General features: G+C 63.7%; 38 protein-coding genes and 3 pseudogenes. 22 read left to right on the forward strand and 19 right to left on the reverse strand.

Annotation, left to right across the window (positions count from 1 at the left end; genetic code table 11):
- The first annotated feature begins 180 nt into the window (after nucleotides 1-180).
- The 4 genes from FVF58_RS44665 to FVF58_RS44680 all read left to right on the forward strand — a co-directional run bounded on the left by FVF58_RS44665 (nucleotide 181) and on the right by FVF58_RS44680 (nucleotide 2,483).
- Nucleotides 181-627: a type IV pilus modification PilV family protein gene (locus tag FVF58_RS44665; RefSeq protein ID WP_149675984.1), complete on the forward strand. Its 447-nt coding sequence runs from the start codon at nucleotides 181-183 to the stop codon at nucleotides 625-627.
- Entirely contained in the window at nucleotides 627-1,433 is an 807-nt protein-coding gene (locus FVF58_RS44670; protein WP_149676018.1) for a PilW family protein, read from the forward strand. The genes FVF58_RS44665 and FVF58_RS44670 overlap by 1 nt, the downstream gene beginning before the upstream one ends.
- A gap of 158 nt (nucleotides 1,434-1,591) precedes the next feature.
- A complete protein-coding gene (locus tag FVF58_RS44675) occupies nucleotides 1,592-2,041 on the forward strand; it encodes a pilus assembly PilX family protein (RefSeq protein WP_149675985.1) in 450 nt (149 codons plus the stop codon).
- 10 nt (nucleotides 2,042-2,051) lie between these two features.
- Nucleotides 2,052-2,483, forward strand: coding sequence for a type IV pilin protein (locus tag FVF58_RS44680; protein ID WP_149675986.1), 432 nt, complete (start codon nucleotides 2,052-2,054; stop codon nucleotides 2,481-2,483).
- A gap of 114 nt (nucleotides 2,484-2,597) precedes the next feature.
- On the opposite strand, the gene FVF58_RS44685 is transcribed toward FVF58_RS44680, so the two are convergent.
- The 3 genes from FVF58_RS44685 to FVF58_RS44695 form a co-directional block, all read right to left on the reverse strand.
- Nucleotides 2,598-3,083, reverse strand: a complete 486-nt coding sequence (locus tag FVF58_RS44685; RefSeq protein ID WP_149675987.1) for a DUF3318 domain-containing protein — start codon at nucleotides 3,081-3,083, stop codon at nucleotides 2,598-2,600.
- Nucleotides 3,084-3,269: 186 nt separating this feature from the next.
- Nucleotides 3,270-3,656 carry a phage holin family protein gene (locus tag FVF58_RS44690; protein ID WP_149675988.1) on the reverse strand — a complete coding sequence of 129 codons (387 nt, stop codon included), beginning with the start codon at nucleotides 3,654-3,656 and terminating at the stop codon, nucleotides 3,270-3,272.
- 129 nt (nucleotides 3,657-3,785) lie between these two features.
- Entirely contained in the window at nucleotides 3,786-4,088 is a 303-nt protein-coding gene (locus FVF58_RS44695; RefSeq protein WP_028198798.1) for an ElaB/YgaM/YqjD family protein, read from the reverse strand.
- Between the two features lie 326 nt (nucleotides 4,089-4,414).
- On the opposite strand from FVF58_RS44695, the gene FVF58_RS44700 reads away from it, so the two are divergent.
- A complete protein-coding gene (locus tag FVF58_RS44700) occupies nucleotides 4,415-5,053 on the forward strand; it encodes a peroxiredoxin (RefSeq protein WP_149675989.1) in 639 nt (212 codons plus the stop codon).
- 172 nt (nucleotides 5,054-5,225) lie between these two features.
- Here FVF58_RS44700 and FVF58_RS44705 read toward each other — a convergent pair whose 3' ends face one another.
- Nucleotides 5,226-6,416, reverse strand: a complete 1,191-nt coding sequence (locus FVF58_RS44705; protein ID WP_149675990.1) for an acyl-CoA dehydrogenase — start codon at nucleotides 6,414-6,416, stop codon at nucleotides 5,226-5,228.
- A 93-nt stretch (nucleotides 6,417-6,509) separates the two neighbouring features.
- On the opposite strand from FVF58_RS44705, the gene FVF58_RS44710 reads away from it, so the two are divergent.
- A complete protein-coding gene (locus FVF58_RS44710; protein WP_149675991.1) occupies nucleotides 6,510-7,295 on the forward strand; it encodes an IclR family transcriptional regulator in 786 nt (261 codons plus the stop codon).
- An 18-nt stretch (nucleotides 7,296-7,313) separates the two neighbouring features.
- On the opposite strand, the gene FVF58_RS44715 is transcribed toward FVF58_RS44710, so the two are convergent.
- A complete protein-coding gene (locus FVF58_RS44715) occupies nucleotides 7,314-8,147 on the reverse strand; it encodes an EAL domain-containing protein (RefSeq protein ID WP_149675992.1) in 834 nt (277 codons plus the stop codon).
- Nucleotides 8,148-8,496: 349 nt separating this feature from the next.
- Between FVF58_RS44715 and hmgA the strand changes: the two genes are divergently transcribed.
- A complete protein-coding gene (gene hmgA / locus FVF58_RS44720; protein WP_149675993.1) occupies nucleotides 8,497-9,843 on the forward strand; it encodes a homogentisate 1,2-dioxygenase in 1,347 nt (448 codons plus the stop codon).
- On the forward strand, nucleotides 9,840-11,141 hold the full coding sequence (gene fahA / locus FVF58_RS44725; protein ID WP_149675994.1) for a fumarylacetoacetase: 1,302 nt from the start codon (nucleotides 9,840-9,842) through the stop codon (nucleotides 11,139-11,141). Before hmgA ends, fahA begins: the two co-directional genes overlap by 4 nt.
- 192 nt (nucleotides 11,142-11,333) lie before the next feature.
- Here the strand turns inward: fahA and FVF58_RS44730 are convergent, their stop codons facing one another.
- The 4 genes from FVF58_RS44730 to FVF58_RS44745 all read right to left on the reverse strand — a co-directional run bounded on the left by FVF58_RS44730 (nucleotide 11,334) and on the right by FVF58_RS44745 (nucleotide 16,705).
- The gene (locus tag FVF58_RS44730; protein WP_149675995.1) at nucleotides 11,334-13,073 is read right to left on the reverse strand and encodes an outer membrane protein assembly factor BamB family protein; all 1,740 of its coding nucleotides are present in this window, start codon (nucleotides 13,071-13,073) and stop codon (nucleotides 11,334-11,336) included.
- 125 nt (nucleotides 13,074-13,198) lie between these two features.
- The gene (locus tag FVF58_RS44735) at nucleotides 13,199-14,359 is read right to left on the reverse strand and encodes an MFS transporter (RefSeq protein WP_149675996.1); all 1,161 of its coding nucleotides are present in this window, start codon (nucleotides 14,357-14,359) and stop codon (nucleotides 13,199-13,201) included.
- A gap of 110 nt (nucleotides 14,360-14,469) precedes the next feature.
- Nucleotides 14,470-15,636, reverse strand: coding sequence for an MFS transporter (locus FVF58_RS44740; protein WP_149675997.1), 1,167 nt, complete (start codon nucleotides 15,634-15,636; stop codon nucleotides 14,470-14,472).
- A 247-nt stretch (nucleotides 15,637-15,883) separates the two neighbouring features.
- On the reverse strand, nucleotides 15,884-16,705 hold the full coding sequence (locus tag FVF58_RS44745) for a crotonase/enoyl-CoA hydratase family protein (protein WP_149675998.1): 822 nt from the start codon (nucleotides 16,703-16,705) through the stop codon (nucleotides 15,884-15,886).
- 115 nt (nucleotides 16,706-16,820) lie between these two features.
- Between FVF58_RS44745 and FVF58_RS44750 the strand changes: the two genes are divergently transcribed.
- On the forward strand, nucleotides 16,821-17,465 hold the full coding sequence (locus FVF58_RS44750; protein ID WP_149675999.1) for a plasmid fertility inhibition factor family protein: 645 nt from the start codon (nucleotides 16,821-16,823) through the stop codon (nucleotides 17,463-17,465).
- A 32-nt stretch (nucleotides 17,466-17,497) separates the two neighbouring features.
- Here FVF58_RS44750 and FVF58_RS44755 read toward each other — a convergent pair whose 3' ends face one another.
- Nucleotides 17,498-18,502 carry a 2-hydroxyacid dehydrogenase gene (locus FVF58_RS44755; protein ID WP_149676000.1) on the reverse strand — a complete coding sequence of 335 codons (1,005 nt, stop codon included), beginning with the start codon at nucleotides 18,500-18,502 and terminating at the stop codon, nucleotides 17,498-17,500.
- A 542-nt stretch (nucleotides 18,503-19,044) separates the two neighbouring features.
- Between FVF58_RS44755 and aspT (FVF58_RS44760) the strand changes: the two genes are divergently transcribed.
- The 4 genes from aspT (FVF58_RS44760) (at nucleotide 19,045) to FVF58_RS44775 (ending at nucleotide 25,722) form a co-directional block, all read left to right on the forward strand.
- Complete coding sequence (gene aspT / locus FVF58_RS44760; protein ID WP_149676001.1) at nucleotides 19,045-20,727, forward strand: aspartate-alanine antiporter; 1,683 nt, start codon at nucleotides 19,045-19,047, stop codon at nucleotides 20,725-20,727.
- 158 nt (nucleotides 20,728-20,885) lie between these two features.
- Nucleotides 20,886-22,571 carry an aspartate-alanine antiporter gene (gene aspT / locus FVF58_RS44765; RefSeq protein WP_149676002.1) on the forward strand — a complete coding sequence of 562 codons (1,686 nt, stop codon included), beginning with the start codon at nucleotides 20,886-20,888 and terminating at the stop codon, nucleotides 22,569-22,571.
- 90 nt (nucleotides 22,572-22,661) lie between these two features.
- The gene (locus tag FVF58_RS44770; protein WP_149676003.1) at nucleotides 22,662-24,326 is read left to right on the forward strand and encodes a bifunctional aspartate transaminase/aspartate 4-decarboxylase; all 1,665 of its coding nucleotides are present in this window, start codon (nucleotides 22,662-22,664) and stop codon (nucleotides 24,324-24,326) included.
- A gap of 187 nt (nucleotides 24,327-24,513) precedes the next feature.
- Nucleotides 24,514-25,722, forward strand: coding sequence for a pyridoxal-phosphate-dependent aminotransferase family protein (locus tag FVF58_RS44775; protein ID WP_246217504.1), 1,209 nt, complete (start codon nucleotides 24,514-24,516; stop codon nucleotides 25,720-25,722).
- 43 nt (nucleotides 25,723-25,765) lie between these two features.
- On the opposite strand, the gene FVF58_RS44780 is transcribed toward FVF58_RS44775, so the two are convergent.
- Nucleotides 25,766-26,977: an MFS transporter gene (locus tag FVF58_RS44780; protein WP_149676005.1), complete on the reverse strand. Its 1,212-nt coding sequence runs from the start codon at nucleotides 26,975-26,977 to the stop codon at nucleotides 25,766-25,768.
- A 388-nt stretch (nucleotides 26,978-27,365) separates the two neighbouring features.
- On the opposite strand from FVF58_RS44780, the gene xdhA reads away from it, so the two are divergent.
- The 3 genes from xdhA (at nucleotide 27,366) to xdhC (ending at nucleotide 31,949) form a co-directional block, all read left to right on the forward strand.
- Entirely contained in the window at nucleotides 27,366-28,895 is a 1,530-nt protein-coding gene (gene xdhA / locus FVF58_RS44785) for a xanthine dehydrogenase small subunit (RefSeq protein WP_149676006.1), read from the forward strand.
- A 38-nt stretch (nucleotides 28,896-28,933) separates the two neighbouring features.
- Complete coding sequence (gene xdhB / locus FVF58_RS44790; protein WP_149676007.1) at nucleotides 28,934-31,300, forward strand: xanthine dehydrogenase molybdopterin binding subunit; 2,367 nt, start codon at nucleotides 28,934-28,936, stop codon at nucleotides 31,298-31,300.
- 82 nt (nucleotides 31,301-31,382) lie between these two features.
- Nucleotides 31,383-31,949 (forward strand): xanthine dehydrogenase accessory protein XdhC, encoded by a 567-nt coding sequence (xdhC, locus tag FVF58_RS44795; protein ID WP_149676008.1) that lies wholly within the window; start codon nucleotides 31,383-31,385, stop codon nucleotides 31,947-31,949.
- An 85-nt stretch (nucleotides 31,950-32,034) separates the two neighbouring features.
- On the opposite strand, the gene FVF58_RS44800 is transcribed toward xdhC, so the two are convergent.
- The 3 genes from FVF58_RS44800 to FVF58_RS44810 form a co-directional block, all read right to left on the reverse strand.
- The gene (locus FVF58_RS44800) at nucleotides 32,035-33,021 is read right to left on the reverse strand and encodes a LysR substrate-binding domain-containing protein (protein WP_149676009.1); all 987 of its coding nucleotides are present in this window, start codon (nucleotides 33,019-33,021) and stop codon (nucleotides 32,035-32,037) included.
- A gap of 253 nt (nucleotides 33,022-33,274) precedes the next feature.
- Nucleotides 33,275-33,931, reverse strand: a complete 657-nt coding sequence (locus FVF58_RS44805; RefSeq protein ID WP_149676010.1) for a 2-hydroxychromene-2-carboxylate isomerase — start codon at nucleotides 33,929-33,931, stop codon at nucleotides 33,275-33,277.
- A gap of 97 nt (nucleotides 33,932-34,028) precedes the next feature.
- Nucleotides 34,029-35,585, reverse strand: a complete 1,557-nt coding sequence (locus FVF58_RS44810; RefSeq protein ID WP_149676011.1) for a TAXI family TRAP transporter solute-binding subunit — start codon at nucleotides 35,583-35,585, stop codon at nucleotides 34,029-34,031.
- Between the two features lie 113 nt (nucleotides 35,586-35,698).
- Here FVF58_RS44810 and FVF58_RS44815 point away from each other — a divergent pair, with 113 nt between their 5' ends.
- From FVF58_RS44815 to FVF58_RS44825, 3 genes are all read left to right on the forward strand, one after another.
- Complete coding sequence (locus tag FVF58_RS44815) at nucleotides 35,699-36,832, forward strand: RNA-guided endonuclease InsQ/TnpB family protein (RefSeq protein WP_149676012.1); 1,134 nt, start codon at nucleotides 35,699-35,701, stop codon at nucleotides 36,830-36,832.
- Nucleotides 36,833-37,533: 701 nt separating this feature from the next.
- Complete coding sequence (locus FVF58_RS44820; RefSeq protein ID WP_149676013.1) at nucleotides 37,534-37,884, forward strand: BON domain-containing protein; 351 nt, start codon at nucleotides 37,534-37,536, stop codon at nucleotides 37,882-37,884.
- Between the two features lie 332 nt (nucleotides 37,885-38,216).
- On the forward strand, nucleotides 38,217-38,465 hold the full coding sequence (locus FVF58_RS44825; protein ID WP_149676014.1) for a hypothetical protein: 249 nt from the start codon (nucleotides 38,217-38,219) through the stop codon (nucleotides 38,463-38,465).
- A 103-nt stretch (nucleotides 38,466-38,568) separates the two neighbouring features.
- Here the strand turns inward: FVF58_RS44825 and FVF58_RS44830 are convergent, their stop codons facing one another.
- Nucleotides 38,569-39,357: a sulfite exporter TauE/SafE family protein gene (locus FVF58_RS44830; RefSeq protein WP_149676015.1), complete on the reverse strand. Its 789-nt coding sequence runs from the start codon at nucleotides 39,355-39,357 to the stop codon at nucleotides 38,569-38,571.
- 194 nt (nucleotides 39,358-39,551) lie between these two features.
- Nucleotides 39,552-40,199 carry a LysE family translocator gene (locus tag FVF58_RS44835; RefSeq protein WP_149676016.1) on the reverse strand — a complete coding sequence of 216 codons (648 nt, stop codon included), beginning with the start codon at nucleotides 40,197-40,199 and terminating at the stop codon, nucleotides 39,552-39,554.
- A 360-nt stretch (nucleotides 40,200-40,559) separates the two neighbouring features.
- On the opposite strand from FVF58_RS44835, the pseudogene FVF58_RS53720 reads away from it, so the two are divergent.
- Nucleotides 40,560-40,728, forward strand: a pseudogene (locus FVF58_RS53720) (helix-turn-helix domain-containing protein); the annotation flags it as partial.
- Between the two features lie 147 nt (nucleotides 40,729-40,875).
- Here the strand turns inward: FVF58_RS53720 and FVF58_RS52030 are convergent.
- The 3 genes and pseudogenes from FVF58_RS52030 to FVF58_RS44855 form a co-directional block, all read right to left on the reverse strand.
- Nucleotides 40,876-41,016, reverse strand: a complete 141-nt coding sequence (locus FVF58_RS52030) for a hypothetical protein (protein ID WP_188131153.1) — start codon at nucleotides 41,014-41,016, stop codon at nucleotides 40,876-40,878.
- Nucleotides 41,017-42,826: 1,810 nt separating this feature from the next.
- Nucleotides 42,827-43,525, reverse strand: a complete 699-nt coding sequence (locus FVF58_RS44850) for a phosphatase PAP2 family protein (protein WP_149676017.1) — start codon at nucleotides 43,523-43,525, stop codon at nucleotides 42,827-42,829.
- A 54-nt stretch (nucleotides 43,526-43,579) separates the two neighbouring features.
- Nucleotides 43,580-44,107: pseudogene (locus FVF58_RS44855) on the reverse strand (type I restriction endonuclease subunit R); the annotation flags it as partial.
- On the opposite strand from FVF58_RS44855, the pseudogene FVF58_RS44860 reads away from it, so the two are divergent.
- Both FVF58_RS44860 and FVF58_RS55065 read left to right on the forward strand, forming a co-directional pair.
- Nucleotides 44,106-44,423, forward strand: a pseudogene (locus FVF58_RS44860) (DDE-type integrase/transposase/recombinase); the annotation flags it as partial. The pseudogenes FVF58_RS44855 and FVF58_RS44860 overlap by 2 nt on opposite strands.
- Nucleotides 44,424-44,890: 467 nt before the next feature.
- Nucleotides 44,891-45,043, forward strand: a complete 153-nt coding sequence (locus tag FVF58_RS55065) for a hypothetical protein (RefSeq protein WP_223191225.1) — start codon at nucleotides 44,891-44,893, stop codon at nucleotides 45,041-45,043.
- The last annotated feature ends 1,474 nt before the right edge of the window (nucleotides 45,044-46,517 follow it).

Raw genomic sequence — 46,517 nt, forward strand, 5'->3', positions numbered from 1 at the left:
TGAAGAAACGGGCGCGCTCGGCTGCTGGGATTGGGAATCGTGGAGTTGAGGTTGGTCGCTGTCGCGGCCATGGTAACAACTGTTCGCTTGACACCGGCCCGCTAATGGGTGTGGGTAATCCTGGGGTATTGCGGCGGGTGGACGTGCGCGGATTTCCGAGGGTGCGTGCGGAGCGGCGTCATGATGCGGGGTTCGTCGAAGCTGCCCAGGGCTCGCAGCGCACTGAACTGTCGCGGCAGTTCGCTGATCGAGCTAATGCTTGCGGTCGCGTTGATGGCGGTGACAGCGCTCGGCTTGATTGCCGGTCAGTTGTGGATCGCGCGCGAAGCCCGTGCGATGTCGATGCGCGAACACGCGACGTGGATCGCCGACTCGGTGGTGGAAGCCACGTATGCGCCGGCCACCGCCGATGCCGCAACGAGGCAGTGGAGCGCCCGTGCAAGCGTCCTCTTGCCCCGGGGCGAAGCCTCGGTGACCGGGAGCGCTGCCGTGGCCGCCGCGCTCGTGACATGGACTTCCGTGCGCGACATGCCGTCTGCCGATGGTGTGATCGACCAACCGGAGTCTTGCGGCACAGCGGATGTTCCCGCCGGCTCCTCGTGCGTCGCGCTGGCGTTCGCACAATGATGCGGCGCCGGCATTTGGCTCGGGCTCATACGCTGCTCGAGCTGGTGATCGCGATGGCGCTGGGACTGGTGGTGACGGTGGGCGCCGTGTCGCTCTATACGACCCAGCGACGCGCGTTCGAGTACGCGAGCAATGCGATGCGAATCCGCGACGCGGGCTTGACCGCGCTCACGCTGATCGGTCAGCAACTGCAAATGGCCGGCTTTACGCCCGCGGACATCGTGCGCTACGACGGACCGCCGCCATTGTTCGGCTGTTCGGGCGGCCGGCCGACGGGCGCCGACGACAGCCTTGCGTGCACAAAGTTGTCTAGCGGCTCCGACGGCGTCGTGGTGCGCTACGTGGGAGATAGCGTGTCCACGTGGCGATCGACGAGCGGACAGGCAACGGATTGCCTTGGACAATCCGTGACAGGCACCGCCGCCGTGCCCGCCGACCAGGGCGTGTTGATCGTCAACCGGTTCTTCGCCAGCGTCAGCGGATCGACCGGCGAGCCGGAGCTTTACTGTGAAGGCAATGGCAACGCGGGGTCGGCGCAGCCGCTTGCCGAAGGTGTCGAGAGCGTGCGGATCAAATACTGGCTGGCCGGCGCTCCGGATGCGATACCCGCGTCGGCGGTGTCTGAAGGTCAATGGGCGCAGATCGTCGCCGTCGATCTCTGCGTGCTCGTGCGCGGCGCCCCACAGGCACAGCGTTCACGCTATGTCGATTGCGACGGCGTGAGCGTGCTCGGGGCCGACTTGCGGCCGCGGCAGGCGTTCTCGCGGCGAGTGGCGTTGCGCAATCAGGCGGGGGTTTCTTTGTGACGGTGCGGACAGAAACTGCCAGGCGGCGTCGCACGTATGAGTGGCATCGTCGGCTTCACGATGAGCCGGCACACTCACGGTGCCTCAGTCGCGCGGGTCATGCTTCACGTGTTCGTCATCGCGGCGTTGTTCTGCCGATTGTGCTGCTGATGTCGGCCATGATGCTGGCGACCTCCGCGGTCTGGTTCGAAACGTCGCTTGCGGCGACGCGTGCGGCGGCCAACGTACGCGACTATTTGCAGGCTTTCCACGCCGCGGATTCGGCGTTGACCTTGTGCGCGCGCAGTGTCGTCGCGGCCGGGGCTGACGCTGACGCGTCGGCAGCGACGCAGGCCGCGTCCGGCGAACCGGTTGAGTGGAAACTCGAAACCGCATTTGAGGCGGGCGCGATTACGCCGGTCGCGCAATGGCCCGGATCGCTCCGCGCCCCGCAATGCCTGACCGAACCTTGGAGCTTAGCGACCCGTGCCGATGCTCGGGCGTATTTGCTGACGTCGCGCGGCTTCGGCCGGACGAGCGACTCGCAGGTATGGCTGCAGATGGAACTGGTGATCGACGGCGAGACGATCGAACGTCATTGGCGGCGCGTCGTCGCCAGGCCATTTTGACGGGAGGCGCATGACGAGGCTGTACACATCCGCGTTCACGCTGCTCGAACTGATGATCGCGTTAGCAATAGCGGCCACGCTGGCTGCATTTGCCGTGCCGTCCTATCGCAACCACGTAGCGCGAACGCATCGTATCGACGCGGCGTCCGCGCTGTATCGCGCGGCGCAATTCGTCGAGGGAGCGGCAAGCGACGGCGCGCCGGCGTTGCCGCCGGGGCTGGACCAGGCGCCGCAATTCGGCAGCGCGATATATCGCTTGCGTGTACTGCCGGCTGACGACGCGAACGGCGGCTATTCGATTGAGGCGACGCCAGGTGAATCCGGCCCAATGCGTGATGATCCGTGCGGCACATTTACACTCGATGCGACGGGGCAGCGGGGCAACAGAAGCGATGTGAACGGCGTGACGCCGGCTAGCAATGAATGCTGGAATACGACTTAGCGACTTAGCGACTTAGCGACTTAGCGACTTAGCGACTTAGCGACTCAGCGCGACCCGTCGACCAGCCGACTCCACCGCGCCGCAGCCGCCTGCGCAAGTCGCCTATGCAACCGCTCAATACCCGCTATTCGTCGATTCAGCCTGCGCGCGAGAAGCGGCATCGACAGCGGAATCGCGCTTCATCTGCTGCCAGATCCGATACGCTTCCCAGGCGGCAAGTCCAAGGCTGCCCCATTTGAGGGCTGGCTTTGCACCCGCTACGACGGTCGCGCGCAACGGCTTGGCGAGCAGCACGGACGCGATCGAACTGATGAACGGATACTGTTTGAGCAGAGCGCCGATGGTCCCCGCATTGATGATGCTCGCCTTGGACCCTTTGCCCACGCGCATACCGCCGAAGCCCGGCAGGATGAATTTCAGCCAGCTGAAGTGCGTGACCGCCTGCCGAAATTCGAAAGTCGCCTGAACGAGTTCCATGCGTTCGACATCTGCTCGCACCAGCAGCAATTCCTTGCGTAGCGCTCGCAAGTGCGGTGCGCTCAGCTCTTTGCTCTGGTGGCGCTTGTTACGGAATGCGGTATCGGAATGGCTCTGGCTCATGGCATGTCGGCGGCGGTTGAGGTGGGACGGCTAATGACGCGGCAAACAGACGCTGTAAATTCGGACGCTGCGATAAGTCTCCGCAAATCGCCTGAGACTTTCCCTCGACGAAGTCAACGAAATCCCTCGACGAAGTCAACGAAACAGGCGCCGGGCGCCGAACGCACGCCCCTTGCGTGCGTTGTCTCAAGGCTTGCGAAACGCGTCGCGGTCTTTTTCGAACTCGGCGATGGTGGCTTCGAACACCATCGGCGCATTGCGCAACCCGCTGCGGGCCTTGAACGCACATGCGAGCCCCGCAATCGCATAGACCGTCGTAATGCCGGCGAGCGCCTGCCATCGGTAGGTGTCCCAGAACGCGATCGCAATCAAGGCGGTGAGGGTGATCAGCGCCATGGTGGCAAGCATCATCGCGGCAAGGCCAAGGAACAGCACACCGAGCAGACGGTCTTTCTCTTCGGCGAGTTCAATGCCGACCAGTTCAAGCCGCGTCTGCAAAATGGCAAACACGGAACCGATAATGCGGCGCAACGGACTATGTGCTCCGCGCTGCGAGTGTGTTTCGATCGTCATGGCTGTGGGCGTTGCGCGTAGAGGCGCGTGCAAACATGCGCGCCAAGAGAAGCGGACCGGCCAGGCATGCGCCGGTCAACTCGATTCACTGATGCGCCGGACCTACTTCGTCCGGCCGCCGCACCAGCGTTACTTGCGATTGATCAGCAGGCCCAGCAGCACGCCGGCGCCCGCGGCAATGCCGATGGACGCCCATGGATGCTCATGGACGTAGTCGTCGGTGGCGCGGGCCGCCTTCTTGCCTTTTTCGACCACCACGACCTGCACGTCGGCCGCCTTTTCCTTAGCCTGCTTCAGACGCGTAAGCGCCGTTTCGCGCAGTTCCGAAGCGCGCTCGCCGGTGGCGCTCGCGGCCTGTTTCAGCAGGTCTTCAGCGTCCGCGAGGACGGTTTTGATATCCGACATCAATCTCTCCTTGTTGACTTCCGACATTGACAGCTCCCCTTCGTCTCACGCCACGCGTGAATCGTAACCAAAGAAACGGCTGCTGGCGAGCGCAGTGCCCGGTTGAACCCAACAAACGCACGAACCGTTCCCGATTGGACCAGGCATGGAATCCTCCCTTCAGAGGCAATCCAGCCAAATTTTGCTTAGGATGGAGTTGATCTGTCCCGAAAAGTTTCCACCAAACAGGTGAAAATTACAAAAACGCATAAGGTAGTGATGCGATGTTCGTTCGGGAATGCGGCTGTTGCCGTATGCTTCGAATTTTTAAAGCTGTGGGCAAACGCTCGCGAAGACCATAAGGAGATGCACTGATGAGTTTACGTCTTGGCGATATCGCGCCGGATTTCGAGCAGGAGTCGAGTGTCGGCCGGATCAGGTTCCATGAATGGCTGGGCGATAGTTGGGGCGTGCTGTTCTCGCATCCTGCCGACTTCACGCCGGTCTGCACGACCGAACTCGGGTTGACCGCCAAGCTTGCCGGCGAGTTCGACAAGCGCAACGTGAAGACGATCGCGTTGTCGGTCGACAGCGCGGAGTCGCACAAGGAGTGGATCAAGGACATTAACGAGACGCAGGCCGCCAATGTCGGCTTCCCGATTCTCGCGGACGGCGATCGCAAGGTGGCCGAGCTGTACGACATGATCCATCCGAACGCGAACGAGACGCTCACAGTCCGCTCGCTGTTCGTCATCGATCCGAAGAAGAAGGTGCGCTTGATCATTACCTACCCGGCCAGCACCGGCCGCAACTTCGACGAAGTGCTGCGCGTGATCGACTCGCTGCAACTCACCGACAACCACTCGGTCGCGACGCCGGGCAACTGGAAGCAGGGTGATGACGTGGTGATCGTCCCGTCGCTGAGGGACGAGGAAGTCATCAAGCAGAAATTCCCGAAAGGCTACAAGGCGCTGCGTCCGTACCTGCGCATGACGCCGCAGCCGAACAGGTAAGCGGCTGTCGAGCCGCGACGCGCGTGGTTGATTGCAACGCGCAACGCGGCGGCTCAATGTGAGAAAGGCCGGTTCAAAATGAACCGGCCTTTCTTTTTCATGCTGCCGTCGAGCAGCGAGCATGCGCGTCGCGCGACGCAACCCGCGGTATCAGCGATGCATCAACCCGGCATCAGAAGAACGCCTGAATGCCCGTTTGCGCGCGCCCGAGAATCAGCGCGTGAATATCGTGCGTGCCTTCATAGGTGTTCACCACTTCCAGGTTCACCAGATGACGGGCGATACCGAACTCGTCCGAGATGCCGTTGCCGCCGAGCATGTCGCGCGCGAGCCGTGCAATGTCCAGCGCCTTGCCGCATGAATTGCGCTTCATGATCGACGTGATTTCGACGGCCGCCGTGCCTTCGTCCTTCATGCGGCCGAGGCGCAGCACGCCTTGCAGGCCCAGGGTGATTTCCGTCTGCATGTCGGCGAGCTTCTTCTGAATCAACTGGTTCGCGGCGAGCGGCCGGCCGAACTGCTTGCGATCCAGCACGTACTGACGCGCGGTGTGCCAGCACGCTTCGGCGGCGCCGAGCGCACCCCAGGCGATCCCGTAGCGCGCCGAGTTCAGGCACGTGAACGGACCGCGCAGGCCGCCGACGTTCGGCAAGCGGTTCTCTTCCGGTACGAACACTTCGTCGAGCACGATCTCACCGGTGATCGAAGCACGCAGACCGACCTTGCTATGGATGGTCGGCGCCGACAGCCCCTTCCAGCCCTTCTCGAGAATGAAGCCGCGAATCGAATCCTTGCCGTCTTCCTCCAGCTTCGCCCACACGACGAACACGTCGGCGATCGGCGAATTGGTGATCCACATCTTCGAGCCCGACAGCGAATAGCCGCCGTCGACTTTCTTCGCCCGCGTGACCATGCTGCCCGGATCGGAACCGTGGTTCGGTTCGGTCAGGCCGAAGCAGCCGATCCATTCGCCGGTGGCGAGCTTCGGCAGGTATTTCTGCTTCTGCGCGTCGGAGCCGAATTCATGGATAGGCACCATCACCAGCGACGACTGCACCGACATCATCGAGCGGTAGCCGGAATCGACGCGCTCCACTTCACGCGCGATCAGCCCGTACGCAACATAGTTCAGACCGGGACCGCCGTATTGCTCGGGAATCGTCGGGCCGAGCAGGCCGAGTTCGCCCATTTCGCGAAAAATCTCGATGTCGGTTTTCTCGTGACGGAACGCTTCGAGCACGCGCGGCTGCAGCTTGTCCTGCGCGTAGGCCGCAGCGGCGTCGCGCACCATGCGTTCGTCTTCAGTGAGTTGCTGATCCAGCAGCAACGGGTCTTCCCAGTGAAACTGCGCGGCCTCGGCCATGACTATCTCCTGATTTCTTGCTCGATCCAAGCTTGACTTAAGTTCCGCTGTGCGAAACAATGTTTTGCAAACGACACCCGAGTGTACCACCCGATGACGCACACATCCACTTTCTCTGAACCGGTCGACGAGCGCAAATTCGTCGCCGCTCTCGCGCGCGGACTGGATTTGCTGCGCGCGTTCAAGCCTGGCGAAACCATGCTCGGCAATCGCGACTTCGTTGAGCGCACCGGCTTGCCGAAGGCGACCGTGAACCGTCTCGCCTACACGCTGACCGTGCTCGGCTATCTGCGCCTGGACGAATCGCTCGGCAAATATGCGCTCGACGCCGGCGTGCTGTCACTCGGTTTCGCGCTGCTGTCGGGTACCGACACGCTCGAACTCGCGCGTCCGCATATGCGCGTGTTTGCGCGCGAGGTGGGCGCGGCGGTTTCGCTGGGTTGCCGCGACGGGCTCGACATGATCTATCTGGAGACGATTCGCAGCGAGACCGCGCTGACGCTCGGCCTCGCATCCGGTTCGAAACTGTCGATGCTGACGAGCTCGATGGGGCGCGCCTACCTGGCCGTGCAGCCGGCCGATGCGCGCGCCGCATTGCTGGCCGAACTCAGGAAGGCAGCAGGGAAAGTGGGCGCGGCGTTGGTGGCCGACGCCGAAGCGGAGATCGCCGCCTTCGCCACCGAGCGCTGCTGCTATTCGTTTCGCGCGTGGCACGACGACGTGAACGCGGTCGCGGTGCCGTTTCGCGAGCCGCGCGAAGGGCGCTGGCTGGTGCTCAGTTGCAGCGGGCCGGCGTCGTCGATGGGAGAGGACGTGTTTCGCGAGAACGTCGCGCCGCGTCTGAAGACGCTCGCGCGGCGGCTGGGTGAACCGGGTTGAAGCGGGGCGCGTGCGCTGTCAAACCGCCCGGTCGTGATAATGCGCGTTGAATAGCGGCCCTTGCACGAAGCGCACGTCGTACTGTTGCAGCGCGACGAACTGCGCCTCATCCATCACGCGATTGAAAATCAGCGGAATCCGCAGCCGGCTTGCATAGCCGACTAGCGCCTTCACCATCGATTCGCGCAACGCCACGGCGGCATCCATCTTGATGAAGTCGAGCCGCGCCGTTTCCGACACCGACAGAATCTGCCCTGCGTTGGACAGGTTGCCCGCCACCTTGAACCCATAGTGCTGATAGCTCTTGGTCAGATAGCCGAGAAAAGTCTTGTGGGCGACCGCCGCCGCCGGCAACTCGATTACCACCCGCGACGGGTTCAAGCCGAACGACATCAGCACGCTCGAGAAATGCCGGCCGTGGTCGTACTTCACGCTCTTGAGCAGACGCTCGTGCACGCGCAGAAACAGCAGCCCATGCCGCTGCGCGCCGAAGAAATTGATCGCGTGCAGCGCGCGCGCCATGCGGTCCAGCGCCACCAGTTCCTGATCTGCGCCGCAGCGGTCGAACGGATCGAATACTTCGAACGGCGCCGCGCCCAGGGGATGCGTGACGGCCTGAAAGCCGAGTTCATCGCCGAAGCGGTCCACGCCCTCGGCCCCCGATGACAGCGACTGCGCCAGCGCGTGCACGCTGATGTCGAAGATCGGCTCGTAGGCGCTCGCGAGTTCCATCCCGTCGAATTGCGCGAGCGCGATGTCGCTGTGCACGCCTTGTCCCATCACCAGATGTTCGCCCAGAAACGGATGGGCGGCGGCGCGGGCAATGAGGTCGGGGATGGTCGGCGGAATCATGAAGGCGAATGGATGGCGACAGGGAAGGCGCACCCGGCGCCCGGCAACGCGACTGGATGGCCGCATCCTTCGATGGTAGCAGTCCGCAATCCGCGCATATGAACAAAATGCTCATAACGTTATCGGCCGAACGCTGATGGGACGGGGCGGCGGCCGGTTTTACGGGCGAAGTCCAGGGTATACGTTAATTTCACTATACGTAATTCGTTTTACTATACGTAAATTGTAGTGCGGGTACGGAAGCACCATTACGCCTGTGACTCTGCCCGCCGGCGCCACGCGGCAACGCATCCGTGCGGATCGCGTCCCGCGCGAATCGAGAGATCGAGTACCAACGGAGAACTTTTGCATGGATACCCCAACCCGTACGCCGGCCCCCGCCAGCTCGCGGCTCGAAATCGAGCCGGGCTATCAATCGGGCTTCGCGAACGAATTCGCGACTGAGGCGCTGCCCGGCGCGCTGCCGGAAGGCCGCAACTCGCCGCAACGCGCGGCCTATGGTCTGTATGCCGAGCAGTTGTCGGGCACCGCGTTCACCGCGCCGCGCGGCCACAATCGCCGCTCGTGGCTGTACCGGATTCGTCCGGCGGCCATGCACAAGCCGTTCACGCCGCTGCCTTCCGACCGGCTCGTCGCCAATTTCGCCGAAGTGCCGCCGACCCCGCCGAACCAGCTACGCTGGGACGCGCTGCCGATGCCCGCCGAGCCGACCGATTTCATCGACGGCTGGGTGACGATGGCCGGCAATGGCGCGGCCGAAGCGATGAACGGCTGCGCGATTCATCTGTATACGGCGAACCGCTCGATGCAGGACCGCTTCTTCTATAGCGCTGACGGCGAATTGCTGATCGTGCCGCAGGAAGGCCGGCTCGACATCGCGACCGAAATGGGCCGCCTTGAAATCGGGCCGTTCGAAATCGCGGTGATCCCGCGCGGCGTGCGCTTTGCGGTGAGCTTGCCGGACGGCGCGGCGCGCGGCTACATCTGCGAGAACTTCGGCGCGCTGCTGCGTTTGCCGGATCTCGGGCCGATCGGCTCGAACGGCCTCGCGAATCCGCGCGACTTCCTCACGCCGCATGCGGCCTATGAAGACCGTGAAGGCGACTTCGAACTCGTCGCGAAGATGAACGGCAACCTGTGGCGCGCGGACATCCGCCATTCGCCGCTCGACGTCGTCGCATGGCATGGCAACTACGCGCCGTACAAGTACGATTTGCGGCGCTTCAACACGATCGGCTCGATCAGCTTCGACCATCCGGACCCGTCGATCTTTCTGGTGCTGCAATCGCAAAGCGACACCCCAGGCGTCGATTCGATCGACTTCGTGATCTTCCCGCCGCGCTGGCTCGCCGCCGAAGATACGTTCCGTCCACCCTGGTTCCATCGCAACGTCGCGAGCGAGTTCATGGGCCTCGTGCACGGTGTATATGACGCGAAGGCCGAGGGCTTCGTGCCGGGCGGCGCGAGTCTGCATAACTGCATGTCGGGTCACGGTCCGGACGCCGACACGTTCGAGAAAGCCTCGCACGGCGATACGTCGACGCCGAAGAAAGTCGACGACACGATGGCCTTCATGTTCGAGACGCGCACGCTGATCAAGCCCACCCGTTTCGCGCTCGAAACCGCGCAATTGCAGGCGCACTACTACGAGTGCTGGCAAGGTCTCAAGAAACACTTCAACCCGGAGCAACGATGAGCGCATTGAGCGATCTCCAGGCGACGCTCGATCCGTCGCGCAAGAGCTGGATCGAGTCGGCCAACGATTCGACCAACGATTTTTCGATCCAGAATCTGCCGTTCGGCATTTTCAGCGACCGGCATAACGACGCGCGCCGCGTCGGCGTCGCGATCGGCGACCAGATCGTCGACCTCGTTGCGTTGCAGGCGGCGGGTTTGTTGAACGTGGCCGCGAAGACCGACGTTTTCGCGCGCGACACGCTGAACGATTTCATCGCGCTCGGCCGCGACGCCTGGCGCAGCGTGCGCATCCAGGTGAGCGAGCTGCTGGCGCGCGACACCGCGACGTTGCGCGACGATGCCGCGTTGCGCGCCAGAACCCTGGTGCGCCAGGCTGAAGCCCAATTGCATCTGCCGGTGCAGATTCCCGGCTATACGGACTTCTATTCGTCGAAGGAACACGCGACCAATGTCGGCGCGATGTTTCGTGATCCGAAGAATGCGCTGCTGCCGAACTGGCTGGAGATTCCGATCGGTTACAACGGACGCGCGTCGTCAGTGGTGGTGAGCGGCACGCCGGTGCGCCGTCCCAACGGTCAGTTGAAGCTGCCGGATCAGGAGCGTCCGGTGTTCGGCGCGTGCCGCAAGCTGGATATCGAGCTGGAAACGGGCTTCGTGATCGGTGCGGGCAATGCGCTGGGCGAGCCGATTGCGTGTGAGCACGCCGAAGCGCACATCTTCGGCATGGTGCTGCTGAACGACTGGAGCGCGCGCGACATCCAGCAATGGGAATACGTGCCGCTCGGCCCGTTCAACTCGAAGGGCTTCGCGACCACGATCTCGCCGTGGATCGTCACGCTCGACGCACTCGAACCGTTTCGCGTCGCGCAGCCGGTGCAGGAGCCGCAGCCGCTTGCGTACCTGCGCCACGACGGCGCGCATGCGTTCGACATCCGCCTCGAAGTGACGCTGCGCCCGCACCAGGCGAAGCAGGCGAGCACGATCTCGCGGACCAACTTCAAGCACATGTACTGGACGATGGCGCAGCAACTCGCGCATCACACGGTATCGGGCTGCAATACGAGAGTGGGCGACCTGATGGGTTCCGGCACGATCAGCGGTCCCACCGACGATTCATGCGGCAGCCTGCTGGAACTGACATGGAACGGCAAGAAGCCGTTGGAATTGAGCGAAGGGGGCACGCGCACGTTCATCGAGGACGGCGACGAGCTGACGCTTGCCGGGTGGTGCCAGGGCGATGGGTATCGCGTGGGCTTCGGCGCTTGCGTGGGTGAGATTCTGCCGGCGCAGCGCTAGGCGGCGAATGACGAGGACGGCCGGCACATGTGCCGGCCTTTTTTATTCAAGGTGGCGGGCGGCTGGGCGGCGAGTGCGTCGGGCGTTCGTGTTGTCGAATGAACCGAAGGCCGCCGCTGTGCCCGATCGGCAGAGCCTTGGGTGCGTCGTCCATTGCTGCGCGTGCGGTACGCGCCAGCAGCGCCGGACCACTCACCCCTTCAGCAAGCCGAACACCGCCACCCCGTTCGTCGTGCCGACATACACCTTGCCGTTGGCGACCATCGGCGTGATGAACTTGTTGCCCGCGCCGAACTGATCGCGGGTTCCCATCTGATTGCTGTTGTAGAGCTCGGCGAGACTGACCGGATCGAATGCGTGCAGCGCCGCCGTGTCGCCGTTCTCCGCGGCCCACACGATGCCGTTTGTCGAGCCGTTGGCGGAGATGCTGGGTGTTGTGCCGGGATAGGCGAACGTCATCGTGGTCTGCGCGATCGGCGCGGTCGACAGCATTGCGTTGGTCACCGTCAACGCCTTCAGGTTGTCGCCCACCGACCCGAAATAGACCCGCCCGTTGAAGTACGCGGGCATGCCGAACTCTCCACCGCGCATCGTCCCCTGAATCTCCTGATAGATGTTGTTGCCCGCGGCATTGAATTTGCCCATCGAGTCGCGGTTCAGCACGTAGATGATGTCGTCCTTGCCGGTGCCGAGCGTGAGGTGCCGGACGACGCCGTTCGCATCGGTGAGATCGGGCAGCACGAGCGCGCCCCCGGAACCGAGGTCTTCGTCGGCATTGGACTCCTGAACGGTGTTCGACATCGCAAAGTAATCCGCGACGGCAAGTCCGCCTGTCGTGCCCAGTTTCACGAATGCATTGCCGAAGTCGCCTTGCGCGGGAAAGCTATTGGAGTTCAACGTAGTGTCGAACGTGCCGTTGCCGCCCAGCAGATAAATCGACGTGCCGTCCGACGCGGGCCCGGCTCCGCTCATCCAGATTGCGCCGCCGGAACCGTTCGGCGTGAGGTTGAGCACGCTGGTCTGCTGCAAGGTGTCGGCGCTATAGGCCATGACCCAGCCCGTGTAGGCGCCGGCGTCGCAATGCGAGGTCCAGGTCGTGTAGATCGTGCCGCCGAGTTGCAGCAAGCCGGCGCGTTCCGCATACGCCGCCGGTGCGAACACGACGTGGCCGTTCGAACTGTTCGCGCCGCTGCCCGGATAGGAGGCGCTCACTTCGGTCGGTCCGTTCAGCAACTCCGCGCCGGTCGCGAGGTCGAGCGCGTGCACGCGCTGATGGTAGCTGCCGCTCGCGGCTTTCGACATCGCGACAACGTAGATCGTGCCGTGCGCGCCGCGCGTGCGGTCGATGACCGGCGTCGACGTGATGCCGATCTCCTTCGTGATCTGCCCGCAACCGAGGTCGTCGCTCGGCGTTTCGTTCGTGCCGAGCGTGCTGACCTGCCAGAGCTGCGTGCCGCTGTCGGCGTCGAGCGCGTACACGCTGTCGTGTTCCGTCGCGACGTACAGCACGTTGTGGGTGCCGCCCGCGATCGTCAGTGACTCGACATAGAGGGGTTGCGCGTCGACCTTGCCGTCGACGGCGAAAAAACCGACCTTGCCGAATGTCGTCGAGTTGACGTTGGCGGGCGTCAGGATGGATTCGTTGAGACTCTGCCCGGTGCGGGCAATGTCGTTGTGATACGTGAGGACGTCGTGCGTGATGGCCATTGCCGTGCCGCCCGACGAGGTGCCCGTGCCGCTCGTGCCGGAGCTAGTTCCGCCGCTGCCGCCGGTTGTGCTGCCCGTCGAGCCGCTGCCGCCGCTCGCCGCGCCACTCGATGCGCCGCTTCCACCATCGCCGCCGCCACCGCCGCAATCTGCGAACAGCATCACGGACAGCACGATCAACGCACTCAGGAGGTACAGGCAGCGGGCGCGGTGCTGAGTTTCCATGGCGCACTCCCGATTGCGGACGGCGGCGCCATCGAGCATGGGCCATGCAGCGAAGTGCCGTGCAATGTGGCGTCAAGATTAGCACCAGCCGCAGCGTTTGCGGAGCCCGTCTTGAGCGTTCGGCGTCAGCCCGTTGCGCGCAGCGGCGCGCGGCGCTTTTCCCACCAGACGGCGGCGAGAAACGCCAGCGCCGCGAAGAGCAGCACGCCGACCATCGCGTCGTTGCCGACGCCTTTCATCAGTGCACCGGCGACCAGCGGTCCGCCGAAACTCGCTGCGCTCCACGACGCGCCCACCAGCGAACTCGCCGACACCAGCGCGACGCCGCGAAACCGTTCGCCGCACGCGACCAGCGACAACGTATAGATCGCACCCGCAGCCGCGCCGAGCACATACAGCAGCGGCCAGCATAGCCACGGCGAGGTGATCGCCCACGGCAGGAACGGCAGCAGTGCCACGACGACCACCCCGCAGCCGATATGCACGCGTTCGCGGCCGAGCCGGTCGGCGAGCCAGCCGATCGGAAATTGCATCGTCGTGTCGCCGAGCAGCAGCGCGGATGCGAACAGCACCGCCATCTCGCTGGCGATGCCATGCGACATCGCGAAGAGCGGCAAGAGCGACAGCGCGATCGTGTCGAACAACGCGAAGAAGCCCGTGCCGATCACGAGCGCGGGCATCTGCGGCAACACACGACGCCAGCCGCCGTGCTCGGCGTGTTCATCGGAGGAGGCTTGCGGCGTACTGCGGATGCTCGCGAGCATCGGCAACGCCAGCAGGAAAATCGCGCCGCAGAGCAGGAAGCGCCACTGCGTGAAGCCGGCGATCTGGCTCACCAGCACCGGACCCGACATCTGGAACAGCGTGAAGTTGGTCGCGTAGATCGCGATCACGCGGCCGCGCGATGCGTCGTCGGCCAACTGGTTGACCCACGCTTCGCCGATCGTGAACAGCAGCATCAACGCCGCGCCGCATAACACGCGCAACAGCGCCCACAGCCACAGGTTCGCCGTGAGTTGCATCAGCGCGGTGGCGATCGCGACCACCAGCACCGCGCCGGCGATCACCTGCCGGCCGCCGAAGCGCGTCGCGATCCAGCCGGCCAGCGGCACGACGACGAGACCGCCGCCCGCTTGCGCGGCGGTCAGCAGGCCGACCACGTCGGTGCCATAGCCGGCTTGCGTCAGCGCGAGGGCGGTAAGGGGTAGCGTGGCGCCGCTGCCGAGTCCGACGACGGCGACGCTGAGGATCAGAGCGAGGAAATCGCGGGTGAGGATGACTTTCATCGGCCGAGATGCTACTACGGCAGACGGGGCGTTGGCACTGCGCGGAGTTTGATGGACGCGCTAACTGGCGCCTCGCAAAGAGGCGAGGCGAGTTTCCGATCTGAGGAACTTCAGCCCGCCACCACCATCCTCTGCGCGCGCCGATCGATCGACACCGACCACAGCGTCAGCATCAACGCGCCGATCGAAGTCGCCACGCCGACCCACGGCAGCGTCGTGAGCGGCGCGCCCGCGCCGATCGCCATCCCGCCAAGCCACGCGCCGGCCGCATTGCCAAGATTGAACGCCCCCTGGTTCAACGTCGACGCCAGATTTGGCGCATGGCTCGCACGATCGACGATCAGCATCTGCAGCGGCGGCACGATGGCGAACGCCAGGATGCCCCACACGAAAATCGTGATCATCGCGGGAATCTCTGCGTGCATCGTGCCGGCGAAGATGGTCAGGATCACGACGATCGCCAGCAGAAACGCCACCAGCGACGGCATCAGCCGCCAGTCGGCGAGCTTGCCGCCGAGCGTGCTGCCGACCGTCAGCCCGAGGCCGAACAGCAGCAGCACCAGCGTCACCGCGTGCGGCGTAAAGCCGGTCACGTCTTCGAGAATCGGCGTGACGTACGTGAAGGTGGAAAAGAGGCTGGCCGACGCGAGCACGCTGATGCCGAGCACCATCAGCACTTGCGGGTTTTTCAGCACGCTGAATTCGTGCACGAGGCTCGCCTTCTGCATCTCGATCTTCGCCGGCAGGCACACGGCGAGCGCGGCCGCCGCGGCGATGCCGATGCCCGTCACCGCCCAGAAGGTCGCGCGCCAGCCCACCGCCTGGCCGAGCGCCGTGCCGAGCGGCACGCCCAGCACGTTGGCGAGCGTGAGTCCGGTGAACATCAACGCGATGGCCTGTGCGCGGCGATTCGGCGCGACGAGCCCCGCAGCCACCACCGAGCCGATCCCGAAGAACGCGCCGTGGCAGAAGGCCGTGACGATGCGCGCGGCCATCAGCACCGCGTAGCCCGGCGCAATCGCGCACAGCAGATTGCCGACGATGAACACGCCGATCAGGCTCATCAACGCCTTCTTGCGCGGCATGTTGGCGACCGCGATCGCGACGATCGGCGCGCCGATCGTGACGCCGAGCGCATAGGCCGACACCAGCATGCCCGCAGCCGGAATCGACACGGACAGATCGCGCGCGACATCGGGCAGCAGCCCCATGATCACGAATTCGGTGGTACCGATTCCAAACGCGGCAACGGCAAGGGCGAGCAGGGGCAAAGGCATGGTGAGGGAGCGTGAATCGGCGCGACGGGAGGCGTCGTGCGGCAGGCGCGCGTTTTCGGGGCGAGAACGCCCGCGCCATGCGAGGGCAAAACAGTAGGGGATTCTACCTAAGTCAAAACCATGCTGCTGAGCGCCGGGAAAGCTGTTGTTTTTTGCTGAAAGCGGCGGCTCGGGGCCGCCGCCGTAGGGCGTGATCGAGCGTGCGGGTTAGCGGCTGCGCGGCGCGCCGCGCAGCGGATCAGGCGGATCAACCCGGATCGCGCGACTCCAGCGTGTCGCCATGCCGGCCTGCGCCACCAGCAAACCGGGCAGCGCCCGCCATGCCTTCTTCGAACACCGCCCGATAGCCGCCGGCGCCCTCACGCTGCAACGCTTGCGCTAAATCGTCGAGCGTGCTGTTTTCCAGTACCGAGCGGCGGTCGGCCAGCAGCGCCGCTTGGGGAAAGGCGGCGAGTTCCGCGGCCAGCTGTTCGGCTGCCGCGCGCGCCGTGCCCTTCCTGACGACGCGGTTCGCGAGTCCCATCGCGAGCGCTTCCTCGGCGTTCACCGCACGGCCGGTGAGGATCAGGTCCAGCGCTTGCGATAGCCCGATCAAACGCGGCAGCCGGATCGTGCCGCCGTCGATCAGCGGGATCCCGACGCGCCGGCAGAACACGCCGAGCACCGCATCGTCCTCGACGACGCGCAGATCGCACAGCGCCGCCAGCTCCAGGCCGCCCGCCACCGCGTAGCCGGCAATCGCCGCGACCACCGGCTTGCTGAATGCCATGCGCGTCGGTCCCATCGGGCCGGGGCCGCTGCCGTCGGCGTGCAGTTCGTTGCGGCGCGTGTCGTCGGCGAGCGCGCTGAGGTCCGCGCCGGCGCAGAAGGTGCCGCCCGCGCCGAACAGCACGGCTGCGCGCCATGCGGGCTCCGCCTCGAAGCGGCTGAACGCGGCGCGCAATGCATCGGCGACCGGTCGGTCGACGGCATTGCGGCGCTCCGGACGCTCCAGCACGATGGTGGCGACGCCGGTGTCCGCGTTGGCTTCGATGCGCACGTATTCATTGAAGTTTTGGAGGGCTATCATCGTCTGTATTCCAGAAAAAACTTGCCTGAAAGTTCGCCGAAGTTCAGCGTCCGCGCGTTCGTGCCGGGCGCTCATGCAGCGGGCTCATGCAAAAGAATTAAACCGGGGGGCTGTCATGCTTCTTTCACAATCGGCTCGTAGCGTGAGCGCTCTATTCACGCGCTGGCGTTTTTTCGCCAGCTTATCGAGCCTGCCTTTGCCCTTGTCCAATTCATCGTCTGCCGCCGGGCCGGCTTGCCCCCCGGAGGGACTTCCTTCGGGGCGTGCCGAAACGGTCTGGATCGTGCCTCTGCACGATCATCCATGGTACGACCACGTGCGCCTGAAACGCGTCTTCGTCACCGACGGCACGCGCCATCAGGTTGTGTTGGTCGACCTGCGCAAGCTGCTCGCCTGCGCGGATCGCGACAACACCGACTACGTCCTGAAACCGGTCGCCGAGTGGCACTCGGGCAAGGTGCGCGGCATCCGCGAGTTTCTCGACCCCGAAAGTCCGCGCGTTCCGCAGATGCCGTACGTGACGATCTCGACGCGTCGCGCGCCGGGTTTGCTGGGCTGGCTGGGTCTGGAGCGCGAAGGCGTGGTGGCGTTTCGCAATGGTCAGCACCGCGCGCGCTATCTGGCCGACGCGGGCGCGCGCTGGTGTCCGGTGGAAGTGCACGAGCGCGAGGCGGTGCTGCTGCGCGAAATCTGCGGCGCGGCCGACGATGCCCGCACCGCGATCCGCGCGGTCCCGCTCGGCAGCGAGGGCGGCGCGTAGCGTCCAAAGCCCGCCGCTTCTCGCTTGCTGCCTCAGGCCTGGTCCGCGGCGCGCACCGCGTTGCGCGGCGTGCCGGCCTGCCATGCCGCGACGTTGCCGAGCGTGGTCTGCGCGATCTCGTTCATCGCCTCGCGCGTGAAGAACGCCTGGTGCGCGGTCACGATCACGTTGGGGAACATCAGCAGACGCGCGAGCACGTCGTCCTGCAACGGCAGATTCGAGTGATCCTCGAAGAAGATGCCGCCTTCTTCCTCGTACACGTCGAGCCCCAGATTGCCGAGCTGGCCGTCCTTCAACGCGCCGATCAGCGCATTCGCTTCGACGAGGCCGCCCCGGCCGGTGTTGACCAGCATCGCGCCACGCTTCATTTTCGCGAGCGCGGCGCCGTCGATCAGATGATAGGTGGACGGCAACAACGGACAGTGCAGGCTGACCACGTCGGATTCGGCGAGCAGCGTGTCGAGCGGCACGTAGCGCGCGCCGAGCGCGAGCAGGTCGTCGGCGGGCGTGCCCGGATCGTGCGCGAGCACCCGCATGCCGAAGCCCGCCATGATGCGCCCGAACACGCGGCCGATCATGCCGGTGCCGATCACGCCCACGGTCTTGCCGTGCAGATCGAAGCCGAGTAATCCATGCAGCGAGAAGTCGCCCTCGCGCGTGCGTGCGACCGCGCGCGGCAGCCGCCGGTTCAGCGCCAGAATCAGGCCGACCGCATGTTCGGCGACCGCGTGCGGCGAGTAGGCCGGCACCCGCACGATCGGTATGCCGAGGCGCTCGGCCGCCGCGAGGTCGACGTGATTGAAGCCCGCGGAGCGCAACGCGATCAGGCGCGTGCCGCCCGCATGGAGCCGCTCCAGCACGGCGGCGTCGACGTGGTCGTTGACGAACGGGCACACCACTTCGCAGCCTTGCGCGAGCACCGTGGTGTCGGCGTCGAGGTGCGATTCCTGAAAGTGAAGTTCGTAGCCGTGCGCGGCGTTGGCTTCGGTGAAGGTATCGCTGTCGTACTGGCGGCTGCTGAACAGGATCATGCGCATGTCGGACTCCCAAGAAGAGTGCCCGTGCGACGACACGGACTCATCGCGCGGCAGGCGGGCGGTTCAGTAAATCACGCGTTCATCGTAATCGCCGCGTGGCGCAATGCGTAGCGCCAATATGCGGGTTTTACCGAAGATCGAGTTTCCGTGAAGTCGATTCGCTGTAATAAAAATCACATTGACAGCCGTGCCGAACTGCAATATTGGTTCGAAAAAGCATGTTGAATCATGCTGTAAGAAATTGGCCATCAGCAGATTATGTCTTTTTCACGGCGGTAGGCAACATCGCGAGGAAAAAGTGACTGTCGAGCCAGAGGAACCGCCTTCCCGTATCGTGGCGGCGGCACGGTGTGTGCGTCGCGCCGGCCATTGCGCCATCGCCTTGCCATAAGCCCGTCAGCCCGCATTTCACTGTTACTGCAGTGGGTCAGCTACCAGGCACCAGGTACACGTATTGGCCTGATTCATTGGGTCAGTCCGGTTTATTCGCTTCATGCGGTTTTCGGCCTTTTGCTAATAATTTCGTTAATCGGCGAGCCAACATGATCGGTGAATTGCTGAGATCGCAACCGGAGATCGCGCTGTTTGCAAGCCTTGCAATCGGATATTTTATTGGTTCGTTTCGCGTCGGCCCGATTCAGCTCGGCGGCGTTTGCGGCACGTTGATCGTGTCATTGGTATTGGGTCAAACGGGCGTGCGGCTCGCGCCCGATCTGAAGAACATCGCGTTCGCGCTGTTCATCTTCGCGCTGGGCTTCACCGGCGGTCCGCAGTTCTTCGCCAACATTGGCCGGGGCTGGCGCTACGGCGTGTTGTCGGTGATCGAGATCGTCTCCGTGCTGGTGCTGATCCTCATCGCGGTGAGCGTGCTGCGGCTCGATATCGGCACGGCGGCCGGCTTGCTGGCCGGCGCGGCAACCGAGTCGGCCGTGATCGGCACCGCATCCGAGGCGATCGCCAAGCTCGGTCTCGCCAACTCCGAGACCTTGCGCCTGCAGGCCAATATCGTGACCGCGTACAGCGTGAGCTATCTGTTTGGCCTGATCACCATCGTTCTGTTCACGAGCCAGTTCGCGCCGCTCTTGCTGCGTATCAATCTGCGCGACGAAGCCGAGCGCGTGTGGCGCAAGCTCGGGGGTGCCGGCGCGTTCAGCGAGGGGCAGCGCGCGGCCGCGCCGGCGCTGGTGGGCCGCGCGTTTCGCGTGCGCGCGGCGGCCGGCGTCACCGTTTTCGCGTTCGAGCAGCAGTACGGCTTCAATCTCACCATCGAGCGGATTCAGCGCGACGGCGCGAACCTGCCGGTCGAACCGCAACTGCGTCTTGCGGCGGGCGATCTCGTGCTGGTGGCCGGGCGGCGCGCGGCGGTCGTCGAGGCGGCAAGCAGTCTCGGCGAAGAAGTGGACGGCGCCGCGCTCGGCCAGGTTTTCGCGGAGCGCATCGACGTGGTGTTGACGAACAGCGACGCGCACGGTTTGACGATCGCCCAGCTGCGCGAGCGGGCCAAGCCGGAAGACGGACGCGGCGTCTACATCGCGGCCGTCACGCGGCTCGAATCGACGGTGCCGGCGCTGCCCGGCACCGAACTCAACCGCGGCGACGTGTTGACCCTGGTCGGCGCGAAGGCCGACGTCGAGCGCGGCGCGAAACGCCTCGGCTATGTGCTGGCCTCGACCCAGAAAACCGACTTCGTCTATCTCGGCCTGGGAATCCTGGTCGGCATGGCGATCGGCCATCTCGGCGCACGGATCGGCGGCGTGTCGATCGCGCTCGGCACGGGCGGCGGCTGTCTGCTGTCCGGGCTGCTGTTCGGCTGGATCCGTTCGCGCTATCCGCTGATCGGTTCGCTGCCTTCGGCCGCCGCGCAGATTCTCAAGGACTTCGGGCTGGCCACGTTCATCGCGGCGGTGGGTTTGTCGGCGGGACCGGACGCCATCAAGCTGGTGCGCGAATACGGGCTGGCGTTGCCGGTGGCCGGAATTCTGATGGTGCTGGTGCCGGGCCTGCTGTCGTTGTGGATCGGTCACCTGTTTCTCAAGCTGGAAGCGCCGATGCTGCTCGGCGCGATCGCCGGCCAGCAATGCAGCACGCCGGCGATCAGCGCGCTGGTCGGCGTGACCGGCAACTCGACCCCCGTGATCGGCTACACGATCACCTACGCACTGTCGAACATCCTGTTGCCTTTGATGGGTCCCGTGGTGGTGGGCCTTGCCGGCAAGTTCAGCTAGGCGCCAGGGAGCCACGCTGGGCGCCGCGGCTGGCGCGCCGTTAATCGCTGCGCGCGGCGCTCCGGCAGCACGCCAGCGGCAGCAAGTGGCACGCCGCCACGCCGTTTGCACGAGCAGCAACCAGTACTGAGCATCGCCAATTATTCAGCGAGGACACGATGGACTGGCTACATCACATCTTTCAGAAATCCCCCGAGATCGCGCTGTTTCTGTCGCTCGCGGCGGGCTACTTCATCGGGCAGATCAATTTCGGCAAGTTCCAGCTGGGCGGCGTCGGCGGCTCGTTGCTGGCGGCGGTCGTCATCAGCCAGGCGGGTGTGACGATCGACAACGGCGTGAAGGCGGTGATGTTCGCCGTGTTCATCTACGCGGTCGGCTACGACTCCGGGCCCGGCTTCTTCAACTCGCTGAACCGCAAGACGCTGCGCGAAATCGCGATGGCGGTGTTTCTCGCCGTCAGCGCGCTGATCACCGTCGTGGTGTGCGCGAAGCTGTTCCATCTGAATAAAGGACTCGCGGCCGGGCTCGCCGGCGGCGCGCTGACGCAATCGGCGATCATCGGCACGGCGGGCGATGCGATCGCGCGCCTGGGTCTGCCGGCCGATCAGGTCAAGTCGCTGCAATCGGACGTGGCGATCGCCTACGCGGTGACCTACGTGTTCGGCTCGCTGGGCGCGATCATCGTCTGCGTGAACATCCTGCCGAAGTTCATGGGACAAGGCTTGCGCGAAGCATCGGTCGAAGCGGAGCGCGAGCTGGCGGCAGGCGCGCCCTCGCGCGGGCCCGGGCAGATCCTAGCGTTGCCCGAGCTGGTGGGGCGCGCGTACAAGATCGACGTGAGCGCCGGCAAGACGGTCAAGGCCGTCGAGACGCTGCACGAGGACTTTCTGACGATCGAGCGCATCAAGCGCGACGGCAAGACGCTCGAGCCGACGCCCGATCTGGTTTTGCAGCCCGACGACGTGGTGCTGGTGGTGGGCCGCCGCGAGGCCGTGGTCGCGTTCGGCGCGAACGGCAACGAGGTCGCGGACGCGGGCGGGGACATGGGCGTCGTCATGCAGACGCGCGAAGGCGTGTTCACGCGCAAAGGCATGAACCACACGACGCTGGCCGCCGCTCGCGAACTCGTGGACCGCGATATGCGCCACGGCGTCTACATCCAGAACATCACACGCGCGGGCCAGCCGCTGCCGATCCTGCCGGAAACCAAGGTCGAGCACGGCGACGTGATCACCTTCTACGGTTCACCCAAGGACACCAAGCGCGCGGTCGACGCCGCCGGCTACGAACTGCCGTACAGCAACAAGACCGACTTCATCTACATGGGCGTCGGCCTCGTGCTGGGCCTGCTGATCGGGCTGATTGTGATCAACGTGGCGGGCATTCCGCTCACGCTCGGCTCGGGCGGCGGCTGTCTGCTGGCCGGCCTGCTGTTCGGCTGGATGCGCGGCAAACATCCGATGTACGGCGCGATGCCGTCGGCCGCGTCGCAATTGCTCAAGGACTTCGGTCTTGCCGCGTTCGTCGCGGTGGTGGGCCTGAACTCCGGCTTGCAGGCGGTGGTGACGGTCAAGCAGAGCGGTCTGACGATCTTCCTGCTCGGCGTGTTCGTCACGTTGTTCCCGCTGCTGCTGACCATGCTGTTCGGCCGCTACGTGCTCAAGTACAACAACGCCGCGATCCTGGCCGGTGCGCTGTCCGGCTCGCGCAGCGCGAACCCGGCCTTCGGCGGTGTGCTCGACAAGGCGGAAAGCGCGGTGCCGACCGTGCCGTTCGCGATCACATATGCGATCGCGAACGTCGCGCTGACGTTGCTCGGCCCGCTGGTGGTCGGGCTCGTGTAGCGCACGCGAGCATCGTCTCTGTTACGCCGGCGCAGCGGGCTATCCATCGCCGGCCTGGCGTCATTCACCTGGCTCATTGGAGAACGCATCATGGCAAAAGAGAAGGGCGACAAGAAACACTCGGACATGGCGCAAGCGGGTCTGGCTGCGCTCAGTCCGTTCGAACTCAAGGACGAACTGATCAAGGCCGCCGGCGGCAGCGCGGTGGAGCGGCCTGCCAACGCGGCGATGCTCAACGCCGGGCGCGGCAATCCGAATTTTCTCGCGACGATCCCGCGCCACGGCTTCTGGCAACTCGGCCTGTTTGCGATGCGCGAGTCGGAGCGCTCGTTCGCGTTCATGCCGGAAGGGGTGGGCGGCTTCCCGCGGCGCGATGGCCTCGGAGAGCGCTTCGATCTGTTCCTGCGCGAAAACAAGGGCGTGCCGGGGATCGACTTCCTGCGCGGCGCGGTGTCGTACGTGCGCGATCAGCTCGGCTACTCGGCTGGCGACTTCCTGTATGAGATGTGCGAGGGCATTCTCGCGTCGAACTATCCGGTGCCGGACCGCATGCTCAAGCTGTCCGAGCTGATCGTCGGCCAGTATCTGCGCCGCGAGATGATCGGCAATCATCCGTTCGTCGGCGAGTTCGATGTGTTCGCGGTGGAAGGCGGCACGGCGGCGATGACGTATATCTTCAACACGATGCGCGAGAATCACCTGATCAAGGCGGGCGACACGATCGCGCTCGGCATGCCGATCTTCACGCCGTACATCGAGATTCCGCGCCTGAACGATTATCGGCTGAACGTGGTGAATCTGGACGCCGATGTCGCCAACGGCTGGCAGTACTCGAAGCAGGAACTCGACAAGCTGCGCGACCCGAAGGTGAAGGCGTTCTTCCTCGTGAATCCGAGCAACCCGCCGTCGGTGAAGATCAGCGACGAAAGCCTTCAGTACATCGCCGACATCGTCAAGGAACGGCCCGACCTGATCCTGCTGACCGACGACGTGTACGGCACCTTCGCGGACAACTTCGTGTCGCTGTTCGCGCTCGCGCCGAAGAACACCATCCTCGTGTATTCGTACTCCAAGTATTTCGGCGCGACCGGCTGGCGCCTCGGCACGATCGCGACGCATCGCGACAACGTGCTCGACAAGCTGATCGCCGAACTGCCGAAGGACACGAAGAAGCAGTTGCACGAGCGCTACGAGTCGATCACGACCGAGCCGGACAAACTCAAGTTCATCGACCGCCTGGTGGCCGACAGCCGCACGGTCGCGCTGAATCACACGGCGGGCCTGTCGACTCCGCAGCAGGTGCAGATGGTGCTGTTCTCGCTGTTCTCGCTGATGGACACACCCGACGCGTACAAGAACGCGCTCAAGCGCCTGATCCGCAGCCGCAAGCGTGCGCTTTACGAAGAAGTAGGCATCACATTCGACGACGACGATCTCAATCAGGTCGACTACTACACGATTCTCGACATCGAATTCCTTGGCGAAAAGATGTTCGGACGCGACTTCGTCGACTGGCTGCTGAAGAACACCCAGCCGTCCGAGCTGCTGTTCCGTCTCGCGCGCGAGGCGCGGGTGGTGCTGCTGCCGGGGCGCGGATTCGGCACGCAGCATCCGTCGGGGCGGGTGTCGCTCGCGAACCTCAACGAATCGGACTACCGCTTGATCGGACGCGCGCTGCGCAAGCTGATCGAGGACTATGTCGAGCGTTTCAATGCCGCGACCGGCAAGCAGCTCGACAAGACCAAGGTGAAATGACGCCAGGCTTTGCGGCGCGGTTCATGCGGCGGCGCATGAACCGCGCGCCCACGCACAGTCAAAAAACTTGCGCAATCGCGCGGATCAGTGAATGATCGGACGAGTGGCCTCCCCGGCGTCATCGCCGGCGAGGCCACGCGTTCCTTGGTGTCCTGACATTCACGTACCGATCATGCCGATTTCATCCATGCCTACCGTTGCATCCGCAGTGCCCTGTCCGGTTGTCGAATCGCTCGACGCCATCCTTCCCGAAGAGCCGCTTCTGATGATGGGCGCCGGCCCCGTGCCGATTCCCGCCGCCGTCGCCAAGGCCAACACGATCGTGATCAATCACCTGGGCGGCACGATGGTGAAGGTGATCGCGCAGGTGAAGACGATGGCGCGCTATGTGTTCCAGACGCAATCGAAGTGGGTGCTGGGCGTGGCAGGGCCGGGATCGGCCGCGATGGAAATGGCCATCTCCAATCTCGCCTGGGAAGGCACGCGGGTGCTGTGCATCAAGAACGGCTTCTTCAGTGACCGGATGGGCGAGATGGGCCGGCGCGTCGGCGCGCGGGTCAGCACGCTCGAAGTCGCCGACCGCACGGTGGCGAGCCTCGAACAGATCGCCGAGGCGATGCGCCGCGAGCGGCCGGAGATCGTGACGGTGGTGCAGGGCGAGACGTCCAACACCGTGTGGAATTACCACCTGAAGGACATCGCGGCGCTCGCGAAAGCGGCGGGCGCGCTGGTGATCGTCGATGCTGTGTGCACGTTGAGCACGATGCCGCTGGAAATGGACGCCTGGGGCATCGACGCCGTGATCACCGGCGGACAGAAGGGCTTGTCGTCGATTCCGGGGGTGTCGTTGATCGCGTTTTCCGACGCCGCCTGGGCGCGCGTGAAGGGGCGCACGGCGCCGAACGCCCATTGGTGTCTGGATGCGTCGCTGGCAGAGAACTTCTGGCATAACGCCGGGTATCACTACACCGCACCGGTGTCCGGCGTGCTCGCGTTGCACGAGGCGTTGCGTCTCGTGTGCGCCGAGACGCTGGAAAAGCGCTTCGCGCGGCACCTGAAATGTTCTCTGGCTTTGCAGGACGGGGTGACGGCGTTGGGCTTGCAGCTGTATGCGCCCGCGGCCTGCCGGTTGAATTCGGTGGTCGGCATCGAGGTGCCCGCCGGGCTGAGTCCCGCGGATGTGTGCGCGCATATTTCGCGGCAGCACCAAGTGGAAATCTCCGGCTCGTTCGGATTGCCGATCGTTCGGATCGGCCAGATGGGCGAGCAATGCCGCGAACACAATCTTTTCCGCACCGTGCACGCGCTCGGCAGGACGATGGTGGACCTCGGCGTGAAAGTCGATTTGCCGGCCGGCGTAGCGGCGCTCGAACGAGGGTTGTCGGAAGGGAAATAGGTTGATCGGCCTGCGCGCCGCGCAGGCCGGTCAACCCGTCCCGTCACAATGCCGCGGGCAAATTGGTCACCTTCGCATTGCGCAGATAAAGCATGGTGGAAAGCGCCACGGCCAAGGCTGCGGCAATCGCGGCGAACAGAAACACCGACTCATACCCGAACTCCCCGGCGATATACCCGGCCAACGGCCCGGTAATGCCCAGCGAGAGATCGAGGAACACCGAATAAGCCGACAACGCCGCGCCCCGGCTCGCGGGCGGCACGAGCCCGACCGCCTCCACGCCGAGCGCCGGGAAGACCAGCGCAAAGCCGAAGCCGGTCAACGCCGCGCCGGCCAGCGCGACATGCGGCTCGGGCGCGAGCCACAGCATCAGCAAGCCGGCGCACTCGAACGAGAACGACGCGATCGCGACGCGAAAGCCGCCGTAAGTCTTGATCGTGTTGGCGAACAACAGGCGCGCGCCGATGAACAGCGTGCCGAACACCGTCAGCGACAAAGCCGCATTCGGCCAGTTCTTCGCTGCATAGAACAGCGTGATGAAGGTGGCGATCGAGCCGAACCCGGCGGACCCCAGCGCAAGGCCGAGCCCATGCGGCAGCACGCGCGTGAACACGCTGCGGTACGACATCCGCTCGCCATGGACGATCGGCACCGGTGCGATCAGGCGAGCCAGATAGTAGCCGAGCGCGGCCAGCACGATCACCACGATTCCAAGCGCGGCAAAGCCGGTCGCGTGTGTGAGCGCGACGCCGAGCGGCGCGCCGATCGCGAGCGCGCCATACGTCGCGATGCCGTTCCATGAAATCACCCGCGCGTTGTTGCTGGTGCCCACCCGGCCGATGCCCCACAGAATTGCGCCGGTGCCGCACAGGCTTTCGCCGAAGCCGAGCACGAGGCGGCTGCACACCAGCAGCGTGAGGCTCAAGACCGGCCAGCGTCCGCACAGCACGGCCAGCAACAGCAGCACACCGCTCGCGCCACACCCCAGCAGCCCGATCGACACCGTGCGCTTGGGCCCCAGCGTGTCCGCCGAACGGCCGGCGAGCGGCCGCGAGGCCAGCGTCGCGAGGTATTGCACGCTGATCGCCGCACCCGCCAGTACCGCGCTATAGCCGAGATCGCCGTGGACGTAGCCGGGCAGCACCGCGAGCGGAATGCCGATCGTCAGGTAGCAAAGAAACGTAAAAAAGACGACCGGAATGATCTGCATGGTCGTCGCAAATTCGCTACGAGGTGGCGCGGAGTCGGTGGACATGGGGAAAACGAGACTTGAAAACAGCGGGAAGGCGTGATTTTCCCATGGAACCGATTCTCTTGCAGAAGTTGCTTAATTATTCGTCCGACCAAATCGTGGTCGTCGGCTCACATAGTGGGCAATGTGGCCTTTTCAGCGCCCGGAATTTTGACCGGCGCCGCGGCATGTCATGATTTTCGCTGACCATAAAACCGCAGAAATCGGCGATACACGGCAAAAATCCCCGTCCGACATAAGCCGACCTGCTCTCAAATCGGCCTCTATATCGTTTTGCGAATATGTCCCCCATGCGAAGCGCGCTATGGGTTGGCTTTATTAACGGTGATAGTTTTCGAACCATTGCTGCAGCACGTCCCCACGGACACAGAACATTCGAGAGTAACGAGACATGACTGAGCCGATTCGCTTCTACCACCGCAACGCGATCCGCGAGATCAAGGACGCGCCCGTCACCCGCACCGTGCTGCAGTATCTGCGCGAGGACGCGCATTGCACCGGCACCAAGGAAGGCTGCGCCGAAGGCGACTGCGGCGCGTGCACCGTCGTGCTCGGCGAGCGCAACGAAGCGGGCGGCGTCGACTTCAAGGCGGTCAACGCGTGCATCCAGTTCGTGCCGACGCTCGACGGCAAAGCGCTCTACACCGTCGAGGACCTGCGCCAGCCGGACGGCTCGCTGCATCCGGTGCAGGAAGCGATGGTCGAATGCCACGGCTCGCAATGTGGCTTCTGCACGCCGGGCTTCATCATGTCGATGTGGTCGCTGTACGAAAAGCACGGTCACGAGCAGAGCTGCGCGAACCGCACGGTGCCCTCGCGCGAAGCGATCAGCAATGCGCTGACCGGCAACCTGTGCCGCTGCACCGGCTATCGGCCTATTGTCGATGCGGCCGTGCGCATGTTCGACGCGCCCGCGCCGAAAGCGCCGGTGAACGTCGCCGCGCTCGCCGCGACGCTCGCCACGCTCGAACGCGACGACACGTTCCACTACGAGCACGCCGGCCAGCAGTTCGACGCGCCGCGCACAGTCGACGCGCTCGCGAACATCAAGCAAGCCCGGCCGGACACGCGCATTCTTGCCGGCAGCACCGACATTGGCCTGTGGGTGACCAAGCAGATGCGCGAGTTGGGCAACATCGTCTACGTCGGGCAGATCGCCGAATTGCAGAAGCTCGAAACCAATGGCGAGTGGATCGAGATCGGCGCCGGCGTGAGCGTCGAAAGGGGCTATGCGGAGATCGCGAAGCAGTATCCGGAACTGACCGAAATGTGGCAACGCTTCGCGTCGCTGCCGATTCGCAATGCCGGCACGCTCGGCGGCAACATCGCCAATGGTTCGCCGATCGGCGATTCGATGCCCGGCCTGATCGCGCTCGGCGCACGCGTGATCGTGCGCGGCGGCGAGGTCGAGCGCGAGATGCCGCTCGAAGACCTGTACCTCGCGTATCAGAAGAAGGACATGGCGGAGCATGAATTCGTCGTCGGGCTGAAGGTGCCGACACGCAGCGGCGCGCGCGAAAAACTTCAGTTCCGCACCTACAAGCTCTCCAAGCGCTTCGATTCGGATATCTCGGCCGTGTGCGCGGCGTTCGCGTTCATCGCCGACGGCAGCCAGATCCGCGAGCCGCGCATCGCGTTCGGCGGGATGGCCGCCACCTCCAAACGCGCGACTCACGCCGAAGCCGTGCTGCGCGACGCCGAATGGCACGAAGCCACCGCCCAGGCCGCGATGCTCGCGCTCGGCAACGACTACGCGCCGCTCTCCGACATGCGCGCGACCAGCAACTACCGGCTCGAAGCCGCAAAGAACACGCTGTACCGCTTCTGGCTCGAAACGCGTCCGCACAATCCGCTGCCGAGAAGCGCGCTCGATGTGCGCGCGGTAGCAGCGGCATGCGCGCCGGCCGGTGCGAGCGCCTGATACGCGGCAAGCCTACGAAGGATACGGAGAACACCACAATGAATCAGCAAGCCGAGCCGTTCCTGAAAGACCTTCAGGATCTCGACGACTTCACCCAGGTCCACGTGTCGCGTCCGCACGAGTCCGCGCATCTGCACGTGAGCGGCCGCGCCACCTACACCGACGACATCCCGACGCTCGCCGGCACGCTGCACGCCGCGCTCGGGCTGTCATCGAAAGCGCATGCAAAGATCGTGTCGATCTCGCTCGACAAGGTGCGCGCCACGCCCGGCGTGGTCGCGATCTTTACCGCCGACGACATCCCCGGTGCCAACGACGTGGGCCCGATCATCCACGGCGACGATCCGATTCTCGCCGGCGGCGTCGTGCAATACATTGGTCAGCCGGTCTTCATCGTGGTCGCGACGTCGCACGAAACGGCGCGTCTGGCCGCGCGCCGCGCCGAAGTCGTCTACGAGGAATTGCCGGCGGTTCTGACCGCGCAGCAGGCGCGCGCCGCGAACCAGTACGTGTTGCCGCCGATGAAGCTCGCGCGCGGCGAAGCCGGTACGAAGATCGCGCGCGCCGCGCGTCGCGAGGCCGGCGAGATGCTGCTTGGCGGCCAGGAGCAGTTCTATCTGGAAGGGCAGATTTCGTACGCGGTGCCGAAGGACGACGACGGCATGCACGTCTACTGTTCGACGCAGCACCCGACCGAAATGCAGCACCTGGTTGCGCATGCGCTGGGCGTCGCCTCGCACAACGTGCTGATCGAATGCCGGCGGATGGGCGGCGGCTTCGGCGGCAAGGAGTCGCAATCGGCGCTGTTCGCGTGCTGCGCGGCGCTCGCCGCATGGAAGCTGCTGTGCCCGGTGAAACTGCGCCCGGACCGCGACGACGACATGATGGTCACCGGCAAGCGCCACGATTTCCACTACACGTATGAAGTGGGCTACGACGAGCGCGGCGTGATCGACGGCGTGACGGTCGACATGACGTCGCGCTGCGGTTTCTCCGCTGACCTGTCCGGTCCGGTGATGACGCGCGCGCTGTGCCACTTCGACAACGCGTACTGGCTGTCGGACGTGACGATCGACGGCTTCTGCGGCAAGACCAACACGCAGTCGAACACCGCATTTCGCGGCTTCGGCGGCCCGCAGGGCGCGTTCGCGATCGAGTACATCCTGGACAACGTCGCGCGTTCGGTCGGCGAGGATTCGCTCGACGTGCGCCGCCGCAACCTGTACGGCAAGACCGAGCGCAACCAGACGCCGTACGGCCAGATCGTCGAAGACAACGTGATCCACGAACTGATCGACGAACTTGAGGCGACCAGCGAGTACCGCGCGCGCCGCGCGGCGATCAACGAATTCAACGCGAACAACGAAGTGCTGAAGAAAGGGCTCGCGCTGACGCCGGTCAAGTTCGGCATCGCGTTCAACGTGACGCACTTCAACCAGGCCGGCGCGCTCGTGCACATCTATACCGACGGTTCGGTGCTGGTGAACCATGGCGGCACCGAAATGGGCCAGGGCTTGAACACGAAGGTCGCGCAGGTCGTCGCGCACGAACTGGGCGTCGGCTTCAACCGCATTCGCGTGACCGCCACCGATACCAGCAAGATCGCCAACACGTCGGCGACGGCGGCATCGACGGGCTCGGACCTGAACGGCAAGGCCGCGCAGGACGCCGCACGACAGTTGCGCGAACGCCTCGCGGCCTTCGCCGCCGAGCGCTTCGGCGCGGGGCAGGTGAGCGCTGCGGACGTGCGCTTCGCGCACGACCGCGTGGTGGTCGGCGACCTGGCCGTGCCGTTCGAAGAGGTCGTCGCGAAGGCTTATCTCGCGCGTATCCAGCTGTGGTCGGACGGTTTCTACGCGACGCCGAAGCTCTACTGGGATCAGTCGAAGCTGCAAGGCCGGCCGTTCTACTACTACTCATATGGCGCGGCGGTGTCGGAAGTGGTGATCGACACGCTGACCGGCGAAATGCGCGTGCTGCGCGCGGACGCGTTGCACGACGTGGGCGCGTCGCTGAATCCGGCGCTCGACGTCGGTCAGGTGGAAGGCGCGTTCATCCAGGGAATGGGCTGGCTCACGACTGAGGAGCTGTGGTGGAACGAGGGCGGCAAGCTGATGACGCACGCGCCGTCCACTTACAAGATTCCGACCGTCAACGATACGCCGCCGGACTTCCGCGTGCACCTCTTCAAGAACCGCAATGCCGAGGACAGCATCCATCGCTCGAAGGCGACCGGCGAGCCGCCGCTGCTGCTGCCATTCTCGGTGTTCTTCGCGGTGCGTGACGCGGTGTCGGCGGTGGGCGACCACAAGGTCAATCCGCCGCTGAACGCGCCCGCGACCAGCGAGGAAATTCTCAAAGCGGTCGGCGCAGTGCGGGCCGCCGTTGCGGCCACGCGGCAATGAGCGCGGCGGCGGGCGGGACAAAAAACGGAGCACGCCGCAAAGCAAAAACAGCGTGCACAATCTACTCACTGGGATGATCGCTATGAACGATTTCTCGTCCGTTCAGATCGGCCGGCGCAGCGCCGTGCCGATGCCGCGTCCGGCGCCGATGCACATTGTGCTGTTTGGCGCGGGGCATGTCGGGCATGCGCTCGTCAGGCTGCTCGGCAGCTTGCCGTGCGTGGTCCAGTGGGTCGACGAGCGCGACGAACTGTTCCCCGACGAAACGCCCGCCAACGTGCAGATCGAAGCGACCGACACGCCCGATGCGATCGTCGATACGGCGCCGCCCGGCGCCTACTTCCTCGTGATGACGCACAACCATGCGCTCGATTTTTCGCTCGCCGCACGCATCATGCGGCGGCGCGATTTCACGTACTTCGGCATGATCGGTTCGAAGACCAAGCGCGTGAAATTCGAGCGGCGTCTGCTCGAGCGCGGCGTGGAGCTGGACCGGCTAGTGGAGATGACCTGCCCGATCGGGGTGGACGGCATCGTCGACAAGGCGCCGTCGGCGATCGCGGTCGCGGTGTGCGCGGAGTTGCTGCAGATCAGGACGCGCCAGGTGGTGGCGCAGGCCGCGACGCAAAATTTTTGCGCGACTGTTTGACGAGGGCGGCGCCGCTACAGACTTTCACGAGAACGCGGCAGCAGATGCGGGCATCTGAAGCCAAACGCCCGCGCCGCAAAAAGCTTCACTTCTGCCTGCCCGGCCCTGCGCTCTGCCGCGGCCGCTTCGCGCGCCGCACCTTCTGCGCGACCAATCCATCCGACACCTGGGCCATCAACGTGCGCAACCAGCCGACATCGCTCGGCCGATCCGGATGCGGATGCCATAGCTGATAACACTTGATACGCGGAAACGCGATCGGCACATCGACCACCGCGAGCGGCAGCATGTTGGCGTAGTGCGTCGCGAAGCGGCGGGTCGTCGTGAAGATCAGATCCGATTGCAGCAGCGTCTGCGGCACGAGCCCGAAGTAGGGCAGCGTGGCGACGATGCGCCGGGCCGCGTGGGCCCGCGCGAAACCCGTGTCGATCGCGCCGCCGCGCGCGCCGCTGTACGGCGTCGGCGCGAGATGCGGCGCGGCAAGATACGCTTCGCGAGTCATTGGCGCGCGGGTCAGCGGATGATCGGCGCGCATCAGGCAGACGACCGTGTCCGAGAACAGATCGCTGCGTTCGAAACGCGGGTCGGGCTTCGGCCAGTTGCCGATCACCAGATCGAGTTCGCCGGCGTCGAGCGCGGCGCAATGATCGAACAGCGGACCCAGCGATTCGATTTCGAGCCGCGCATGCGGCGCCGCTTCGCGAAACTGCGCGATCACGGTCGGCATGAAGAAGTCGTTCAGATAATCCGGCGCGGCCACGCGGAAAGTGCGCCGCGAGCGGGCGGGATCGAAATCGCCGTGCGGCGTCGCGACGAAATCGACTTCGCGCAGCACGCGCTGCGCGGACGCGAGCAGCGATTCGCCATACTCGGTCGGCACCATCCCTGATTTGCCGCGCACGAGAATCGGATCGTTCAGCGTCTCGCGCAGCTTGCGCAGCGCGGTGCTGATCGCGGGCTGGGTTTGATTCAGACGCAGCGCGGTCTGCGTGACGCTGCGCTCGACCAGCAGCGTGCGCAGCACGCGCACGAGCCAGATGTCGAGTGAGGCGGCGGAGTCGTCGTCATCCATGATTTGAGCGTGGCCGTGCGGGCGCAGCGGGCCCGGATCAGGCGTCGGGCGCAACCGCTTCGCAACACCGCCCGCGTGTGGGCGCAAAAGGTTATAACCTTAGGCCCGTTTGCGGTGTAGCGGCATAGCGGGCGCGGTATGGCCGGCATCAGCGGCGCGCTTTCGACGCGATTTTGCTGGAGCCGATGCCAAAGCCAGACCGCAACGCCGCCTGCCTGCCTCGCGCGAAGCTTTCGCGTCGCTCATGCCTTTGCTACTCCAGCGCCGGCTTCTCCGAGACTCCCGAAGGCAGCGAGCTGATCCGCTTCACTTCCCCCGATTCGAGCCAGTTCGGTGTGCGCGCGCAGTACAGCACCATCGGCAGCGCGTCCTCGCCCCAGAACAACTGATCGTTCAGACGAAACGTCGGTACGCCGTATACGCCCAGGCCGATCGCATCCGCTGTATTGCGTTGCAATTGGGCCATCACCGCTGCGCTCCTGATCAGCTCCGGGCCGTCCGGCATGCCGACGCGATCACACAGCTCGGCGAAGGCGGCGTCGCTCGACGGGTCACGGCCTTCACGCCAGATGAAGCGGAAAATTTCGCGCACGAAGTTGATGTCGCCGTCCGCGGCGGTGGCAAGCAGCAGCGGCTTCATCGAATCGAACGGATGGGCCGGCGGCATCTTGTACGGAATGCCGAGCTGCTCCGCGCGAAACAGCGCGTGCCGGTACATGAAGGTGCGCTTCGCGGGCACGCTGTAGGCCGGCCGCTGTCCCCAGTGGTCGTACAGGTCGTTCAGCACGACCGGTGTGAACACGAAGTCGAAGCCAGGCCATTTGTCGTGTTGCTCGAGCAACAGATAGGTGAACGGCGAGACAAAGTCGTAAAACCACAGCGGTTGCTTGGCGTCGATGCCAACGGTCATAAATGTCTCCCGGATTGCCTGTTTTTGACGATGCGTCTGCTAGAACGTCAAAATTGTAACGATCTTACGCGGTGCAGCCACGGCTTGCACCGGTCAATTAGGGTTTGGCGTCCGTGGCGCTGGCGTCGGCGGTGTTGCCGGGCGCGGCGCCGGCCTCGTTGGGTTCGTTGCGCTCGTTTGACCGGCGATCCGGCTCGTGGTCCGGGCGCTTGCGCGACTCCAGATCCGGGGCGTCGCCCAGGCGGCCGGCCGCTTTTTCATCCGCTTCGTCCGCTTCGTCATCCTCTGATTGATCCGCGTCGTCGCGCTGCGCATCGCGGCTTTGCATGAGCCGCCGGCGCACGAAGCCGATATGCTCGCGCAGTACATAAAACTGATCCGCATACGCGAGCGGCATCTTCAGCCCGTTGACGGACTCCTCGATCGCGTCGAGCCGTTCGATCAGCGACGCGCGCTCGGTCGCCGAGTGCTCGCTGAGCGCGCTGCGCTCGATTGCGATCAGCGAACCGTACCAGCGATAAATGCGCGACTTCACCCGCCATGCATACAGCCCAGGCACGATGCGCAAGGCCGGCACCAGCAGCACGACCAGCGGCACCACGATCACCAGCAGCCGGTCCGCGAGACTCGCGATCCAGAACGGCAGTGTCCGGTACAGGAAGCTCTTGCCCGACTTGTAGTAGCGCGCGGCGTCGTCGCTGATGGGGAAGTCGTGTGCGAGCGGCGCGGGGAATTCGCCGGCGCGCTGCATGATGGTCGCGCGGCCGTGCACCTCGCGCGCGGCTTCGATCAGCAGATCCGACAGCGCGGGATGCAGCGAATCGCGCGCCACGAGTTCGGCAGTCGGCGCGACCATGTTGATCGACGTCGACGGCAGATTCTTGCCGAGATCGAACGCGCCCATCGGCATCGTCAACTGGGTCAGGTACGGGAAGCGGCGCGTATAAGCGTAGGCCTGCGAGAAATCGTAGAAACGCACGTTCGGCGTGCGATACAGCTTGCCCATCACCGCCGGCTGCGCCGAATCGCCGGCGAGGAAGGCCGCGTCGACCTTGCCGGCGATGAGCGCGTCGGCGGCGTCGTCGCCCGACAGCGGCAGCAGTTTGGTCGCGCCGCCCGGCACGATGCCGTTGGCCTTGAGCAGGGCGAGCGCAAGTTCGCGCGTGCCGCTGCCTTCGGCGCCGACCGCCAGCCGCTGGCCCTTGAACTCCGAGAGCCACATCACGGGCGGGCCGTGATAGAAGACCGCCAGCGGCACATACGCGACGCTGCCGAGTGACATCAGGCCTTTGCTCGCCGCGTTGGGCGCGACGCCGTCCTGCACGAAGCCGACATCGACGTTCGTGTTCAGGTCTGAGAGCCGCTTGAGATTCTGTAGCGAACCTTCCGAGGTCAGCACGTTCAGCGTGATGCGGTTGCGCGCCAGAATCGCCTTGTACTTCTGCGCGGCGTTCCAGAAGGTGCTGCCTTCGGGGCCGGCGGTGATCGTCAGCGTGCTGGGGGGCGCGGGCTGGATCAGCCGCACGGCGGCCCAGATGGCGACGATGGCGAGCAGCAACAGCGGCCCGAACGAGACCGCAAGATCGCGCCAGGAGATCGCGACGAAGCGGGCGACGAGACGGGGAGGGTTTTTGCGGCCGGAGGCTGGCTTCATCGGATTTGCTCCGAGAAACCCCGTCCTTCAGGGCGGGGAGTGAAAGGAGCGCAGCCGCAAGGCTGCTTCTCCAACGTTTGAGTCTCACACAAACTAATGATACTGTGTGAGGCATGGACATTAAAGTCGCGTACCGATTTCGGTTCTACCCAACGCCTGGGCAGGAAGTGATTCTTGCTAGGACGTTCGGGTGCGCGCGGTTTGCCTATAACCACATGCTGCGGTTGCGTACCGATGCGTGGTATCAGCGGCAGGAACGAGTCGGCTACCACGAAACCTCCGCTGCGCTTACGGCGCTCAAGAAAACACCTGAGCACGCATGGCTGAACGAAGTCAGTTCGGTTCCTGTGCAGCAGGCTTTGCGCCACTTGCAGACGGCATTCGCCAACTTCTTCGCCAGGCGCGCGAAGTTTCCGAATTTCAGGCGCAAGGATGGCGTGCAGTCTGCCGAGTACACGACGAGCGCATTCAAGTGGGATGGTGTATCGCTGAAGCTCGCAAAGATGGATGCGCCTCTCGCGATCCGCTGGTCACGCACTATTCCGAAGGGTGCGAAAGTAACGACCGTCACCGTGTCGAAAGACACGGCCGGGCGATACCACGTTTCCATGCTCTGCGATGACGTGGTGGCCGCCAAGCCCAAAGCGCAATCCCAAGTCGGTATCGACCTGGGCCTGACGCATTTCGCCATTCTTTCGACGGGCGAGAAGATCGCTGCGCCGAATGCGTTCCGCAAGAACGAAGCCAAGCTCGCCAGGTTGCAACGGCGACTTGCAAAGAAGCAAAAGGGTTCCGCCAATCGCAAAAAAGCGAAACTCAAAGTCGCACGCATGCATGCCAGGACAGCAGATTCTCGCAGGGACTTCCTGCACAAACTTTCGACCCGGTTGATAAACGAAAACCAAGTGATCGCCATCGAAAGCCTGTCCGTCAAGAACATGCAGAAGAACCGATCTCTGGCGAAGTCGATCAGCGATGCAAGCTGGTCTGAATTCGTCAGGCAACTTGAATACAAAGCGCAGTGGTACGGGCGCACGCTGGTTGGCATCGACCGCTGGTATCCATCCAGCAAGCGATGCAGCGATTGCGGGTACACCGTCGCCAAGATGCCATTGAATGTGCGGTCGTGGACGTGCCCGGAATGCGGCAGCATCCACGACCGTGACATCAACGCTGCGCGCAATGTTTTGGCCGCCGGACTGGCGGTGTCAGCCCACGGAGAAAGCGTAAGTCCCATGTCTCTCTGAGATGATTTAGGGGTGCCGTCTGTGAAGTGGGAATCCCCTTCCTTTAGGGAGGTGAGCAGTCAACGGATGACGTGACGGTCGTCCTAAATGGACAGGGCGGCGCTCTGCGGCGCACGAACCGGGGCGAAACACGCGAAACGCGCGTCGCGCCGATGGTACCTGAGATTCACGTGACGGCGGAACGCATGGCGGCGCTGGCCGCCGACAAACCCGTAACAAAACGTGAGTGGAGCGTGAATGCGGCGTGAATGTCGCGAGACGCTACATGAGCGCCGCATCGACGCAGTACGAACCCGACGCGAGTACGGCACGCAGTCAGCGCATGCGGCGCGAATACCCCGCGGTCGCCGCCTTGGCGCGCGTGCCACGCCGATGACTAAACCCTTTGCGCTTCCGGCGTGGCTAGATTAAATTGAGCATCGCCGCCGCGAACTAACATTTGCGCGGCGTGACCCGGCACGACAGACCAGAACCGGGCACGCCGGCAAATTTGCGGCTTGCCAGTTTCCGTGCCGCATTGCATGGCTCGCCATCGCACGCGGCAACGGCAACCGGCCTCTCTCGCCTCTCGCTCATCGTGTCGCAGCTATAGTCGGCCGGCGCGCAGTCGCATCTTGCCGCGTCTCGCGCATGGCCGCCGGTAGTCGTAACGCAACCGCTAGTACACGCGGTCCAATGTGAAACCAAGGAGAAGAGAAGCTATGAAATCGGTCGGTTTTCTGAAAACGCTGGGTGCAGTCGTGGCAATGGTCGCGGCGTGCAACGTCTACGCTCAGGCAAGCGACGCGCAGACCAGCTCGACTTCATCGGCGGCCTCGAACGTCAAGGCCGGCAAGCGCGCGAACAACGAGCTAGGCCGTAAGGTGCGCGGCGCGCTCACGAAGACGCAAGGCCTCGACGTATCGAATATCTCCGTGCGTGCTCGCGGCGGCGCGGTGACGTTGACGGGCACGGTGCCCGACGAGGGCCAGATCGAGTCCGCCGGCACAGCCGCGAAGGGCGTCGCGGGTGTGACGTCGGTGTCGAACAAGCTGACCGTTATGCAGCAGTAATCGTCTGCAGTGCGTCTGCAGTGGGCGCGCGACACGAATCGGTCGGTGCCCGGCGCGCTTGCCCGGCGCCTGCCGCGCAACGCCGGTGCAAGCGCTTCGACACGGCTAACGCGGTCATGATGCAGATGTGCACCAGGGCTTCGGCGTGATGTGACGCCGAAGCCTTTTTTGCGTCCATTTTTTGGCGCGATGTTTTTTCTGAACCAGCGATGAGGTTTGCCGCCGTTGCTCACCGCACGGCAGCGTTGCAACGGTGATTGCTCCGTGCGCTCCGACACAGAGTTGACGTGTCGCCAAGCGTACTGTGAAGCATGGCAATCGGAGTCAATGCTATGGGAACCACGCTGTTTCGCTATATCGATCTGCCGATCGGCGATCGGGCGGCTTTCGAACTGGTGTGTGCGCGGCACGGTTTCGCGCCGGTGCATTTCGACATCAGTGCCAGCGGGAGCCCGGGCGAGCCCGCGCACGAGCGTCTCGTCACCGTGCGTCGCGCCGGCTGGGTGCAGTCCTATCAGGACCGCCATGGTCAGTGGATCAGGCAGTTCGAGGCCGATCTGACCTGCCGGTTCTTCAAATAGCAAGGTAGCCGGGGCCAGCGCGGCGCGGCGTGTGGTCGGTGGGGCGGCCGGCACTCGGGACGGCGCTTGAGCCGGCGTTCGTACCGACTCTCGTGTCGAAGCCTCAGGCCAGCACGAGGCGCACGCCGACCAGCGTCAGAGTGGCGGCGAGCAGGTTGCGCAACAGCGCATCCGGTGCGCGCGACGACAAATAACTGCCGATTGCGATGCCTGGCAGCGAGCCCACCAGCAGCGAGGCCAGCATCGACCAGTCGACCGAGCCGAGCAGCCAGTGGCCCGCGCCCGCCAGCAGCGTGAGCGGCACCGCATGCGCGATGTCCGAGCCGACGATGCGCGTGGTCGGCAGCAACGGATACAGGAGCAGCAACACGGTCACGCCGATCGCGCCCGCGCCCACCGACGTCAGCGACACCAGCACGCCGAGTATCGCGCCGGTCAGCATGGTCAGCGCCAGCGTGCGCCCCTGCTTCGGCGTGCGCTGGCCGCGCGCGCCGAGCGCCGCGAGTTGCGGACGGAACACCAGCGCCACCGCCGTCACCAGCAGCGCCACGCCGAGCACGATCTGGATCAGCCGGCCCGCGGCCGGCGTATCCATTCCATAGCGATGCAGCAGGATCAGCGTGATCGTCGCGGCCGGCACGCTGCCGGCGGCGAGGCGCAGTGTGACCTGCCAGTCGACGGAACCTTTCAGGCCGTGCACGAGCGTGCCGGTCGCCTTGGTGGCGGCCGCGTACAGCAGATCGGTGCCGACCGCGGTGGCGGGATGCACCTTGAACAGCAGAACCAGGATCGGCGTCATCAGCGAGCCGCCGCCGACGCCCGTCAGTCCGACCAGAAAGCCGACGAACAGGCCGGAGACGGAATACAGCAGATCGATGTGGGGAAGAGCCATTGAGCGGACCGCTGACGGTCGGGTGGGTGAAAAGGTTGGGCGGCAAGGCCGGCGCCGCGCGCCGCTCGGGTCTCCGCAGGCGCGCCACGGGCCGCCGCGGCGCGGCAAAAGCCGCTATTGTCGCAAAACTGTCGCTTTTGCGTACAGATCACGCATGGCGCGGCGATCGTGCCGCATCCAGTGGCGTGCCGCGCTCAGAGCGCGCGCCGAATCTCGACGACGCCGAATGCCGCCAGCATGAAGCCGACCACCCGGTCGATGGCGACGCGCAGCTTGCTGCCAATCGCATGGCGCGCGAGCGATACCACGGTCACCAGAAAGCACCACCACGCGATCGAGCCGGCGAACACGCCGCCCACCGTGGTCAGCGCGATAGCCGATGAAAACGCGCCGCGCGGCGCGAGCGTGGTGAACAGCGCGGCGAACATGATGACGGTCTGCGGGTTGGTGAGAGTGAGCAGCAACGAACTGGCGTATGCGCGCAGCGCGCCGGCGCGGCCCACTTGCGCGAGCTTGCCGTCGCCGTTGCCGTTGCCGTTTGAAGTGTCGGGGGCAGGCTTCTGCAGCAGCGTGCGCAAGCCGAGATAAAGCAGAAACAGCCCGGCTAGCAGATGCAACGGCCGGTCGTACTCGAGCATGAACTGCGAGATGCCGACGAGGCCGAGCGCCGCGATCAGGCCGTAGACCGCATCGCCGGTCGCGATGCCGAAACCGATCGCGAGTCCTGCGCGCGGACCGCCGGTCAACGTGCGGCGGATGCACAGCATGCCCATCGGGCCGACCGGCGCGGCAATCGCGAGGCCGACGCCCGCTGCGGTGAAGAAGAGACTGGTGGTGGACAAGGGGAAGCCTTTGAGCGGTTGTTCTGGTTGGTGGCGCTTGCAGCGGTTCGTGACGCTCGATGCAGCTTCGCTGCGGTTCGTGCGGCCTTGCGCCGGGTGGGGCGGCGCGCTTGGGTTTCAGGCGTGCGGCCGACGCGTCCGTCAGCATAGACAGAGCGGAAAGCGCCGGCAAGGTTGTGCATGCCCGGGCGCAGTCTCCTTGGCGCAAGCCTGAAACCCAAGCCTGACACCAGCAGCCAACACCATCCACCGAGCCGCCGCGACCCGCAGGACGCCGCCGTGGATACCCTAGGATCGGCGCCTCGCACGCATGCGTCGGGCATCATTTTGCCACTTCAAATTTCGGGAGCGTACCCGCTCATGTGGCAGATCGATCAGGTGACGCTGCGCTTGTTCATCGCTGGTTGCGAGGAAGGGACGATCGCGCGCGGCCGAGCGCGAGTTTATCGCACCGTCGGCGCTCAGCAAGAGCCTTGCCGATCCGGCGGCACTGGTCGATGTCGCGTTGCTTTCGCGCAGCCAGCGCGGCGGTGGTGGGGGGCGCGATTGGGCTGCCTGGGCCTGGAACGCGCGATGTGGCATTGGAAGATATTTCCAAGTAGCGCGGCAGTTGCAGCCCTTGAAGGGTGATGCGTGATGCGGGCCGCCTCGTCGAGACGGGCCGCATCTTTTTGTTTTAGTGCTTCTTGTGTGTCGCCGAGACACTCGGTGCTACGCGGATCGGCGGCGCACCCGAGGGCGCCGTGGTGGGTTGCGGCTTTTTCTCCTGTTTCGGCTTTTTGACTTCACGATTACTGCGCATTTGACCTTTTGCCATGATGGACTCCCATTTGGTCTCGGTCGCTCCACGGTAGAGCGGTGAGCTAGTGTGCGCTGATTTTGCCGTCGATGCTGGAGTTCCTGCCGTCTGACGTGCCGAACCGGGCCATGCGGCGCCGGTTGCCGTAGTGGACGTCGGCGTGCGCCAGCAGCTCGGAAGGTGCAAGCCAGAGATACTGGCTGTGCTGGTCGGGCCGGCCGATCGTCGCCGTACTGGGGTAATCGTACCTTTCATGCAATTTATGACGGTTTGATCATAAAAGCCGTCATTTATCAACGAATTGTGCATCATCAGATTGCGCGAAAGCCGTGCGACCGCCAAGCCTTGCTGCAAGCGGCACCGTAAGTGACTACCGCCAGATTTCGCACGATTCGAATGACTACCCCGTTAACGATCTTTCGAAACCTGCAGGTGGGTCAGCATGTCGCACTAGGCTCATTTCATAGGGGTTTATACTGATTTCCGTCTCCTCCATGTCTCGATCCCTACGAAATATGGATTACGCCCGCCTTTCGAGGCGGGCTTTTTTTATGGTGTCATTCGGGTGTCGCGCTGCATGAGCGCGTACCTGTATTCCTCCGATTTGGTAGAAACGCGAGCCCGGGATTTGCATCAATTACTGGCGCGTTCGCATCTAGGCTTGCTAAATGGCTCGCCTGATTTGTCCTGGGTTTGCCTGTGAGCAGTGCGATGCGGTGCGGCACGGGAACTCATCGACGCTGTCGCCGATCGCACCGGCGACAGCATGGCCCGCCACTGGCGAAGCCCCCGATGCAGTGCTTGGGGCGATTAGGCGCGCGCTGACCGTCGGCAACGCCGTGCAACTGGTCGGTTTCGGGACGTTCCCGACGGGGCAGCGCGCTGCACGCAGGTACATACCTCTGAAATTCTCGAAGCACTCGCGCATCTGTGTCCCCACGGACTTGCCAGCAAAGTGGCCGCCCATATCTCGGTCATCAAAATCTGCTCATCCATCATATGGTCACCCCGGTTGGGCTTGCCTTCCACCAGCCGCTCCCGCTGTTGCTGTTCTTTAGTTCTGCTAGCCATGTTCACGGTATTTGCTAGCGGGAGAAGCGCCGCAGCCCCGCCAGATAAGGCTGGGAGGCCAGACTGCCAGTTCTGTCGCCCCTTGCGTTTCAGCAACGGCTGAGCGGCAGGATGTCCGTTGATTTTGCTAGCGCGTTCGGCGTGTCCTCTAATTCGGCTGATGCGGTTGTAGAGGAGCGCGATAGATCCATTGGCCTGAAGCGGCAGCAAGCTCAACTACCGGAGGTGATTTTTTTTTGATCCTCGGACGGTGCCCATCTCAGTGTGCAGACCAAAAACGCCATACCGCATGGCACTTTGGGTGTCACGTCGGCGGCCTCCAACATTCCATGTGTGGATGTCGGTAAGAGCGGTATCGTGCTGCGCTTGGTCAGTCGCTCCGGGTAGCGAGTTCGTGTTCCGGTGGAAAAGCCACGCTAACAGAATTAACGGACAGCATTAGCGCTTCAATGGACACCGCTAGCAACATTAGCAACGATCTGCAACACCTGCTCCCAGGATAGTCCACACACACGTCAACGCCAGGACTTTTGCAGACTTCCCTAGCTTGAAAATTTCCGCCGGCGGGTAATCGTGGTTTCAGATGGGGCACGTCGGTAAAGGAGTGGTTCCAGCGCTCTGCGCATGCGGTATGGGGTGACCGGCCTGGTGCCGTCACCGCCGGTTGATTCCGCCACCCAACTTCGGTCATTCGCCCACGGTCCCTAATTTGGCAGTACTCAGAACCCGTTCAACCCGCCGGGAGCGACCAGGCGGACTAGAGGTGCGTTTTCACGAGGTACTGCACAATTAATCTAATTTCGTCAAACTGAGTTACCAATTCAAAGGTGAATATGAAGCTGAGAGCGTAGCACGGTCCGGGGTAAAGCTCGAAAAGGCGCAAGATGGGCTTAGCGAAGACAACCCGGATAGGCGCCCTCGTAAACAGATAGGTAATGGTGAGGCCTAGCAGCGCCCCTGCGATCACGTCTGTCGGATAGTGCAAGCCGATATACACTCGTGGCGCACAAATGAAAAGTGCCGTGTATGCTAGTGCGATGACTCCCGCGCAGCGCCAAATCAAAAAGATACCCATCGCTATTGCAGACCATAGCATTCCATGGTCACTTGGGAATGAACTCCAAGTCCTTAATACAGCATCGGATTTCACACCGACTGGGAAATGCAGATGCAACGTAGGGTCAAACTCGGGTCGTAGCCGAAACGGCAAGAGATATGCAAGAAGTCGCCCGACGAAGAGTGCGATGAAGCCGGCGGCCAATGTAGCAACGACGATCTCGCGTCGCTGACTGTTCTGCTCGTCGGGTTGAAGCCAAATCCACCACAGGATAGACACGAGTGGCAATCCTCTCGCAAGGTATAAATCTGTTAGTGCCGCGATAGCATGATTGGTCGCGGAAGACGCGAAAGCATGCTGCGCGATGAAGAGCTGTATCGCGGTGTCAAAGTTTTTCATGGGCGTGACGGGGGATGGTTGAAGTTATTATAGTTAGCGCATGCCGCGGCGACAGCGACTTTTCAGCTTCGACGCGTCGCTGTCTTCCTCGTCTTCGGCAAGCTCGTCAACCTCGTCATCGACATCGGGCAACATCTCGGCTTTCAGGCGGAGTTTGGCCAGCCGTGACTCGTAGTAAATCGCTACCGTTGCGCCATCGTCGCGCGCCTGCTGCATGTCGTAGGCGTGGATGTAATCACCGAACACCGCGCGCGTGTCGCGGTCTTCGCTGGACACCGGCGTGCCGGTGAATGCGACGAATGTCGCGTTCGGCAGCGCATCGCGCAGATGCTGCGCGTAGTCGACCTGATAGTCCTTCTGGTCGCCCTTGAATTTCGCTTCAAAGCCGTGCTGGGTGCGGTGCGCCTCTTCGGCGATCACAACGATGTTGCTGCGCTCTGACAGCACCGGAAACGTATCCTCGTCCTCGCCCGGCATGAACTTCTGGATTGTTGCGAACACGATCCCGCCTGACGAACTGTCCCCGAGCTTCGCACGCAGGTCCTGATGGGTCAGGGCCTGCACCGGCTGCTCGCGCAACACGATCAGGCACAACGGCGAGCCTGGGACGGTAACCATCGACAAAAGCGGAGCCAACCTTGCGGCGCTCAAGAGCACTAACGCCGGCCGCGAGCAACCCATCAAGCTTCGTCAGGCGAAGTACCTGAACAACTTCGTGGAGCAGGATCATCGGGCGATCAAACGCCGAACACGACCAACGATGGGCTTCAAGGATTTCCGATGTGCTCGCATTCTGCTCGGCGGCATTGAGTTGATGCACATGATCGCCAAGGGGCAAATGCAGAACGACGGTTTGAACCGAACACCTGCCGACCAATTCTACTCGCTTACCAAATAAGGAATCCTCTTTGTTCCGGATCGCCCCTCCCCGCAACGCCTTATCGCGACACCCATTAGTCGGCCGAAGTCAAGGTACAAATCTTCCCCATCGCCGGATTGACATGACGACGGAAATGACCGTCGTCATGTCAATCCGGCGAAATTCCTTCCGTTATCCTGGCGCGGCTGCCTGAATTCCCTCTCGGCTGCTTGCGAACCGGATCGCACCAGACACCCATCTATCAGGACTTGCCCGTTTTAGCAAGGGGGGTTGCGGGGCTTGTCTGGGTCCGTGATGCGTCTCCTGAGTCATGCGGACATGTGGGGCATGGAGCGGCGGGAGAGACTGCGCACCTATAAACGTACATGGACTCCCGCCTATGAGCAAGATCGGTGTGCATTTTGAGGGTGTTGACTGCGTCCGTACATTCGGCTTTTGATGAGCCCGCCATCAGCACGAGCCATCATGGAAGTTTGCGCGCTTGGGTGAATTACTTCGCTGTTGGACATTCCAGCGAGTGCTTCAGCTTCATCAAAGTCTGGGTAGAGAAGAAGATCAGGCGCCATATGGGCGCTCCCGGAGTCGACGGGGCTTCGGCTGGAAGCGGTGGAGTAGGCGCTGGCTGTATGAGGAACTGAAGCTGTTCAACGGCTATCGTGTTCGTCGTGCTGCCGCACCGAAAGCGCGCCCAGCATGATAGGTCGCATAAATCTTGGCATGAAGCAAACAGGAGAGCGTAGTGCCGGAAATCGGCCCGCTGCGTTCGACGTGGCGGGAGCTGGAAACGTGACCATGGTCGCCGGATTGCGGCCCATCACGAAAGCGGTGGAATCACCGCCGGCGCCTACCGGTGCGCGCGCCAGTTCTCGAGTCGAGGCGGGCGCCAAGGCCCGCCTCAGACGGTCGTTCTCGATGCTCCGCTCTAGGTGACCGATATTCGCCTCATGAGGATTCATCTTGTTAGGTCTCTCATCTATTATTCTTATGCAATTAGCACCGAACCTTTTCGCGGCGTCGAATGACGTTCCGTGTTCATCATGACAGCCGTGTGACGCGCGTTTGCCACCTGCGTCACCTTGATTACGAACGTGCATAGAAGTTGTGTGCATAACTATTTATCCGCATACTCATCGGCGTCAAATAAAAAAATAGTTCTGAGAAAATCCATGCGCTGCATAGAGACCGCACTTCGCTTTTTGCTGTGGAACAATGTGCAGAACCGCACTGACGATTGGACCCATCGATGCCAGCAGCAGAAACGACTGTGCTTCCCCGACTAATCGAAGAAGATGTTCCTTCGAGCGTTCGTCGAAAACGACTCGCGCAGGGAAAATGGTCCTACGGTAGACCGCAATGAGCGCCATAAGAGATTGCCGGGTTTCCACTTAGATAACGTTTGCGTCCCTGTGCCGACACGGCATCGACCGATATGTTCGCGAGTCGTGCGCCGGCATGACTAACCAACGATTTGACATCCACACGCCCGACTCTACAATCAACATTGTCGCATTGCATCAACAATGCTAGGCGCGCCAGTAGCTCGCGCTTCTGTTCGTCGCAAGCGTTGAGACGAACCATTTGGAATGCTTAACAGATTGTCGACGCGGCCGCAGTCAGAAAGAAGGTGACGTCAGGCTGGCCGTCGTTGCACAGGTCAATGGAGGCTGAGGCCCGGCTATCCGCGTGGCGCAGGTGACGACCGGAAGTACGAAATTGCGCTGGCCGCCTTTGATACGAATGCGTTATTCGAGACAATGCGCACTGCGCTTGCTGTCGTCAGTTTGCAAACATAGAACGCGGGCGATCGCATGCCATGGCGAGTCTCACTTCATGCCTACGAATTCTATGTCTACGAGGAAGGCACGGTTTAACGCATGTGGCTATACACAACTTGACGTTTTAGAGACGATGTTCGAATAGCAAAGCAGTCAGAGGTGGTTGTTACTCATCAGTCAGGAAGTTTGCCGACAAATAACCTATACCTGATTACCCTAGCAGGCTGCGGAAATACACCCTCGAGAAACAACATTCCTTGCTGTGCGCGGCTACGGCCGCAACTTTTTTGCATTGCGAAATTTAAACGCGAATCCAGCTTCTTGTTCGACAGTTTGA

The organism is Paraburkholderia panacisoli, assembly GCF_008369935.1.
In the GTDB taxonomy this organism is placed as follows: Bacteria; Pseudomonadota; Gammaproteobacteria; order Burkholderiales; family Burkholderiaceae; genus Paraburkholderia; species Paraburkholderia panacisoli.

Bases quoted from the DNA above. Each gene is read 5' to 3' on its own strand.
- FVF58_RS44685 (WP_149675987.1), bottom strand. From the start codon at position 3,083: ATGAGCCAGAGCCATTCCGATACCGCATTCCGTAACAAGCGCCACCAG.
- FVF58_RS44745 (WP_149675998.1), bottom strand. From the start codon at position 16,705: ATGATAGCCCTCCAAAACTTCAATGAATACGTGCGCATCGAAGCCAAC.
- FVF58_RS44680 (WP_149675986.1), top strand. From the start codon at position 2,052: ATGACGAGGCTGTACACATCCGCGTTCACGCTGCTCGAACTGATGATC.
- FVF58_RS44695 (WP_028198798.1), bottom strand. From the start codon at position 4,088: ATGTCGGAAGTCAACAAGGAGAGATTGATGTCGGATATCAAAACCGTC.
- FVF58_RS44690 (WP_149675988.1), bottom strand. From the start codon at position 3,656: ATGACGATCGAAACACACTCGCAGCGCGGAGCACATAGTCCGTTGCGC.
- FVF58_RS44770 (WP_149676003.1), top strand. From the start codon at position 22,662: ATGGCAAAAGAGAAGGGCGACAAGAAACACTCGGACATGGCGCAAGCG.
- aspT (WP_149676002.1), top strand. From the start codon at position 20,886: ATGGACTGGCTACATCACATCTTTCAGAAATCCCCCGAGATCGCGCTG.
- FVF58_RS44815 (WP_149676012.1), top strand. From the start codon at position 35,699: ATGGACATTAAAGTCGCGTACCGATTTCGGTTCTACCCAACGCCTGGG.
- FVF58_RS44800 (WP_149676009.1), bottom strand. From the start codon at position 33,021: ATGGATGACGACGACTCCGCCGCCTCACTCGACATCTGGCTCGTGCGC.
- FVF58_RS44750 (WP_149675999.1), top strand. From the start codon at position 16,821: ATGCTTCTTTCACAATCGGCTCGTAGCGTGAGCGCTCTATTCACGCGC.
- FVF58_RS52030 (WP_188131153.1), bottom strand. From the start codon at position 41,016: ATGGCAAAAGGTCAAATGCGCAGTAATCGTGAAGTCAAAAAGCCGAAA.
- FVF58_RS44700 (WP_149675989.1), top strand. From the start codon at position 4,415: ATGAGTTTACGTCTTGGCGATATCGCGCCGGATTTCGAGCAGGAGTCG.
- FVF58_RS44710 (WP_149675991.1), top strand. From the start codon at position 6,510: ATGACGCACACATCCACTTTCTCTGAACCGGTCGACGAGCGCAAATTC.
- FVF58_RS44780 (WP_149676005.1), bottom strand. From the start codon at position 26,977: ATGTCCACCGACTCCGCGCCACCTCGTAGCGAATTTGCGACGACCATG.
- FVF58_RS44850 (WP_149676017.1), bottom strand. From the start codon at position 43,525: ATGAAAAACTTTGACACCGCGATACAGCTCTTCATCGCGCAGCATGCT.
- hmgA (WP_149675993.1), top strand. From the start codon at position 8,497: ATGGATACCCCAACCCGTACGCCGGCCCCCGCCAGCTCGCGGCTCGAA.
- xdhB (WP_149676007.1), top strand. From the start codon at position 28,934: ATGAATCAGCAAGCCGAGCCGTTCCTGAAAGACCTTCAGGATCTCGAC.
- FVF58_RS44810 (WP_149676011.1), bottom strand. From the start codon at position 35,585: ATGAAGCCAGCCTCCGGCCGCAAAAACCCTCCCCGTCTCGTCGCCCGC.
- FVF58_RS44825 (WP_149676014.1), top strand. From the start codon at position 38,217: ATGGGAACCACGCTGTTTCGCTATATCGATCTGCCGATCGGCGATCGG.
- fahA (WP_149675994.1), top strand. From the start codon at position 9,840: ATGAGCGCATTGAGCGATCTCCAGGCGACGCTCGATCCGTCGCGCAAG.
- aspT (WP_149676001.1), top strand. From the start codon at position 19,045: ATGATCGGTGAATTGCTGAGATCGCAACCGGAGATCGCGCTGTTTGCA.
- FVF58_RS44665 (WP_149675984.1), top strand. From the start codon at position 181: ATGATGCGGGGTTCGTCGAAGCTGCCCAGGGCTCGCAGCGCACTGAAC.
- FVF58_RS44715 (WP_149675992.1), bottom strand. From the start codon at position 8,147: ATGATTCCGCCGACCATCCCCGACCTCATTGCCCGCGCCGCCGCCCAT.
- FVF58_RS44820 (WP_149676013.1), top strand. From the start codon at position 37,534: ATGAAATCGGTCGGTTTTCTGAAAACGCTGGGTGCAGTCGTGGCAATG.
- FVF58_RS44730 (WP_149675995.1), bottom strand. From the start codon at position 13,073: ATGGAAACTCAGCACCGCGCCCGCTGCCTGTACCTCCTGAGTGCGTTG.
- FVF58_RS44755 (WP_149676000.1), bottom strand. From the start codon at position 18,502: ATGCGCATGATCCTGTTCAGCAGCCGCCAGTACGACAGCGATACCTTC.
- FVF58_RS44675 (WP_149675985.1), top strand. From the start codon at position 1,592: ATGATGCTGGCGACCTCCGCGGTCTGGTTCGAAACGTCGCTTGCGGCG.
- FVF58_RS44705 (WP_149675990.1), bottom strand. From the start codon at position 6,416: ATGGCCGAGGCCGCGCAGTTTCACTGGGAAGACCCGTTGCTGCTGGAT.
- FVF58_RS44740 (WP_149675997.1), bottom strand. From the start codon at position 15,636: ATGCCTTTGCCCCTGCTCGCCCTTGCCGTTGCCGCGTTTGGAATCGGT.
- FVF58_RS44830 (WP_149676015.1), bottom strand. From the start codon at position 39,357: ATGGCTCTTCCCCACATCGATCTGCTGTATTCCGTCTCCGGCCTGTTC.
- FVF58_RS44805 (WP_149676010.1), bottom strand. From the start codon at position 33,931: ATGACCGTTGGCATCGACGCCAAGCAACCGCTGTGGTTTTACGACTTT.
- FVF58_RS44670 (WP_149676018.1), top strand. From the start codon at position 627: ATGCGGCGCCGGCATTTGGCTCGGGCTCATACGCTGCTCGAGCTGGTG.
- xdhC (WP_149676008.1), top strand. From the start codon at position 31,383: ATGAACGATTTCTCGTCCGTTCAGATCGGCCGGCGCAGCGCCGTGCCG.
- FVF58_RS44735 (WP_149675996.1), bottom strand. From the start codon at position 14,359: ATGAAAGTCATCCTCACCCGCGATTTCCTCGCTCTGATCCTCAGCGTC.
- FVF58_RS44775 (WP_246217504.1), top strand. From the start codon at position 24,514: ATGCCTACCGTTGCATCCGCAGTGCCCTGTCCGGTTGTCGAATCGCTC.
- xdhA (WP_149676006.1), top strand. From the start codon at position 27,366: ATGACTGAGCCGATTCGCTTCTACCACCGCAACGCGATCCGCGAGATC.